This window comes from Pantoea sp. X-Soil-MYKO-1289 (assembly GCF_059730625.1).
The window spans coordinates 56,779-111,544 of sequence record NZ_AP036006.1 but is presented as its reverse complement, the minus strand read 5'-3'; the positions used below and the strand labels follow the sequence as shown (position 1 = coordinate 111,544).

The 54,766-nt window shown below is 59.3% G+C and carries 53 protein-coding genes, 3 pseudogenes and 1 riboswitch (2 of these 57 running past the window's edge); of the genes and pseudogenes, 22 read left to right on the top strand and 34 right to left on the bottom strand.

All coding sequences use genetic code 11. The annotated features are described in order from the left end of the window. Both AC6I7Z_RS22485 and AC6I7Z_RS22480 read right to left on the bottom strand, forming a co-directional pair. Nucleotides 1-172, bottom strand: partial view of an Rpn/YhgA-type helix-turn-helix domain-containing protein gene (locus tag AC6I7Z_RS22485; protein ID WP_497816018.1) — the 5' portion only. 62 nt of this gene lie to the left of the window's left edge; the window shows 172 of its 234 coding nt (coding positions 1-172); its start codon is at nt 170-172; the stop codon falls past the left edge of the window. A gap of 43 nt (nt 173-215) precedes the next feature. Further along, nucleotides 216-449, bottom strand: a pseudogene (locus AC6I7Z_RS22480) (Rpn family recombination-promoting nuclease/putative transposase); the annotation flags it as partial. 208 nt (nt 450-657) lie between these two features. Between AC6I7Z_RS22480 and AC6I7Z_RS22475 the strand changes: the two are divergent. From AC6I7Z_RS22475 to AC6I7Z_RS22460, 4 genes are all read left to right on the top strand, one after another. Beyond that, nucleotides 658-1,221, top strand: a complete 564-nt coding sequence (locus AC6I7Z_RS22475) for a peroxiredoxin (protein ID WP_497816017.1) — start codon at nt 658-660, stop codon at nt 1,219-1,221. Nucleotides 1,222-1,244: 23 nt separating this feature from the next. After that, the gene (locus tag AC6I7Z_RS22470) at nt 1,245-2,483 is read left to right on the top strand and encodes a protein-disulfide reductase DsbD family protein (RefSeq protein WP_497816016.1); all 1,239 of its coding nucleotides are present in this window, start codon (nt 1,245-1,247) and stop codon (nt 2,481-2,483) included. A gap of 61 nt (nt 2,484-2,544) precedes the next feature. Continuing rightward, nucleotides 2,545-3,099, top strand: a complete 555-nt coding sequence (locus tag AC6I7Z_RS22465; RefSeq protein ID WP_497816015.1) for a sigma-70 family RNA polymerase sigma factor — start codon at nt 2,545-2,547, stop codon at nt 3,097-3,099. Next, nucleotides 3,086-3,739: a DUF1109 domain-containing protein gene (locus AC6I7Z_RS22460; RefSeq protein ID WP_497816014.1), complete on the top strand. Its 654-nt coding sequence runs from the start codon at nt 3,086-3,088 to the stop codon at nt 3,737-3,739. The genes AC6I7Z_RS22465 and AC6I7Z_RS22460 overlap by 14 nt, the downstream gene beginning before the upstream one ends. A gap of 270 nt (nt 3,740-4,009) precedes the next feature. On the opposite strand, the pseudogene AC6I7Z_RS22455 reads toward AC6I7Z_RS22460, so the two are convergent. After that, nucleotides 4,010-4,459 (bottom strand): annotated as a pseudogene (locus AC6I7Z_RS22455) (glycosyltransferase); the annotation flags it as partial. An 885-nt stretch (nt 4,460-5,344) separates the two neighbouring features. Here AC6I7Z_RS22455 and AC6I7Z_RS22450 point away from each other — a divergent pair. From AC6I7Z_RS22450 to AC6I7Z_RS22440, 3 genes are all read left to right on the top strand, one after another. Then, nucleotides 5,345-6,565, top strand: a complete 1,221-nt coding sequence (locus tag AC6I7Z_RS22450; protein ID WP_497816013.1) for an MFS transporter — start codon at nt 5,345-5,347, stop codon at nt 6,563-6,565. Beyond that, nucleotides 6,565-6,735, top strand: a complete 171-nt coding sequence (locus tag AC6I7Z_RS22445; RefSeq protein ID WP_497816012.1) for a DUF2256 domain-containing protein — start codon at nt 6,565-6,567, stop codon at nt 6,733-6,735. Before AC6I7Z_RS22450 ends, AC6I7Z_RS22445 begins: the two co-directional genes overlap by 1 nt. Before the next feature lie 162 nt (nt 6,736-6,897). Next, nucleotides 6,898-7,122, top strand: a complete 225-nt coding sequence (locus tag AC6I7Z_RS22440) for a hypothetical protein (protein ID WP_033755612.1) — start codon at nt 6,898-6,900, stop codon at nt 7,120-7,122. A gap of 154 nt (nt 7,123-7,276) precedes the next feature. Here AC6I7Z_RS22440 and AC6I7Z_RS22435 read toward each other — a convergent pair whose 3' ends face one another. From AC6I7Z_RS22435 to AC6I7Z_RS22380, 12 genes and pseudogenes are all read right to left on the bottom strand, one after another. Next, complete coding sequence (locus AC6I7Z_RS22435; protein ID WP_497816086.1) at nt 7,277-8,392, bottom strand: mandelate racemase/muconate lactonizing enzyme family protein; 1,116 nt, start codon at nt 8,390-8,392, stop codon at nt 7,277-7,279. Between the two features lie 36 nt (nt 8,393-8,428). Continuing rightward, the gene (locus tag AC6I7Z_RS22430; RefSeq protein WP_497816011.1) at nt 8,429-9,190 is read right to left on the bottom strand and encodes a GntR family transcriptional regulator; all 762 of its coding nucleotides are present in this window, start codon (nt 9,188-9,190) and stop codon (nt 8,429-8,431) included. 2 nt (nt 9,191-9,192) lie between these two features. Then, a pseudogene (gene allB, locus AC6I7Z_RS22425) lies at nt 9,193-10,582 on the bottom strand (allantoinase AllB). Beyond that, nucleotides 10,579-11,505: an ABC transporter substrate-binding protein gene (locus AC6I7Z_RS22420; protein WP_497816010.1), complete on the bottom strand. Its 927-nt coding sequence runs from the start codon at nt 11,503-11,505 to the stop codon at nt 10,579-10,581. The pseudogene allB and the gene AC6I7Z_RS22420 overlap by 4 nt, the downstream one beginning before the upstream one ends. Beyond that, nucleotides 11,505-12,545, bottom strand: coding sequence for an alpha-hydroxy acid oxidase (locus tag AC6I7Z_RS22415; protein ID WP_497816009.1), 1,041 nt, complete (start codon nt 12,543-12,545; stop codon nt 11,505-11,507). Before AC6I7Z_RS22415 ends, AC6I7Z_RS22420 begins: the two co-directional genes overlap by 1 nt. Beyond that, nucleotides 12,532-14,058, bottom strand: a complete 1,527-nt coding sequence (locus tag AC6I7Z_RS22410) for an amino acid ABC transporter permease/ATP-binding protein (protein WP_497816008.1) — start codon at nt 14,056-14,058, stop codon at nt 12,532-12,534. The genes AC6I7Z_RS22415 and AC6I7Z_RS22410 overlap by 14 nt, the downstream gene beginning before the upstream one ends. Before the next feature lie 76 nt (nt 14,059-14,134). Next, on the bottom strand, nt 14,135-15,031 hold the full coding sequence (locus AC6I7Z_RS22405) for a transporter substrate-binding domain-containing protein (protein ID WP_497816007.1): 897 nt from the start codon (nt 15,029-15,031) through the stop codon (nt 14,135-14,137). Between the two features lie 86 nt (nt 15,032-15,117). Beyond that, on the bottom strand, nt 15,118-16,089 hold the full coding sequence (locus tag AC6I7Z_RS22400) for a D-2-hydroxyacid dehydrogenase (RefSeq protein WP_497816006.1): 972 nt from the start codon (nt 16,087-16,089) through the stop codon (nt 15,118-15,120). Then, nucleotides 16,089-16,481 (bottom strand): RidA family protein, encoded by a 393-nt coding sequence (locus AC6I7Z_RS22395; RefSeq protein ID WP_497816005.1) that lies wholly within the window; start codon nt 16,479-16,481, stop codon nt 16,089-16,091. Before AC6I7Z_RS22395 ends, AC6I7Z_RS22400 begins: the two co-directional genes overlap by 1 nt. Before the next feature lie 648 nt (nt 16,482-17,129). After that, nucleotides 17,130-17,660 (bottom strand): DMT family transporter, encoded by a 531-nt coding sequence (locus AC6I7Z_RS22390; protein ID WP_497816004.1) that lies wholly within the window; start codon nt 17,658-17,660, stop codon nt 17,130-17,132. A gap of 14 nt (nt 17,661-17,674) precedes the next feature. Then, the gene (locus AC6I7Z_RS22385; protein ID WP_497816003.1) at nt 17,675-18,043 is read right to left on the bottom strand and encodes an EamA family transporter; all 369 of its coding nucleotides are present in this window, start codon (nt 18,041-18,043) and stop codon (nt 17,675-17,677) included. 16 nt (nt 18,044-18,059) lie between these two features. After that, complete coding sequence (locus AC6I7Z_RS22380; protein ID WP_497816002.1) at nt 18,060-18,209, bottom strand: SDR family NAD(P)-dependent oxidoreductase; 150 nt, start codon at nt 18,207-18,209, stop codon at nt 18,060-18,062. A gap of 179 nt (nt 18,210-18,388) precedes the next feature. Here AC6I7Z_RS22380 and AC6I7Z_RS22375 point away from each other — a divergent pair, with 179 nt between their 5' ends. Continuing rightward, on the top strand, nt 18,389-19,363 hold the full coding sequence (locus AC6I7Z_RS22375) for a LysR family transcriptional regulator (protein ID WP_497816001.1): 975 nt from the start codon (nt 18,389-18,391) through the stop codon (nt 19,361-19,363). 77 nt (nt 19,364-19,440) lie between these two features. Here the strand turns inward: AC6I7Z_RS22375 and AC6I7Z_RS22370 are convergent, their stop codons facing one another. From AC6I7Z_RS22370 to AC6I7Z_RS22340, 7 genes are all read right to left on the bottom strand, one after another. After that, the gene (locus AC6I7Z_RS22370) at nt 19,441-19,734 is read right to left on the bottom strand and encodes a hypothetical protein (RefSeq protein ID WP_497816000.1); all 294 of its coding nucleotides are present in this window, start codon (nt 19,732-19,734) and stop codon (nt 19,441-19,443) included. A 150-nt stretch (nt 19,735-19,884) separates the two neighbouring features. Beyond that, the gene (locus AC6I7Z_RS22365; RefSeq protein ID WP_497815999.1) at nt 19,885-20,622 is read right to left on the bottom strand and encodes an anti-sigma factor family protein; all 738 of its coding nucleotides are present in this window, start codon (nt 20,620-20,622) and stop codon (nt 19,885-19,887) included. Then, nucleotides 20,619-21,092: an RNA polymerase sigma factor gene (locus AC6I7Z_RS22360; RefSeq protein ID WP_497816085.1), complete on the bottom strand. Its 474-nt coding sequence runs from the start codon at nt 21,090-21,092 to the stop codon at nt 20,619-20,621. The genes AC6I7Z_RS22365 and AC6I7Z_RS22360 overlap by 4 nt, the downstream gene beginning before the upstream one ends. Nucleotides 21,093-21,137: 45 nt before the next feature. Then, on the bottom strand, nt 21,138-21,677 hold the full coding sequence (locus AC6I7Z_RS22355; protein ID WP_497815998.1) for a cytochrome b: 540 nt from the start codon (nt 21,675-21,677) through the stop codon (nt 21,138-21,140). Further along, a complete protein-coding gene (locus AC6I7Z_RS22350) occupies nt 21,674-22,732 on the bottom strand; it encodes a catalase family peroxidase (protein ID WP_497815997.1) in 1,059 nt (352 codons plus the stop codon). The genes AC6I7Z_RS22355 and AC6I7Z_RS22350 overlap by 4 nt, the downstream gene beginning before the upstream one ends. Nucleotides 22,733-22,872: 140 nt before the next feature. Then, nucleotides 22,873-23,889 (bottom strand): substrate-binding domain-containing protein, encoded by a 1,017-nt coding sequence (locus tag AC6I7Z_RS22345; protein WP_497815996.1) that lies wholly within the window; start codon nt 23,887-23,889, stop codon nt 22,873-22,875. Nucleotides 23,890-23,963: 74 nt separating this feature from the next. After that, the gene (locus AC6I7Z_RS22340) at nt 23,964-25,463 is read right to left on the bottom strand and encodes a PTS transporter subunit EIIC (protein WP_497815995.1); all 1,500 of its coding nucleotides are present in this window, start codon (nt 25,461-25,463) and stop codon (nt 23,964-23,966) included. Nucleotides 25,464-25,811: 348 nt separating this feature from the next. Further along, nucleotides 25,812-25,910, top strand: a riboswitch (guanidine-I (ykkC/yxkD leader). A gap of 59 nt (nt 25,911-25,969) precedes the next feature. Here AC6I7Z_RS22340 and AC6I7Z_RS22335 point away from each other — a divergent pair. From AC6I7Z_RS22335 to AC6I7Z_RS22305, 7 genes are all read left to right on the top strand, one after another. After that, nucleotides 25,970-27,028 carry a putative urea ABC transporter substrate-binding protein gene (locus AC6I7Z_RS22335; RefSeq protein WP_497816084.1) on the top strand — a complete coding sequence of 353 codons (1,059 nt, stop codon included), beginning with the start codon at nt 25,970-25,972 and terminating at the stop codon, nt 27,026-27,028. Between the two features lie 21 nt (nt 27,029-27,049). Further along, nucleotides 27,050-27,865: an ABC transporter permease gene (locus AC6I7Z_RS22330; RefSeq protein WP_312058624.1), complete on the top strand. Its 816-nt coding sequence runs from the start codon at nt 27,050-27,052 to the stop codon at nt 27,863-27,865. Then, complete coding sequence (locus tag AC6I7Z_RS22325) at nt 27,862-28,641, top strand: ABC transporter ATP-binding protein (protein ID WP_497815994.1); 780 nt, start codon at nt 27,862-27,864, stop codon at nt 28,639-28,641. The genes AC6I7Z_RS22330 and AC6I7Z_RS22325 overlap by 4 nt, the downstream gene beginning before the upstream one ends. Nucleotides 28,642-28,644: 3 nt before the next feature. Continuing rightward, the gene (locus AC6I7Z_RS22320; RefSeq protein ID WP_497815993.1) at nt 28,645-29,373 is read left to right on the top strand and encodes an urea amidolyase associated protein UAAP1; all 729 of its coding nucleotides are present in this window, start codon (nt 28,645-28,647) and stop codon (nt 29,371-29,373) included. 12 nt (nt 29,374-29,385) lie between these two features. Then, nucleotides 29,386-30,021 (top strand): urea amidolyase associated protein UAAP2, encoded by a 636-nt coding sequence (locus tag AC6I7Z_RS22315; RefSeq protein ID WP_497815992.1) that lies wholly within the window; start codon nt 29,386-29,388, stop codon nt 30,019-30,021. Nucleotides 30,022-30,113: 92 nt separating this feature from the next. Further along, complete coding sequence (gene uca / locus AC6I7Z_RS22310; protein WP_497815991.1) at nt 30,114-33,722, top strand: urea carboxylase; 3,609 nt, start codon at nt 30,114-30,116, stop codon at nt 33,720-33,722. A gap of 287 nt (nt 33,723-34,009) precedes the next feature. Continuing rightward, nucleotides 34,010-34,480 (top strand): hypothetical protein, encoded by a 471-nt coding sequence (locus tag AC6I7Z_RS22305; protein WP_312058422.1) that lies wholly within the window; start codon nt 34,010-34,012, stop codon nt 34,478-34,480. 36 nt (nt 34,481-34,516) lie between these two features. Here AC6I7Z_RS22305 and AC6I7Z_RS22300 read toward each other — a convergent pair whose 3' ends face one another. The 3 genes from AC6I7Z_RS22300 to AC6I7Z_RS22290 form a co-directional block, all read right to left on the bottom strand. Further along, complete coding sequence (locus tag AC6I7Z_RS22300) at nt 34,517-35,014, bottom strand: helix-turn-helix domain-containing protein (protein ID WP_497815990.1); 498 nt, start codon at nt 35,012-35,014, stop codon at nt 34,517-34,519. Between the two features lie 168 nt (nt 35,015-35,182). Continuing rightward, complete coding sequence (locus tag AC6I7Z_RS22295; RefSeq protein ID WP_497815989.1) at nt 35,183-35,404, bottom strand: hypothetical protein; 222 nt, start codon at nt 35,402-35,404, stop codon at nt 35,183-35,185. Nucleotides 35,405-35,444: 40 nt separating this feature from the next. Next, nucleotides 35,445-36,566, bottom strand: coding sequence for a porin (locus AC6I7Z_RS22290; protein ID WP_497815988.1), 1,122 nt, complete (start codon nt 36,564-36,566; stop codon nt 35,445-35,447). A gap of 894 nt (nt 36,567-37,460) precedes the next feature. Here AC6I7Z_RS22290 and AC6I7Z_RS22285 point away from each other — a divergent pair. Continuing rightward, nucleotides 37,461-38,075, top strand: coding sequence for a response regulator transcription factor (locus AC6I7Z_RS22285; RefSeq protein WP_497815987.1), 615 nt, complete (start codon nt 37,461-37,463; stop codon nt 38,073-38,075). Between the two features lie 63 nt (nt 38,076-38,138). Here the strand turns inward: AC6I7Z_RS22285 and AC6I7Z_RS22280 are convergent, their stop codons facing one another. The 5 genes from AC6I7Z_RS22280 to AC6I7Z_RS22260 are packed head-to-tail and all read right to left on the bottom strand — an operon-like array spanning nt 38,139 to nt 45,392. Continuing rightward, on the bottom strand, nt 38,139-43,706 hold the full coding sequence (locus tag AC6I7Z_RS22280) for an ATP-binding sensor histidine kinase (protein ID WP_497815986.1): 5,568 nt from the start codon (nt 43,704-43,706) through the stop codon (nt 38,139-38,141). After that, complete coding sequence (locus AC6I7Z_RS22275) at nt 43,703-44,089, bottom strand: response regulator (RefSeq protein ID WP_497815985.1); 387 nt, start codon at nt 44,087-44,089, stop codon at nt 43,703-43,705. The genes AC6I7Z_RS22280 and AC6I7Z_RS22275 overlap by 4 nt, the downstream gene beginning before the upstream one ends. A 44-nt stretch (nt 44,090-44,133) precedes the next feature. Then, nucleotides 44,134-44,388 (bottom strand): DUF1427 family protein, encoded by a 255-nt coding sequence (locus AC6I7Z_RS22270; RefSeq protein ID WP_497815984.1) that lies wholly within the window; start codon nt 44,386-44,388, stop codon nt 44,134-44,136. A gap of 2 nt (nt 44,389-44,390) precedes the next feature. Then, the gene (locus AC6I7Z_RS22265; protein WP_497815983.1) at nt 44,391-44,642 is read right to left on the bottom strand and encodes a DUF1427 family protein; all 252 of its coding nucleotides are present in this window, start codon (nt 44,640-44,642) and stop codon (nt 44,391-44,393) included. Nucleotides 44,643-44,699: 57 nt separating this feature from the next. Beyond that, nucleotides 44,700-45,392: a hydrolase gene (locus AC6I7Z_RS22260; RefSeq protein WP_497815982.1), complete on the bottom strand. Its 693-nt coding sequence runs from the start codon at nt 45,390-45,392 to the stop codon at nt 44,700-44,702. 320 nt (nt 45,393-45,712) lie between these two features. On the opposite strand from AC6I7Z_RS22260, the gene AC6I7Z_RS22255 reads away from it, so the two are divergent. The 4 genes from AC6I7Z_RS22255 to AC6I7Z_RS22240 are packed head-to-tail and all read left to right on the top strand — an operon-like array spanning nt 45,713 to nt 50,490. Then, nucleotides 45,713-47,590, top strand: coding sequence for an amidohydrolase (locus AC6I7Z_RS22255; RefSeq protein WP_497815981.1), 1,878 nt, complete (start codon nt 45,713-45,715; stop codon nt 47,588-47,590). A gap of 5 nt (nt 47,591-47,595) precedes the next feature. Further along, on the top strand, nt 47,596-48,018 hold the full coding sequence (locus AC6I7Z_RS22250) for a DoxX family protein (protein ID WP_497815980.1): 423 nt from the start codon (nt 47,596-47,598) through the stop codon (nt 48,016-48,018). After that, a complete protein-coding gene (locus AC6I7Z_RS22245) occupies nt 48,005-49,633 on the top strand; it encodes an MFS transporter (protein WP_497815979.1) in 1,629 nt (542 codons plus the stop codon). Before AC6I7Z_RS22250 ends, AC6I7Z_RS22245 begins: the two co-directional genes overlap by 14 nt. Nucleotides 49,634-49,668: 35 nt before the next feature. Further along, a complete protein-coding gene (locus AC6I7Z_RS22240; protein WP_497815978.1) occupies nt 49,669-50,490 on the top strand; it encodes an alpha/beta fold hydrolase in 822 nt (273 codons plus the stop codon). A 207-nt stretch (nt 50,491-50,697) separates the two neighbouring features. Here AC6I7Z_RS22240 and AC6I7Z_RS22235 read toward each other — a convergent pair whose 3' ends face one another. Further along, complete coding sequence (locus tag AC6I7Z_RS22235) at nt 50,698-50,994, bottom strand: hypothetical protein (RefSeq protein WP_497815977.1); 297 nt, start codon at nt 50,992-50,994, stop codon at nt 50,698-50,700. Nucleotides 50,995-51,075: 81 nt separating this feature from the next. Next, entirely contained in the window at nt 51,076-51,570 is a 495-nt protein-coding gene (locus tag AC6I7Z_RS22230) for an Hsp20 family protein (protein ID WP_497815976.1), read from the bottom strand. A 249-nt stretch (nt 51,571-51,819) separates the two neighbouring features. On the opposite strand from AC6I7Z_RS22230, the gene AC6I7Z_RS22225 reads away from it, so the two are divergent. Further along, nucleotides 51,820-52,029, top strand: a complete 210-nt coding sequence (locus AC6I7Z_RS22225) for a DUF1471 domain-containing protein (RefSeq protein WP_497815975.1) — start codon at nt 51,820-51,822, stop codon at nt 52,027-52,029. 57 nt (nt 52,030-52,086) lie between these two features. On the opposite strand, the gene AC6I7Z_RS22220 is transcribed toward AC6I7Z_RS22225, so the two are convergent. Beyond that, the gene (locus AC6I7Z_RS22220; protein ID WP_497815974.1) at nt 52,087-53,529 is read right to left on the bottom strand and encodes an amidase family protein; all 1,443 of its coding nucleotides are present in this window, start codon (nt 53,527-53,529) and stop codon (nt 52,087-52,089) included. Nucleotides 53,530-53,625: 96 nt separating this feature from the next. Then, nucleotides 53,626-54,114: a GNAT family N-acetyltransferase gene (locus tag AC6I7Z_RS22215; protein ID WP_497815973.1), complete on the bottom strand. Its 489-nt coding sequence runs from the start codon at nt 54,112-54,114 to the stop codon at nt 53,626-53,628. A 94-nt stretch (nt 54,115-54,208) separates the two neighbouring features. On the opposite strand from AC6I7Z_RS22215, the gene AC6I7Z_RS22210 reads away from it, so the two are divergent. Beyond that, nucleotides 54,209-54,766: the 5' portion of a LysR family transcriptional regulator gene (locus AC6I7Z_RS22210; RefSeq protein ID WP_497815972.1), read on the top strand. 417 nt of this gene lie beyond the right edge of the window; only the first 558 of its 975 coding nucleotides appear in the window; its start codon is at nt 54,209-54,211; the stop codon falls past the right edge of the window.

Genomic DNA, 54,766 nt, shown 5'->3' with positions numbered 1-54,766 from the left:
CGTCCATACCGTTTTTCAGCAGGTTCCGGGCGATATTGAGGCTGGCTTCGCGCTCGCCAGGCTGGCGGCCCTGGGCCAGGCCTTGTTCCAGCCCTATCTGCTCAAGCTGTTGTGCAAGGGTCATCAGTTCATCCTCATGCTGCGGCACGCGCTGTGCCAGTTCACGGATCATCGCTTTCGCGTCCGGCGTTTCGCCAGCCTGGAGCATTCAGCACGTGCACATAGCCGTCGCCGCGGCTGGTTTTCAGCGAGTAAAGCACGTCGCTGTAATAGGGGCGAAGGTCATCTTCGACGAAACTGCCGGATTCCAGCTTCAGCGTCGAGAGATCGCAAATCGCCAGCAGCGCGGGCGGCAGATGCAGCGCCATAAAGTCGCGCGCCGTTTCGGGGTGCGAGAGAAAGGTTTTAAACACCGCGTCATGCGGGGTCGGCGTACTGTTCTTGTGCATCCTGATGCGCCTCATACCAGCTGAAATCCGTGGCGCGCATAGTATCACAAGGTTCCGGCCCTCATCAGTACGTCACACAGCCAGAACGATCCGCTCATCACCCTGGCGAAAAAATATTTTCCGGCAGCGAAACTTTTCCGCAACAGCGGCCGAACCTCTGATTACATCCCTCAGGCACGTCGCCTGATTGCCCACGGAGAAGAACGAGATGCCAATGAAAAACAACCTGAAAACGCTGGCGGCCGCCACGCTACTCGCCCTGAGCCTGCCTGTCGCCTCGGCGTTCGCCGCGCTGCAGGTCGGCGACAAGGCGCCCGATTTCAAACTCGACGCGGCGCTGGCCGGTAAAGCAACCACCTTCTCTTTGCAGCAGGCGCTGCAGAAAGGGCCGGTGGTACTCTATTTCTTCCCGGCGGCCTTTAGCGCGGGCTGCACGCTGGAAGCGCACGATTTCGCCGAGGCGACCGACGAATTCAGCAAGCAGGGCGCGACGGTCATCGGCGTCACCGCGGGCAATACCGACCAGATTGCGAAATTCTCGCAGCTCGAGTGTCGCGATAAGTTCACCGTTGCGGCCGATCCCGGCGCCAAAGTGGCGGCGGAATACAAAAGCACCATGGAATATAAAGGGAAGACCTTTTCCGATCGCACCTCTTACGTGATCGCGCCAGACGGCAAAATTCTGCTCAGCTACACCGATAAAAATCCGGATGCGCATATCCAGAAGGCGATGGACGCGGTGAAGAAATATCGTCAGGCTAATCCTGCCTGATCCCTGAACCAGGTGAAATGATTATGCTGACAGCTATCGCCGCCGCGTTTCTCGGCGGCCTGATACTCAATCTTATGCCGTGCGTCTTCCCGGTGATTTCGCTGAAGGCGCTGAGTTTGATCCGCCATCACGATAAACCGGCGCACGCCCGCGCCGAAGGGCTGGCGTTTTTGCTGGGCGTGGTGGTCACGATGCTGGCGCTGGTGGCAGTTCTGCTGCTGGCGCGGGCGGGCGGCGCCTCGGTCGGCTGGGGCTTTCAGCTGCAGTCGCCGCTGGTGATCGCGCTGCTGATTCTGGTGATGCTGGCCTCGGCGCTTAACCTTTTCGGCCTGTTTGAAATCGGCCTTTCCCTGCAGCGGGCTGGCGAGGTGGGCGGCGATCGCGGCGGGCTAATGGGTTCGGCGCTCACCGGCGCGCTCGCTATCGTCGTGGCGACCCCGTGCAGCGCGCCCTTTATGGCCAGCGCTGTCGGCTATGCGCTGACGCAACCGCCTGCCGTCAGCCTGGTGATCTTTATCGCGCTGGCGCTCGGATTCGCCGCGCCCTTTACCCTGATCTCCTTCTTCCCGCTGCTGGCCCGGGTGCTGCCGGCGCCCGGCGCCTGGATGATTACGCTGAAACACGGGCTGGCTTTCCCGATGCTCGGCGCCGTTGGCTGGCTGATTTGGGTGCTGGAACGCCAGGCGGGGTCGGCGGCGCTGGCGGCGATCCTCGCCTGCTGCCTGCTGCTCAGTTTTGCCGCCTGGTTATATGGCATGGCGCAAAAACGCCGTATGATGGGACGCCGCCACTGGGCGCTGCATCTGACGACGGCGGTTTTCCTGCTGCTGCTGGTGCCGCCGCTGATCAATCTGAAAAGCGCTGCCGCGCCTGAAGAGAACGCCGAGAGCGCCGTGGCGGCGGCGGCCGTCGCCTGGTCGCCGCAGAATGTCGATGCGATTAAAGGCCAGGGCAAGCCGGTGCTGGTGAACTTTACCGCCTCCTGGTGCATTACCTGCCAGGTCAACGATCGCACCTCTTTATCAACTCAGGCGGTGAAAGCGGCGATGGCGCGCACCGACACCATTTATATGGTCGCGGACTCCACGAAATATAATCCGGACGTCGAGCAGGCGCTCAGCGATTTCGGCCGCGGCGGGCTGCCGCTCTACGTGGTCTATCCGGCAAACGGCGGGAAACCGGTGGTGCTGCCGCAGGTGCTGACGCCGGGCATCGTTATTTCGGCGCTGGAACAGGCCGCTGAACGCGGAAAGAAAACGTGAACGGGTGAATGATTGATTAACCTCTTAGCCGGGCGGATGTTTCAGCCTTTAAGCGCGGGCGATGCCCGCCACTGACGCGCGCGCCCAGCACTGGCCTCTCTTGATGGCCCGCGCGCAGGCTGGCGATAAAGCCGCCTATAACCAGCTTCTGAAAGCGATGGTGCCCGCCATCCGCGCCCTGGTGCGCAAAAAAATCGCCGACGACGCGCTGGTGGAAGATGTGATTCAGGAGACGCTGCTGGCGATACATCGGGTGCGCCACACTTACGATCCGCGCCGTCCCGTGCTGCCCTGGGTCGCGGCCATCGCTTCTGCCAGGGCGATCGACGCCCTGCGTCAGCGCGGCCGCCAGCATGAAGTGCAGGACGATGACGCCCTTCACCGCCAGACGACGGAAGCGAACGAGGCCGATGTGGGCCAGGATGCGTTAAACGACTGTTTAGGCGCGCTGCCGGCGCGCCAGCGGCAGATCGTCGAGTCCGTTCACCTGCGCGAACAGAGCCTGGCCCAGGCGGCAGCTGAGGCCAATCTTTCGCTTGCTGCGGTCAAATCGCTTTTGCACCGCGCAATGCTCAACCTGCGTAAATCTGGAAGTGGCAAGCATGAGAAATCATGACCAACTTATCGAACAGCTCAGCGCGTCAGCGCAGCCGGTCAGACGCGTCTGGCCAACGGCATGGCGCGTGACTGGCTGGATCGCGGCGGCGCTGCCCTGCGGCGCGCTCGGCAGCTGGGCGCTGCACAGCCGCTACACCGACTGGTCGCAGCCCGGCGCGCCGCTGGCGCTAGCGGCCTTGCTGTTATCTTTTATGCTGGGCGTCGGCGCTATCGCCGGGGCCTTTACCCTTAGCCTGGCGGGACGCAAGCCGCTCGCGCTGCGCTACCTGCTTTTGCCGGCGCTGGCCTGGCTGGCGCTCAATCTCGGCAACATGACCGCCGCGCAGGCGCTTGCAGGCGCAGGGCGCTTTGGCGAAGGCATTCACTGCTATCTCTTTATGCTGTGCGCGGGCCTGCCGATGATAGTGATTTCGGTGTTCAGCCTCTGTCGCACCCGCTCGATCTTCCCGACGAAAAGTCTGGCGCTGGCGGGATGCGGCATCGCCTTTATGTCGTCGATGCTGCTGTCGCTCTGTCACGACACGCAGCTGCATATGATCGATTTTCTCATGCATCTGGCAGCGGGCCTGACGCTGGTTGCGCTCACGGTGGCGACGGGACGCCGCTGGGTTCGTCTGGGGGGCGACGCGCGTCTCTGACCCCCGCAGGTCACCGCGCCAGCGCATAAATGGCGTCGAGGCTCTCTTTGAAGCGCGCCGGCTTATGGTGCGTTCGATTCGCTGTACGGCGTTTTGAGAGCGGGAGAGAACAGATGCGCGATCCGCCAGGATCGCCAGCACCTGCGCTTTCAGCTGGGCCACGATCAGACGCCTCAGCGCTAATTTATCTTCGACCGACGCCACGGTAAGTTCAAACATCGCGTTCAGGGGACAGACGATAGTCCAGCCGGCGGCGTCCGGGTTTATTTCAGGCAGCGCGCGCACGTTGGTGGTGATAACGGGACAGCCGCACGCCTGCATTTCCAGAACGGAAAAGCCATAGGTATCTTGCCAGCTAGGCAGCAGCCCGACATGGGCGCGCTTAAATATCGCGATCAGATCGTGATTAGGTCTGGACGTCGCGTGAGTAAAGATATTATATCGCGTCAGCGATTGTTCAATTTCTCTGTAAAAAGATGCGTCATCCTGATATTTGCCGTGGGCGAAGTTAACCCTATTGTTAAGGTCGCCTGTTATATTCACCTCGACGTTCTCAGCATTAATTAACCCTTCTTTTGCCAGTTCGCTGAAAGCGAGCACCACCTCGGCGCCGCCTTTGCGATAAAATTCATTACCGACAAAGGTAAAAATCAGCTTTTTGTCAGGCGTATCGCGCGGCCCGTCATAAAGCACCGGCTGCGGAGGATGCAGTTTGTGCATTTTAGGGATAATAGCCGCCGCCTCATCAGGGAAAGCTTCCAGCAGTTTTAGCTGAATCTGTCTTGCGGCTTCCGACATCGCCACGATCGCCACACACTGCGGCGCGGCGACCAGCTTAAGGGCTTTTTTCAGTTCAGGATTAGCGAGTTTGGGAACGCCAGGCACCGGCAGAACGCGCGGCAGCTCGGTTTCAAAGGTGGCGACCCAGCGCTGTCGGGTCTGGGCGACCTCGTTAAACAGGTGGATAATCTGGGTATCCGCCGGCATAAGGAAACGGAAGGGCCAGAAGATAAATACCTTATTAGTATGCGCCAACTTCTGTCTTATTTTATTGAGGTAGAGCCATATGTTTTTATAACGAAAATCAAGGTAGGTATACTGCTCGTTAACGATAATGTTTCTTTTTTCCGGGTAGCCGCGCCCGCTCACTATTATTTTCATATAAGCTCCTGATAAAAATCCGGAAGCAACAAGTAATACGCTGAAAAAAGCACGCTCAGGTGAAGTGATTATATAATCTCGCCTTGTTTAATTCTGCCAGCAAATGAAGCAATTCGTCATTATAGGAACATTCCTTTTTTGATTTAATTTATTTAATCTTTATTTTTTTCGCCATCGCGTTATCACTATTTATTATCAGCTAAGCCGGTTTCAGCATTTGTCTTTTTTAGTTACATCGGGACGCTATTTATTACTTTTTACTTAACGCAAACTGATTTATTTATTAGTAAATGTTTTTTATACGTCTTCTCCGCTGATGGCAGCGCAGTGCGTTGTTTAGCTGGCCGGTCATTCCTGTTTTTTACGCAACCTCGCTTTCCGTGCCAGGCTTAAACGAAGCGGGGTCTGTCCCCGATGACCTTAAACTTATTAACGAGGATGTGTATGACGCTGCGATCGCTTCAGGCGCTCTGTCTGGTCAATTTTTTTATGGCGGACGTGCGGGACGGATTAGGCCCTTTTTTGGGTATTTTCCTCACCGAACATCACTGGCGAGCGGATGATATCGGCTGGGTGATGTCTGCCGGCGGTCTGGCGGGCCTGTTCGCCACTCTTCCCGCCGGGCTGATAACGGATGCGACGGGCCATAAGCGCCTGCTGCTGATTGTCGGCTCGCTGATCATCACCGTGTCGACGCTGCTGCTCTGGTATTTTCCCGATTCATGGGTCACGCTTTTTTCGCAGATCCTCACCGGCCTTGCGGCGGCGTTTATCGCCCCCGTGCTGACCGGCATCACGCTTGGCCTGACCGGGCCAGACGGATTCAGCCGTCAGATGGGCCGTAACGAAGCCTTTAACCACGGCGGCAACATGACCGCGGCGATTATCGCCGGGATCTCCGTCGCCTGGTGGGGAACAGGCGCCGTCTTCGTTTTGATGACCGCCATGGCGCTCTGCGCGGGGCTTTCAGTGTTAGCTATCCGCCATGAGGATATCGATCATCGCCTGGCGCGCGGATTAAGCGGCGATGACCACCAGCTTGCGGTGCCCAGGCTGTCGGTTATTCTGCGCAACCCCGCCATTATCATCACCGGATTAACGCTGCTGCTGTTCCATCTCAGTAATGCCGCGCTGTTGCCCATGCTGAGCATGCGTGCCGCCGCAGCCCACGACGGGACGATGCCTGCCGGCGTTTATGCGGCCGCCACCGTGGTGATTTCGCAGTGCGTGATGATCCCGGTAGCCCTGTTTGCCGCCAGCCGCGCGCAAAAGTCGGGTTATTCAATACTGATTACGGCGGCGCTGCTGGTGTTGCCGCTGCGCGCCGCGATCGCCTCCGCCTGGCCGGGCGCCCTGGGGATGATCCCGGTTCAGATACTGGATGGTCTGGCGGCCGGGCTGCTGGGCGTGGCGGTGCCGGGCTATATTGTTAACGTGCTGGCGGGAAGCGGACATACCAACGCCGGGCAGGGCACGATTATGCTGATGCAAGGGGCGGGCGCCGCGATGAGCCCGGCGCTGGCGGGCACCATTGCCGCGCACTACTCCTACAGCACGGCATTTGCGGCGCTGGGCGTTATCGCCCTGACGGCGCTGGCGCTCTGGTGGGCAGGCGGCCGGTTTGAGCGAAGAAGCGATAATGCTGTACCTGAGAGAGGCGAATAATGCGCGTTTTTAAGGGAAACAAGCAGTCGCTGCCGGTACGCTATTGTAAAAACTGCAAAAAACCGATGACCTGGCGTAAAAAATGGGAAAAGTGCTGGGATCAGGTGCAGTACTGCTCCGAACGCTGTCGTCGGGAGGCAAAGCGTGGCGCGGACGTTAACCAGGAGTGATGCCGAGACGCGTAATGGTTACTTTTCACGCAAAGGTGCAACGGTTTCTCAACAGAATGACAACGGGAGTCGTATTACCCTCTACGGGCGTAACATTGCGACTATGCTCATCGGGCTGCTTATCGGCAATGTGCTGTTAATTCTTATGAGGATAGCGTTCAAATGCGTAAACTGTCGTGTTTAGTGATCACCCTGGGCCTGCTGATGTCGGTCGCCTCTCAGGCTGAAGCGAAAGGCTGCCTGAAAGGCGCAGCGGTCGGCGGCGCGGCCGGGCATATCAAAGATCATGCCGTCGCCGGCGCGGCGGCGGGCTGCGCCGTAGGCCACCATATGGCCCATAAAAAAGAGAAAAAGGACGCGGAGAAGAATCAACAGCAGGCGCAGTAAGCGGGGTTTCAGGGCCGCGAGCGCGGCCCTGAGTTCGCCTTCATCTTAATCATTCAAAAAACAGGCGATTGCCGGTCAAACGTTCGGGATGAGGCTGGTAGCATCAACGACAACGTCGCCTGTTAAAACCTAAACAAATGCAGCGCCGCCGTTTTTAAGTCTGTACGAGGAACTTCTCGATCACCGCCTCATTGGGTTCGACGCCCAGGCCTGGCTCGCTCGGCAACCATGCGTAACCATCGGTGATGCGTACCGGATTTTTCGCCAGCGAGCGGCTGATTTCACCCGGCTCCACGCAATACTCCATCACCAGCGCATTCTCAATCGCACACAGGAAGTGCAGTGACGCAGCGGTATTAATGTCGGTGGTGAAGTTGTGGTTGCACACTTTGCGCCCACGGCTGTGCGCGTAGCTGGCAATCTCCATCGCCTGGGTAAAGCCGGTGCGCGTCAGATCGATTTGCACGATATCGATGCCGCCCTCATCGATCAGACGCTGGAAGCCCACCACGGAACACTCTTGCTCGCCCGCGGCAATATGCTGCTGGCACGCGGCGGACACCTGGCCGTAACCGGCATAGTTATCGGGGTGCAGCGGCTCTTCGATCCAGAACAGGTTAAGATGTTCATAGCGCTGACCGCGGCGCACGGTGGTTTTAGCATCCCAGACATGGCCGACATCCAGCATCAGATCGATGCTGTCGCCCATTGCGGCGCGCAGCGCCTCGAGATAGCGCAGGTCCAGCGCCTCATCGGTGCCGAACGGCTCCCAGCCAAATTTCACGCCGGTATGGCCGGTGTCGATAGCGTGTTTCGCACGCGCTACCGTCTCGTCCACGCTGTACTGGAACATATTGGAAGAGTAGACGCGCATCTTGTCGCGCATCGCGCCGCCCAGCAGCTCAACAATCGGTTTGCCAAGCGCTTTGCCTTTAATGTCCCACAAGGCAATATCAATCCCGGCCATCGCCTGTAATACCGCGCCGCTGCGGCCGTAATAAATAGTGGCACGGTGCATTTTCTTCCACAGACGACCGGTTTCCAGCGGGTTTTCGCCAATTAACAGCGATTTCAGACCGGTGACCATAGTGTGTGAATAGGGCGCTTCAATAATGGCTTTGGTGACATAGGGGCTGCCATCCACTTCGCCCCAGCCGGTAACGCCCGCGTCAGTGGTGATTTTAATAAGCAGCGCGTCCTGAGAGCTGTCTGTACGCTGCTCAATAACCGGCAGGCGCAGATAAAACGCCTCAACGTTGGTGATTTTCATCATGGTTTTCCTGGTAGAAAGGCAATCAACAAGGCATCAGCCCTCAGCGGAACGCTGCTGCCGGCGCTGGGTAATTAACGTTTCGTAGTCCACATCCAGGGCCTGAATGCGGATATGGTTTTCAATCTCGTCGGTCATCTGCGCAATATCGCCCTCGGCGAACACGTTGATCAGCCGCTGGTGTTCTTCAATGATGTCGCTCATTGATTTACCCAGGGTGGAGAGGCCAAAAATCACCGTGAGCTGGCGGGCAATCGACTCCCACAGGTTGCTGAGCACCGGGTTGTGGGCAAAGCTGCACAGCGTGCGGTGAAAGTCGGTGTCGGCCGAGGCGAAGCCATAGACATCATCGCTTTGCATCATGATTTGCATCTGCGCCACGCCCTGATAGAGCCGCGTAAGCTGCCCGGCGCCATTGCGCCCGGCTTCAATCGCGCGGCGGCAGGCCAGCGTCTCCAGCGGGACGCGCACATCGATAATCTGCTCCAGCCGCTGATGGGAGATCTCCATCAACCGGATGCCTTTGTACGGCTCGCTGGTGACGATGCCCTGACTCTCCAGAATGCGCAGCGCTTCACGGATTGGGACACGGCTCATGCCGAGCCTGTTCACCAGATCCGGCTCGACGATGCGGTCACCCGGCAAGATCAGGCCACGCGACGCGGCGCTGAGGATCGCGTCAACGGCGTGGTCAACTAACGTGCGTGGGCGCGCCGCTTGCCAGCTCTCATCACTGAGGGTGTCTGACGCCAGCGGGGCGCTCGTTTTGCGGCGAAGGGGGGTGGGTTTTCCTGCCATGGCTATTGTCCTGTTGCTGCCTGTCGGGTCACGAACTGTCCGAAGCCAGGTTCAACCTGCATCTGGTCATCCTTGTACACCGTGACGCCACGAATAAGTGTGCGCACCACTTTACCCTGACAGCGCATCCCTTCAAATGCGCTCCACTTGCCCAGCCCCTGAAACTTTGCCCCTTCCACGATCCAGCTCTGCTCTGCGTCATAAAACACCAGGTCGGCGTCAAAGCCAGGGGCAATCGCCCCTTTTTTCCCCCACAGCTGGAAAGCCTTGGCCGGGCCGCTGGCGGTCATGCGGGCAAACTCGGTGAGCGGCAGCCCGCGATCGAGATGCGCCGCGCTGAAGAGCATCGGGCTCAGGGTTTCCACGCCGGTTAACCCCATGCCCGCCTCCCAGATGCTGGTTTCACCCGCCTGTTTTTGCGCAGGCGTATAGGGACAATGGTCAGACGCGATCATGTCGATATCGCCGCGCAGCAGCACCTGCCACAGCGCGTCGACCACCGGACGCGGACGAATCGGCGGGCCGCAGCGCGCGTTCGGGCCAATGCGCACCAGATCTTCCTCGTCCAGCAGCAAATAGTGCGGACAGGTTTCGAAACTGGCGCGCACCCGCGCTTTTGCAGCAACGATGGTTTCAGCGGCGCGGGCGGAGCTAACGTGCACGATGTGGCAGCGGGCGCCGGTCTCTTCCGCCACCGCCAGCACGCGTCCCACCGCTTCAATTTCGGCAATTTCCGGGCCAGCCTGCGCGTGCGCGCGTATGTCTTTACGTCCGGCGCGGCGCAGTTTCGCGACCGGCGCCAGTAAGGATGTCGTGGTTTTCCGCATGAACGCCAATCAGGCCGTCAAAGGTTGCCAGCTCGCGCATTGCGCGCAGCAGACCATCGTCATCCAGCCGCGGCAACCCTTTTTCGTCGGTCGCTTCGCCGCTGGCCGCGCCGCTGCAGAGAAAGGCTTTAAACGCCAGCGCGCCCGCCTGATCCAGCGCGGCCAGCTGCGGCAGGTTTTGGCCATCGAGGCCAGCCCACATGGCGTAATCCACCGAGCAGTTTTCTTCCAGCCAGCGCCGCTTGGCGATAAAGTTTTCCAGCGTGGTGGCGGGCGGCAGCGAGTGCGGCATCTCAACGATGGTGGTGACGCCGTGGGCCGCCGCGCCGCGCGTTCCCTCGCGCAGCTCCTGCTGCGGAAAGTCGTGGGAGCCGGTGAAATGGGTATGCACATCGATAGCGCCAGGCAGAATAATTAAGCCCTGCGCATCCAGGATCTCATCCACGCCGTCACTCAGGGCGCCTGGCGCCAGCACGCCGCTGATTTTGCCGTGTTCAATCAGTAAATCGGCAGCCTCTGCGCGGGTTTCCATCACCACGAGGCCATTAATAATCAAGGTTTTCATCTTTCTGCTCCTGCCTGCGTCACCAGCGCCTCATAGGGCACGGGCTGAGAAGGATCGAGCCAGCCGATATCACGCAGCAGCTGGCTAAAGTGGTTGAACTCGGCCTGCGGGATCTGGCTGTCCGGCGCGAAAACCTGGGATTGCTGATAGGCGGCTAATCCGGCGATGAGCGCATCTGACGGGTAGCCGGGATAGTAGCGCTCGACGTACGTTGCCAGCTCGACGGCCTGATGCGACGCCATCCACGCCAGCGCCTGATTCACGGCGCGCGAGAAGGCGGCAAACGCCTCGCTCTTTGCCACCAGCACGTCAGCACGGGCGATATAGGCGCTCCAGGGAACCTTGCCGCACAGGGTGGCGAGGCTGGCGACGCTGCGTAACGCGCCGGCGGCAATGGCCGGCGCCAGCATATGCATGGCATGCAGCGCATAATCGACGTCGCCAGCGGCAACGGCTGCGAAATCCTGCGCCTGGTCGCCGCTTCCCGCGATCACCTCTACCTGATGCTGCAAACCGTGCTGCGCCAGCAGCCAGCGAAAGGTGAGCGTGGCGGTGCCGACGTTGCCGACATCCAGCACGCGCTTGCCGCGTAAATCATGCAGCGTAAAGTCAGGCTGCGCCTGCGCGGCGGCGAGGAACCAGGGGTTGGCCGCCACCGAAGCGCAAAAGCACTGCAGCTCCGCGCCGTGCTGCTGAAAATGCTTCATCACCACCATGGGCCCGCCCAGCGTCAGGTCGGCATCGCGGCGCAACACGGCCGGCACCTGGCCGCCCTGCACGGTATGACCGCCCGAGGCGCTGGTGGTGAAGGTCACCTGCAGCTGTTCGGCGGCGAAGAAGCCGAGGCTGTCGGCCAGATAGTGGGCGCAGTAATAGATGCGTGATTCGCTGGCATCGCCCTGGTTGAAAATCAGCTTGTACATCAGTTGCCCACCTCGCTGACAAAGCTGCCATTCAGTGCCGCCATCTCGCTGACGCCACACCAGTGGCTGACGGCGGTTATTTCATTGATCCAGCCGGAAAGCAGATCGAACACCGCGCTTTCACCGCCGGCGGACAAGGCGCTGACGACCGGCCGCACGCTGAGTGATAAGGCGGCGCCAAGGCAGCGCGCCACGACCGCATCGCTGCCGCAGCGCACGCCGCCGTCCAGCAGCAGCGGCAGACGCGTCACGGCCTGTAGATCCGCGAGCTGATCCACCGGCGTTGCCCAGCGCGCACTCTGACGCAAGCCAATATTGGAGACGATAAGGCCGCTGACGCCATGCTGCGCCGCTTGCGCCGCGTCGTCATAGTGCAAAATACCTTTCAGCCACAGCGGCAGACGGAGCGCGGCACAGTGTGCGGCCACGTCGTCAATCTGCTGCCAGCGCCACACCGGAAAGGCGGGCAGGGCGGCCACGCCCGGCGCTGACCCGCCGATGGTGCGCCAGCCGCGCTGTTTTAATGCGTCGCCAACCGAGAATCCGCCAGGCTGCAAACCCGCTACGGGATGGACCGGCGCAAGCACGGTCAGTACGATATGCTGCATCCCGGCCTGCGCCGCCTGATCGATTAACGCCTTAATTCGACCCACGTCGCCCGCGGCGCGCAGCTGCAGCCAGCAGCGGTCATAGGCCGCCCCTATCTGTTCCAGCGGCGTCACGGTCTCCTCGGAGATCACCAGCGGCAGCTGCAAACGCCTGCAGGCGCGCGCGATGGGCAACAAGCCCTCTTCATGGAAGAGGCGATCGCCGGCAAACGCGCCGACGCCGAGCGGCGCCGACCAGCATTGAGTGAGCAGAGCGGTCTGGGTGCTAATGGTCGAATTGCCCTGCAAAACGCGCGGCAACAGGCGATAGCGACGCAGCGCCTGCTGATTAGCGTCAGGTTCGCCAGCTAACGCATCGGCCGGCTGGCCCTGCATATAGCGAAACAGGGCATCGCCGAGACGTTCGCGCGCCTGGTTATCATGCATGGACATGCCGGGCCTCCGTGGCGTTTTCATGTTCAAGGAAGGTGGCGAAAGCGGGCGTTTTCGGGTTCTGCAAAATCGCCGGCGGGCCTTCTTCAATCAGGGTGCCGTTCTGCAGAAACACCACGCGGTCCGCCACGCCTGCCGCAAAGGCAATATCATGGGTGCTGATGATCATGGTGATGCCGGTTTGCGCCAGGTTACGCATGGTCTGATTCACTTCGCGCACCAGCTCGGGGTCGAGCGCGGAGGTGGGTTCGTCGAACAGCAGAATTTGTGGCTCCGCCGCCAGCGCACGGGCAATGCCGACGCGCTGTTTTTGCCCGCCCGATAGCTCATGAGGCAGAGAGGCCGCGAAATCCTGCAGTCCCACCATTTTCAGGGCGCGCAGCGCTTTGGCGCGAGCGATCTCCGGCTGAGCGCCCTGTACGCGCAGCAGAATACTCATTACGTTCTCCAGCGCCGTCAGGTGATCGAACAGGGCGAAGTGCTGAAACACGATGCCGATACCGGATTTGGCCCGGTTAGCCGGCAGATGCCGCGCCGCCAGCGCGCGGCCGTTTTCGTCGCTGCCCATAAAGTGGCCTTCGGTCTGGATGGTGCCGCCGCTACGCGGGGTGAGCGCCAGAATCGATTTCAGCAGGGTGCTTTTGCCTGAACCGGAGCGGCCCAGCAGCACCACCACTTCACCGCGACGCACGGTAAGCGACAGAGACTTCAGCACCGCCTTGCCGGCGTAATCGACGCTCAGCTTGTCCACAACCAGCACCGGCGCGGCGGTTTGCGTATCCCAGCGGCGCTTCGGCAGCTGCATCGCCATCACCTCGGCGTCCGACGGCAGCTTTGCCAGACGGGCACGGGCACGGCGCGCCCGCTCATCGAGGTTATAGAATTTCTCCAGCCACCACTGACCGCCAGCCAGCAGCGTAGAGAGGATCAGATAGATGCCGCCGGAGGCCACCAGCACCGGAATAAAGAGGAAGTTTTGCGACACGATCGCCTGGCCGCGCATGGTCAGCTCATTAACGCCCACGACAGAGGCCAGCGAGGTGGATTTCAACAGGCCGACCGTTTCGTTGCCCATCGTCGGCAGAATGGCGCGCAGCGCCTGGGGGATCACCACATGGATCATCTCTCTGGTGCGCGAATAGCCAAATGCCTGCGCCGCCATGCTTTGATCGCGATCGGTGGCCATAATGCCGCCGCGGATGATCTCCGCGCAGAAAGCCGTTTCATTGATCATCAGCGCCAGCAGTGCGCTGGTGAAAGGGCTGAAACGCAGGCCGAACTCGGGCAGGACGTTGTAGAGCAGGATCAGCTGTAGCAGCACAGGCGTGCCGCGCAGCAGGTAAATGTAGATTTTTACCGGCACGCGGATAAACCAGTGCTTCGAGGTACTGGCTAACGCCAGAAAAAAGCCGATCAAAATGCCGCCCGCCAGCGCGCCGACCAGCAGCTGCAGGGCGATGACGGCGCCTTCCCACAGGTAGGGGAAGGTCAGGTACTTAAGAAAATCATCCAAAGCGTTATCTCCCTCAACGTCATCAGCCGGGTTGCGCGCGCTGCGGCAACCCGGTTGATCGGGCTGAGTTTATGCATTAGCCGCGTTCAACCACCGGACGTTCAGCCGCGCTGCCCTGACCCCAGTAATCCAGCAATTTCTTCTGTACGCCGCTCGCCTGAATCACCTTCATGGCATCCAGCACCGCGCTGCGCAGCGTGGCGTTGTCTTTGGCGATCGGGAAGCCGACCATGATGGGCAGGTCGACGGTGAAGCCGCTTTGCAGCGTTTTATCGGCTTTGGCGATGGCGATGGCGGATCCCGCTTCGGTCAGGTAAATGTCCGCACGACCGCTTTTCACTGCCTGGATACTGTTATCCGTGTTCTGTACCATCAGCATGCTGACTTCCGGCTTGCCCGCGGAGGCGCATTTAGCGCTTTGCTCCGGCACCAGCTTGTTGGCTTCATAGGAGCCCGCCGCGGCGGCCACCGTTTTGCCGCACAGGTCGTCTACGCTGCTGATGTTTTTAGGATTGCCTTTTGCCAGGATAGAGCCGTCCTGCACCTGCATAGAGGCCACAAACGCGATCTGTTTCAGACGCTCATCGGTGACATACAGCATTGGGCCGATATCCGCGCGACCGCTGGCAATCGAGGTCAGCAGGACGTTGAACGAACCGGTCTGATAGCTGTGTTTTGCTCCCAGACAGCTGCTGATGCGCTCAAACAGCGAGGGATCCAGACCTTCAATAATGCTCGGGTCTTTCTCTGACGGGGCTTCAAAACCTTTGGTGTAGCCGCCAAGGCCCACCACCAGATCCTTGCCTTTCAGCGAGGGATATTTGGTTTGCAGCGCCTTGCACTGCGCCATCGCCGCAAAGTCGCTGGCTGTAGGCGTAATGGGATCGGTGCTGGCGGCGTGGGCGCTGGAAAGGCCCGCCAGCAGCGTGCCGGTGATGCCAGAGATGAACAGGGCGATGCGGGCAAATTTCATAATAAGGCTCTCCTGGTGCGGGTGAATGTGTAAGCGATGACCTTGTGTTTTATGAACGTCTTACGGTTTTTTTTGCTGCTGTTACGTCAGTACCCTTTTGCGACATCAACCTGGTTGCGCAGCGGCTCGCCACTGCGGTAACGCACCAGATTGTCGATAAACACCTCCAGGCATCCCTCCAGGTAGGCGCTGTGATCGTCGAGGCTGCAGTGCGGCGTCATTACCACGCCGGGCGTGTGCCACAGCGGATCCTCAACGGGCAGCGGCTCCTGCGGATAGACATCCAGCACCGCGCCCGCCAGCTCCCCGGCGCACAGTTTTTCGCGTAGCGCCGTGTAATCAAATACGCCGGCTCGTCCGACAATCACGACGCCCGCTCGGGCCGGTAATAGATCGAGGCGGCGGCGATCGAACAGCATGTCCGTCTGCGGCGTCAGCGGCAGTGTTGATACCAGCATGTCCACCTGCGGCAGCACCTCGTCGATAGCATCCGTGCGGATGCAGCGCGCGACATCGGCCTCACACTGGCCGCTGCGCGTAACGCCGATCACTCGGTAGCCCTGCGCGGTCAGCAGGTTGGCGGCGGCAGCACCAATGCCGCCTACACCGAGCATCAGCACAGTTTTGCCGCGCGCGCAGCCACCGAACGCTGGGCGCCACAGGCGCTGAGCCTGATCCTGTATAAAGCCCGGAATACCAAAGTTGAACATCAGCGCGGCCATCAGGATGAACTCCGCGCCCTTCGCGCCGTGGACGCCGGATGCGTTGGTCAAGGTCACGCCCTGCGGCCAGTACGCCAGCCACTGCTCAACGCCGGCCGACATCACCTGTACCCAGCTGAGACGCGGCGTGCTGAAGGCATCGAGCGCCAGCTTGCGGCCGCTCCACAATAGATCGCAGTGAGCAAGGAAAACCGCAGTTTGTGCTGGATCGCTGTTTTCCGTCAGCGTGAAATGGCTACGCAGTTTTGGCTCTGCGTCCAGACGCTGTTGCAGCTTTTCCCGTGACAGATGCAAAGCACGCGGGGCGCTGGCGTCATTTTCGATATGAATATGCATTAGCGCATCGCCGTGACTTCCATCTCGACCAGCAGGTCGGGATGGTTAAGCTGAATGCCGACCGTAGCGCGCGCCGGGAAGGGAAACTGGAAGAATTCGCCGTAGGCGGCGTTCATCTCGCTGAAGGTGCTGAGATCGGTGAGGTAAATCGTCACGCGCACCACATTATCGAAGCTCATCTGCGCTTCGCTCAGCAGCGCGCCGACGTTCTTTAAAACCTGGCGCGTCTGGCTGGCGATATCGCTGCCGGTAATCTCGCCGCTCCAGGGATCAATCGCCACCTGACCGGAGATAAACAGCATGGGTTCATGCAGCACCGCCGGGGAAAGCGGAGCCGGGCCCATTGGGCGGTCGGCAGCATCTATTCCAGGGTAGGTAATTACGCTTTTCATGGTGAAATCCTGACGGGATAAGTTCACCGCAATTTCGTATACGATCTGACCTGTGTCAACGTGATAAATCTCCAGGACAGGCTGATGTGCGCTTTTTTGGCTGAATGTTGGGTGGCTAATTGAATGTGTATATTATTGATATAAATGAAATAATAATGTTTTTGAATTTCTTGTTTAAAAGCGCAATCCCACCGTATACGATTTTCGTATACCTGACAGTCAGGCTGATTTCCGCGCCAGATTTGTATATGCCGTGCCGGAGTTTGCTCATAACTGAGTTAATCTGAGATCAGTTTCATGAGAGAAGAGGGATGAGTAGCCGGAAAGGGGTTTGAAGGGACGATCGCGCATCTCATTTAACATAAATAGCATTATGCGAATAAATCCTTCATTCAACCTGAGCAATAAAACCAGCCTCGCGCTCCTGCGCAGCGCGACTCTTCGTCGCGCTGAGAAAGCGCCAGCCAGATCTTTGTTTGTTTTTTATTATTCTGGTATTGCTAAAGCATACAACCCTCCGAAATGTTAACTTCCAGAGGGTCAGTGAGTGGCTTTTTTCAGTAGTTTCTAGTAACTGCAAGTGCTACACCTTCTCCTCCACCGATGCACAATGCAGCAATGCCTCTGAATCGATTGATTTTGAAAACACTACGCCAAATACGGCTTTTTTAATAACCCTGATAATTGACCTTGTCCAAGTAGCACACCACAAATGGTGATAACTGAACCAATTATCTGAATGCTACCAGGTACCGTCCCTGAAAACATCTGTACCAGAATGGCAAACAGTGGAACAAAATTGAAGAACACTGATGTTTTGCCAGGCCCCCGAATAGAAACACCAATTACCCAGAATAAATAGGCGAGAACAGAGCCTGCAATTCCCATATACAACTCTGCCAGATGACTCGCTATTGTTGCTTCAGTGAGCGAACTGAAAGGTTGCTCACAGCTAAAGGCTATTGCTGTAAGGAGCAATGCACCGAACAACATTGTCCAGGCAGTAGTTTCCAGTGGAGTCGATTCCGATACCATTGCTCTGGTTCCAACAGTATATACAGACCAGCCGAGACTACCGACAAAGATAATAATATCTCCATAAGAAAAATTTAATGTCCCTCCTGTTAGTATTTCTCCATTTGATATCACCATTGATACCCCAAATAAGCTTACCACCATGCCTAAAACTCTTATTAATTGTGGCTTTTATTGATTATTGCCTCAAGTAAATTGGCTGAAATCGGTGTTGTGGCCATAATCAATACCGCTGTAACTGGACTGGATGTCTGTAAGCCAACAAAAAGCGCGCCGTTAAACCCTGCTACACCAATAGCGCCGAGAAAGATAAATGCCACGATATTCTTTTTTAGGGAATTATATGTCACTAATTTTTTAAAAAACATATAAATGAAAATTGCCATCACCGCTATAAGAAAACGTTCAGCTGATGCTGACCATGGTTGTATAGAAGATATTGCCACTCTGGTAGCCTGAAAATTGGACCCCCAAAAAAAAGTTGCCAGTAATGATAATAATGCCGCAGTTTTCGGAGAGACTTTCATTCTATTTTAATCCTCATTATTCTGATACCATAAAGGAGCATCGAGTCGCATTGAATTTTGAAGCTGAATATGCAACCTTATGACCTTCTTTTAGCAAACTCTTCACAATAGCAGCGCCTATTCCACCACCACCGCCTGTTACCAAAACGTTTCTTTTTAAAGTCATTTATATTATCCACCTTATCATATTAAGAGTAAGTATTTGCCAGTGATTGCAAGCAACAATTAATTGCCTTTTATTCAGGCAATCAAAAAGCATAATATGCCGCAATATTATCTTCGCTACACTTGTCGTTCCAGGCATGTATAATAGATACACACTTGATGGCATGAAAATAGTTAAATATGAAAAGTGAATTTTCATTTGTGAAAAATACAATCTCCAGGAAGCTTATCTGGGATGATATTCATATGTTTCTGGCCGTTGCTCATTCAGGCACTTTAGGAAATGCTGCAAAGGCTCTTGGATTGGGTATAGCGACAGTGGGTCGTAGGGTTGAGCGACTTGAGAAATCACTTGGGCAGCGACTTTTTGTTCACCATCAGTCGGGTTATAAATTAACTGCCGAGGGTAAAGCTCTCTTGCCTCAGGCAGAAATGATTGAAGCATCTGTGGTAAGCCTTTTATCCCGAGCTACCGAACCAAAAGAAATTGCTGGTTCTGTACGCCTTGCAACCACAGATATGCTGGCCAATGAACTTATTTTACCTGCGCTATATCAGTTGCAAGAGAGTCATGCATATCTGAACCTGGAAATAGTTACCGACAGTAAAATCGTTAACATTCATCAAGTTGACGCTGATATTGCATTACGACTGGTGAAACCAGAGCGGGGCAATGTCACCGTCAGAAGGCTAGGGGTGATGGGATTTGGACTTTATGGCAGTAAAGAGTTTATCGATAACAATAAATTCGCTTCACAGGAAGAACTTTATACACAGGGGCGCTTTATCGGCTGGACAAAACAACAATCACATCTGCCAACGGCAAAATGGCTTAAGGAAAAACTAGATGGTAAGCCTCTCATTCTGGAAACATCTTCCCTGGCCTCTCATGTCGCAGCAGTGGATGCCGGTGCGGGCATTGCCTTGCTCCCTCATTTTGTGGCTAATCGCCGTGGCTTAGTTTGTCTTGATATCCCCTCTGATATCGACTATCCGCTATGGCTGGTTACCCACTCTGATTTGTCTCATACCCCCCGTGTGCGGGCCGTTTCTGAGTTTCTTACGAAACTGGTTCATTCGAATACAGACATCCTTGCTTTTCCTGTCACTTATTACGAAGGCTGGTCGCAGACAGGCAATGAACTTGGTACCTAAAATTCAGAGGTGAGTGCTTATATGAAACTGAAGGCTGAGAAATGGCGTACCTGGTACTTGATGCAGCCAGGAATAACTTAATTCACATCATTGATGTTTTCATCAACCCCGTCGATGTCACCGGCACAGGCGATAAAAAGGCCATACATGGCCAAGGAGGCATATTTAACTTCAGCGCTTTTTTTTCTCTGTTTACGGGTGGAGACTGCCGCCGGCACCCGCAGCTCGTCCTTTATGTCGTGAAATTTTTTTAATATTTTATATAAATTTTTAACGAGGCATAACCATATAAACCTCACATTGTTAGTACTTTTAAACTGTACGACATCCAGTATGCGATACTGGTTGGCGAAATTCTCGCGCTCCGCCATAGAGTCAGGGTCTGCCTTTTGATACGAGTTATAGCCTGCTTCTGGAATACCCCCTTTCGCGAAAAAAGCGAATCTCCGCGATTAAGCAACGCGGTAATTGCAACTCTTTATAATAATCAATCTTACCGTCGATGAAACGGATCGCGAACCTTACCCCGTCACCTGCGCCACCGCTTTGCGCATGTCGCCGGTCGCCGCTGCATCAAGCGGCGTGACCAGCGCATAATTGTAATGTTCATCGCTCCAGTACTGCGCCATCACATCCTCCGCTTTCCGCTCGCCGTGCGGCAGCTTAACCGGACTGAGCGGTCGGATATACCAGGCGACGCGGGTGCCGTGCGGATCCTGATAGATCACCAGCGCCGCCGGGCCCTGCGCGGTGGCGATCAGGCGTGCGCCGAGCGGTTTAAAGCCATACTGCTCCAGATTAGGCGGCAGATTGCCGTTAATAAAATAGCGCCCGACCCAGCTCGCCAGCTCGTTTTGCTGGCTGGCGACCACGTCCATCGGCGTCAGCGTCGCATTGCCGAACAGCTTATAGGCCTGCACCGCATCTTCCATCGGCAGATGACCCGCCATCTGCGAATCTTTCAGCTGCCAGCCGGTAAAGCCGCCGACGCTAAGGGATAAAACCAATACGCAGGCAAGCGCCAGTTTTCGCTGCCGCTGCTGCCGCGCGCGGCGGCGAAAAGCGTGCGGCTCCGGGGTTTCCAGCGTCTGCTGTTGCTGGTGCATCGCCTGTCGCAAAAGCTGCATCTCATAGCGTATCTCCGCCACGCGGCCGGCAGCCTGAGGATCCTCCGCCAGATAACGCTCGACGCGCCGCGCGGTGGCGTCGTCGGTTTCGCCATCTATCCAGGCGTGCAGCTCCTCTTCATCGGGTTTCATTTCAGTCTCCTCAGCGGTAACGGCTTAACCTTACCTTCTAATTTATCATGCAGCAGTTTGCGCGCCCGGGAGAGACGCGACATCACCGTTCCCAGCGGGATATCCAGCGTCTCGGCCGCCTCTTTATAGCTCAGCCCCTCCACGCTCACCAGCAGCAGTATGACGCGATAATCGGTCGGCAACGTCGCGAACAGCGCCAGCGTATCGTCTGCAATCGCCATCGACTCGGTCGAGCTACTTAGCGCCTCCTCGCCGGTAAAAAAGGCGAGAAGGGTTCGATAGCGCTTCCGCCGCCGCTCGCCGTCGATAAACTGTCGATAAAGAATGGCGAACAGCCAGGCGCGCAGGCTCTGCTCATCCCGACTCTGCGGCGTTCGCGTCAATGCCTTGATTAAACAGCTTTGCACTAAATCATCAGCGCTATGCGGGTTGCGAGTCAGCCACAGCGCGAAGCGTTGCAGATGCGGCATCACGTCCCGGATCTCTTCATCGGTCAGCTGTGACACAGGCTTTCCTCAGCGTTTGCGGGTTCCCGCCATACTGTTAAACACGCCGTCGCGCAGCACCAGCGCATGCAGCAATGCCGCCGCCAGATGCGCCATAATAGTCAGGAACAGCAACAGCGCGACGATGGAATGCAGCGGACGCAACAGCGCGTACCAGTCGTTATTCACCGGCACGATGGCCGGCAATACCCATCCGCCGCCGAGAGTCACCGGATAGCCCGCCGCCGAAAGCATCGCCCAGCCAATCAGCGGCTGCGCCAGCATCATCGCATACAGCGCCCAGTGCGACAGGTGCGCCAGGGTGCGCTGCCAGGCGGGAATCGAGCCGGGCAGCGGCGGAATGGCGGTATAAAAACGCAGCCACAGCCGAACCACCACCAGCACAAATATCATCAGGCCCAGCGGTTTGTGAATCGCCACCAGCAGGCCGTGCAGCGAGGAGACGGTCGACACCATCGCTACGCCGATAAATAACATAGTCATTATCGCCAGCGCCATTAACCAGTGCACCAGACGCAGCGCGGGATGGAAATAAGCTACCTGTTTCATAATGGGTGACCTGCCTGTTCAGACTGTTCGCGGGTGCGCTGGTTGTAGGATTTGGCATAGGCTGCCGAGCGCGCATTCAGTAAGGGATCGTCGGAGGCGGCGATGCCATCGGGTAAAATCAGCGGATCGTAGTTGATATCGTTGCACGGGCCCTGCTGCTGAGGCAGCGTGCGGGTCACCACCAGCGTCCCGGCATTAATGGTCCGGCGATCGGCGGGCCAGACTTTCGACGCGTCGTTACCTGTATCGCCCGCGCCCGCCAGGGTCACCATCAGATCCCATTTCAGCGGCCCGTTCGCCAGGCGCTGCGCAAGATCCTTTTGCAGGAAATCTTTGTCGGTTTTCTCTTCCGCTGTCTCAGGCTGACGGGGCGTTTGCGCCACCATGCTCCAGCGCACCAGATGCTCAGCGTTGGCTTTGTCGATAAAACGGAACGCATTCAGGCTATTAAAGCTGTCGCTGCTCCAGCTGGATGAGGGCACGTATCCTTTTATCCAGGCGAGAAAAGGTTTGATTTCCGGGTGCTGAAGCACAAAAGCTTTCATTTTGGCCGGATCGGGTTTGCCGGTGGCCGGATCGGGCCGCGAAGCGACCTGCTGATCGTAGAAGCCCTGCACAGTGGCAACCGGGAAGAACGGAATCGCGTTCATGCCGGTACGCCACTGCTGCCCGTCCGCCTGCTGAAACAGCAGCGCCATACTGCGCACCGGAACGGCATAATCGGGCGCATTGGGGTTGCCGCCGGCGATGGCGAAACGCCCCGTTACCGGCGTCGTTGCGCCCTGCGCGAACAGCGGCGCGCGCGAAAAGGCGCTGGCGTTGCCGTTTGCCGTAAACTTGCCGATGACGCACACCCCTTTGGCGTGGTTGCGGCGATATCCCGGATGCTCGCCGCCAGACTGCTGTAGCGTCGTTACCAGCTTATCGGCGGAAAGCCGCTGCGGCGTCAGCCAGCCGCCGGCCCATAAAAACACGATAATCAGCGCCAGCGGAACCGCGCCGACCAGCGCGAGGCGCGCGACTTTCTGGCCGGTGGAAAGTGGAGAGTTCGTCATAGGATAGGATCGCCTGTTTGCAAAGAGCGCATAAGACGAACCAGCAACAGCTTTATTCCCGAGGAGTGAGATTTTTTTTTGCGGCGGCGGGGAAGCCGCTCAGGCTGCCGGTAACAGCGAGAAAAACAAGCGGAGCCCGATCATGCCGACTCCCGCACCACCAGTTCGCCGCTCAGCAAGATACGCTGCCTGGGCAAGTCAGGATCCCTGACGCTGCTGATAATCAGCTCTGCCGCCTGCCGTCCGGTTTCCTCACTCGCGGATGAGACGTAGGTTAAGGAGGGAGAGGTAAGATTGACCTGCAGCATATCTTCAAAGCCCATCAGCGCCACCTGCTGCGTCAGAAACAGATCCTTGCCCAGCGTGCGTCCGACCTGATGGATACCGCTGATGGCGCCAATCAGCGCCGTCGACGAATGACAGAGCAACGCGGTGATGGTGTTGTTTTTTTCCAGCAGCTGGCGCGTCGCCAGGCTCGCCGCAGAGGTATCATCGCTGCAGGCAGGCGCGAACTCGTCCTTGTGCACAATGCCGTTTTGCAGCAGGCTGGCTCGCAACCCCTGTAGCCGCTGTGTCCGCAGCAGCGAATCCGCCTCGCCGCCGATATAACCGATATTACGATGGCCGCGATCCAGCAGATAGCGCGTCGCCAGCGCCGCAGCCTGGCGATTGTCGCGCATCACCAGGTTGCACGTTTCGCTGATCAGCGTCTGCGAGACCACCACAAACGGCAAGGGGCAGCGCTGCAGCCGCTCCGGCACGGTGGGATTCACGGTGTCGGACGTCAGGTAGATAATGCCCGCAACGCCCTGCTGTTTAAACGAAAGCAGGCAGCGTTCCAGGCTCGCCTCGTCATCGTGCGGCTGCCCGAGAAAGAGCATAAAGCCCTTTCTTTCAAGTTCCTTTACCACGCTCGCCATCACCTTAACGGTATAGCTGTCGCTGAAGTCGCAGAGGATCAGCCCGATCAGATTAGAGGTGCTGGCGCGCAGGTTGGCGGCGGCGACGTTATGCACGTAACCCAGCCGCTGGATAGCGGCCTGAACCTTCTCGATAGTCGCATCGGAAATCTTGCCTTTCTGCCGCAAAACCAGCGAAACGGTAGAGACCGATACGCCAGCCTCTCTGGCCACATCGATGATGCTGACTTTTTTCAAACCTGCTCCTGATAACAATCCGATCCATTATTCCAGCGCCCTCTCCCGCCGAAGCCGGAGAGAGCCGCTGCCTGCTATTTAGCCATCATGGTCGACATCGTCTGCGCGATAAACTGCGCGCGGGCGCCGAATATCACCTGAATGCCCGTATCGCCGACAAACACCACCCCGCGCGCGCCGACGCCGTTCAGGCCATCTTTATCGACCAGCTCGCTTTTCACCACCTCAAGCCGCAAACGGGTGATGCAGGATCCGACAGTATTGATATTTTGCGCCCCGCCAAGCAAGCCGATAATTTCGGTGGCAATGTCGTTGTCCGATTTATCGTTGATATTCGCCGTCACAAGGGTGCGGCCTGGCGTTTTGATATCAAAGCGCCGGATAACATAGCGGAAGGTGAAATAATAAATCAGCCCCATTGGCACGCCGATGATCACGGCGTTGAGGAAGTTAGTCTGATAGCCGTTGAACGAGGGCAGAATGCCGAAGGAGAGGTAGTCGATAAAACCGGCGGAAAAGGATTTCGCGATATGCGCATGCATCAGATACATCATCATGTAGGCCAGGCCCGCCATGATGGCGTTAAACACGTAGAGGATCGGCGCGACAAAGATAAAGGTAAACTCAACCGGTTCGGTTATCCCCGTCAGAAAGCAGGTGAGCGCGGCGGAAAAGAGGATGCCGGCGGCGATTTTTTTATTGGCCGTTTGCGCTTCGTGATACATCGCCAGGCAGGCGGCAGGCAGGGCAAAAAGCATCAGCGGAAACTCGCCCTGCATGAACTTGCCGGCGTTCTGATAGGAGTCGCTGCTAAAGGATTTAACCCCCTCTTCCAGCATCTTAAACCAGATCGTCTGATCGCCGTGGATCACCTGGCCGGCGTGCGTAGTGTAGTCACCGAACGAGTACCAGAAAGAGGGATACCAGATATGATGCAGCCCGAGCGGAATTAACGCGCGCTCCACCAACCCGAAAATAAAGGTGGAGGCCGCCTGATTATCGCCGTTCACCACCACCGAAAGCGCATCGATGCCCGACTGGATATGCTGCCAGATATAGGGCAGCAGCAGCCCCATCAGAAAGGAGAGGCAGGCCGTGGCGATGGCGACGAAGCGCTTGCCCGAAAAGAAGCCGAGGAACTCAGGCAGCTGCAGCGTGTGAAAGCGGTTATAGCACCAGGCGGCCAGGATGCCGCAGAGCAGACCGCCAAACACCCCCATCTGCAGCGTGGGAATGCCGACCACCATCGCATATTTCCCTCCCTGCGACGCCATCTCCGGGGTAATGCCCATCACCGTGCCGATAGTGATATTGGTAATAAAAACCGAGACGGCGGCGGAGAGCGCCGCAATGCCTGACTCAGACGCCAGCCCGACGGCGGAGCCGATGGCGAACAGCATCGGCAGGTTATCGAAGATAACGCCGCCGGCGTTCATCATCAACGGCAGATGGAATTTGTCGCCGAACGCCAGCAGCAGGCCAGCGGCTGGCAACAGCGAGATGGGCAGCATCAGCGCGCGGCCAATCATCGATAGTTTGGATAACGACTTTATCAATCCTGAGAACAGACTCATGCTGCTTTCCCCGATTTAAGACCCTGGATGACAGGTTTTAGGTGCTGTTATAAGTGGTAGAACGTTCTACCCATCATTCGAGAAGCCTGTTCAACAGGCAACTGATATTTGCCTTTCAGCCAGAGGATTTACTGATATTTTTGAAGTGGATCGTAAAAGCTCACCCATGAGATCGCTGCGCTTCAGGCGGCGCGCTTTTCTGGTGCATTGCCCTGAAATCACTCCCCGCCATGGCTTTTTGCCTTCGCCGCCATTTTCAAGCTATTGATAGAAATAAATATTTTTTTCTGGCACACAACTTGCTTGACTCTGTCAGTCAGGCAGCGCGACAGACAATCTGAGTTTGCAACAATAGCTGGCTAGGGTTCCGGTTCACCTGAGTGAATGTCTGGTCCGAGAGCTGGCGACCTCTGCGAGGTTACACGGCGGGAAAAAAGCCCGGGAGACAGCAGCACCTTTTGGTGTCGCGCTGCCCCTGCTTTTTTTGTCTCCACCAGAGGTCAATGATGAAAAGATTTCCGTTGCTCCGTTCGCTCGCGCTGTCGCTGGCGCTGCTGACCACCTTCCCCTCTTTCGCCGCGGTAAAAAAAGAGTTCACCGTCTGCTGGACCATCTATGCCGGCTGGATGCCCTGGGGCGCCATCAGTAACGAAAAGATTATCGATAAATGGGCCAGTAAATACGGCATCAAAATCAACATCGTCCAGCTCAACGACTATATCGAATCCATCAATCAGTACACCGCCGGTCAGTTTGACGGCTGCACCATGACCAATATGGATGCGCTGACCATTCCGGCGGCGGGCGGGGTTGACTCCACGGCGCTGATTACCGGCAGCTACTCGGATGGCAATGACGGCATCGTGCTGAAGGGCGCCGGCAAGACGCTGGCCGACCTCAAGGGCATGGATGTCTACCTGCCAGAGCTTTCCGTTTCTCACTACCTGCTGGTTCGCGGGCTGGAAAAAGCGGGCCTGCAGGAGAAGGACGTCCGCGTCGTCAACACCTCGGACGCCGATATTGTCTCCGCCTTCGGCACGGACAGCGTGCGCGCGGCGGTGGCCTGGAACCCGCAGCTCTCCGCGATCAAAAGCACGCCGCAGACCAGCGAAGTCTTTAGCTCCTCTCAGGTGCCGGGCGAACTGATCGACATGATGGTCGTCAATACGCAAACCCTGGCGGACAATCCCGCGCTGGGCAAAGCGCTCACCGGCGCCTGGTTTGAGATGATGGGCAAAATGCAGGCGGGCGATGAGGCCGCGCTGAGCGCTATGGCCTCAGATGCCGGCACCGATCTGGCAGGCTACCGCGCTCAGCTTAAAACCACCCATCTGTTCTGGACGCCGGCCGAGACCCTGCAGTTCGTCGCCTCCGCCGATCTGCCGAAAATAATGCAGCGCGTGGCGCAGTTCTCTTTTGACAAAGGCTTGCTGGGGCAAGGCGCGCAGAGCGCTGACGCCATCGGCATCCGCTTTCCCGGCAACGTTACCCAGGGCGACAGCAGCAACATCAAACTGCGCTTTGACGACCGCTTTTTGCAGATGGCGGCCGCGGGCGAACGCTAACGGCCGGCGAGGGAGAGACGCATGCGACACATTAACCGTCATCCACGCCAGGGCATGCAGATCATGCTGATGCTGCTGCCTTTCGTGTTGATTGCCGCCGCGTGGTTTATGGGTTCCGCCGTCAGGCTGGAAGCCAATCCGCACGACAAACTGTTGCCCGGCCTGGGGCAGATGCTGGATGCCGTCCAGCGGATGGCCTTCACGCCGGATAAACGCAGCGGCGACTACCTGCTGTGGACGGATACGGTCTACAGCCTGATCCGTCTGCTGACAGGACTGGGCATCTCAGCGCTGCTGGGGCTGACCATCGGCGTGATGGCAGGCGTCTTTCCCCTGCTTCGCGCCTCGCTGTCGCCGCTGATGACCGTGATCTCGATGATCCCGCCGCTGGCGATGTTGCCGATGTTGTTTATCGTTTTCGGCCTCGATGAGCTGTCGAAGGTGATGCTGATCGTCATCGGCATCACGCCGATGCTGGCGCGCGACCTTGAGCAGCGCGCGCGGGAGATCCCGGCGGAGCTGTTTATCAAGGCGCAAACGCTCGGGGCCAGCAGCTGGACGCTGGTGCTGCGCGTAGTGCTGCCGCAGCTGTTGTCGCGCCTTCTCACCTCGCTGCGTCTGCTGCTCGGATCGGCGTGGCTGTTTCTTATCTCGGCGGAGGCGATCTCCGCCACCGCCGGGCTGGGCTACCGCATCTTTCTGGTGCGTCGCTATATGGCGATGGATGTCATTCTCCCCTATGTCATCTGGATCACGCTGCTGGCGTGGCTGATGGATCTTGCGCTGCGTCAGCTGCATAAAGCCTGCTTTCCCTGGGCGGAAGGAGGCCGGGCATGAGCTTTATCAACATCAAAAATATCTGGCAGGAGTATGGCGACCATACCGTGCTGGAGCGCATCAATCTGCAGGTCAACGCCGGTGAGTTCTGTTCCATGGTCGGCGCGTCCGGCTGCGGCAAGTCGACTTTCCTGCGCCTGCTGTTGGGTCAGGAGCGCCCGACGCGCGGCGAAATTACGCTGGACGGCGCGCCGCTCACTGCCGAACCGGATCGCCATCGCGGCGTGGTCTTTCAGCGCTACTCGGTTTTTCCGCACCTGAAGGTGCTGGATAACGTGGCCATCGGCCTCGAACTGCCCGCCTCGCCGGTGTTTGGCCGGCTCTTTGGTGGCAGAAAGCGAGCGGCGCGCGAACAGGCCGCGCAGATGCTCGAGCGCGTCGGTTTGAGCCAGGCGCTGGATAAGTATCCGGCCCAGCTCTCCGGCGGCATGCAGCAGCGCCTGGCGCTGGCGCAGGCCTTTATGATGCAGCCGCGCGTTCTGCTGCTGGATGAACCTTTCGGCGCCCTCGATCCCGGCATTCGTAAGGAGATGCACGCCCTGCTGCTGCAGCTGTGGCACGAAACCCGGATGACGGTGTTTATGGTGACGCACGATCTGGCGGAGGGCTTCAACCTCGGCACCCGGCTGCTGGTGTTCGATAAGGTGCGCCACGATCCCCAGGCGCCCAATGCGTACGGCGCGCGTATTACCTATGACATTCCCCTCAATGAAACGCGGCTGTCGCAGATGCGCGCCGCCAGCCGCGACAGCAACGTTTACGCACTAAGGAGTTAGACCATGACGCAACTTTTTCATACCGCCTCTTCTCTGCGCGAAGATCGCGTGCCGGGCGGCGGACAGCGATCCTTTATTTTACGCCGCGGGCAAATCTTGCGGATGACCGATATCGAGGGCGGCGGCAACGTCAGCGTGATGATGCTCAACCCCCATGAAAAAAGCGAAAGGCTCAATCTGCCCGACACCCTGAAGGGACAGCACACCGCGCGCCTGACGGCCGGCCACTGCTTCTACTCCGATATGGGACGCGTGCTGGCCGGCATTGTGGCCGACAGCTGCGGCTGGCACGACCCGTTCGGCGGCGTGCTGAATGCCCAGGAGACGCGGGAGAAATATGGCGTCGGCCGCTATCAGGAGCGGCGCAACGAAATGTACCGCAACGGCACCGACAATCTGCTGGTTGAGATGGGCAAATGGGACCTGCGCCAGGAAGACCTGCTGATGGTGGTTAACTTTTTCAGCAAGGTCACGGTGGACGCGGACGGCCGCTTCTCTTTCTGCCCCGCGCATGCCGCGCCGGGCAGCTTCGTCGAGCTGTACGCGCCGATGGACGTGCTGATCGTGTTAACCGCGCTGCCGCATCCGCTCGATTCCAGCCCGGTTTATGCGCCGCGCCCGGTGCAGCTGAGCTGGTATCAGGCAGAGAGCGAGCAGGCGGCGCTTCAGGCCCTGCATACCCGCCCGGAAAATCAGCGGGCGCTGACCTATACCGCGCTGTTCGCACACTAAAAGGAGCCAGCCATGAATCTCGTTACCAGCAGCCTGAAACCGGCGGACGCCGTGTTTCGCCACGTCATTCCGGCCGGCGAACCCTTCCTGTTTGAGATCAACGCGGGACAAACGCTGCGCCTGCTCGATCTGGAAGGCAACCAGGCGATCGACACCCTGTTCTACCACGCCAGGGAGCCGCGCGAGCGTTACGATCCGCAGCGCACCCTGCGTCGTCAGGGCAACGCCTACCTCACCACCGGCAGCGTGCTCTACTCCAGCTTCGGCAATCCCCTGCTCACCATCGTGGCGGACACCTGCGGTCGTCACGATACGCTGGGCGGCGCCTGCGCGCAGGAGAGCAATATGGTGCGCTACGACGCGGAGAAGCGCGATATGCACAGCTGCCGCGATAACTTCCTGTGCGCCTGCCTGCACGACGGCCGCCTGCAGAAGCGCGATATCGGCGCCAACGTTAACTTCTTTATGAACGTGCCGGTCACGCCGGAAGGCGGACTGACGTTTGCAGACGGCATTTCGGCGGCGGGCAAGTATGTCGAGCTGCGCGCGCACTGCGACCTGATCGTGTTGATTTCCAACTGTCCGCAGCTGAATAACCCCTGCAACGGCTGGAACCCGACGCCGGCAGAAGTGCTGGTGTGGAATTAAGCCGCCCCGCTTGCGCGGCAGATCGGCCCTGAGGACGACCTCAGGCGCAACGAATTTTTGCGGGACGACCCGCCAAAATGCGAGTGCATTTCATGTTCACCAAACTGCTTATTGCCAATCGCGGCGCCATCGCCTGTCGTATTCTGCGCACCCTGCGCGCGATGCAGGTTCAGAGCGTCGCCGTCTATTCAGAAGCCGATCTCAGCAGCCTGCATATCCGCGAGGCGGATGAGGCGCTTAGCCTCGGCGAAGGCCCGGCGGCGCAAACCTACCTGGTAACAGAGAAGATTATCGCCGCAGCGCAGCGCAGCGGCGCCACGGCCATTCATCCCGGCTACGGCTTTTTATCGGAAAACGCGGCGTTCGCGGAGGCCTGCGAGGCGGCAGGCATCGCCTTTGTCGGGCCGACCCCGGAGCAGCTGCGCACCTTCGGCCTGAAGCACACCGCCCGCGCGCTGGCGAAAGCGCACGGCGTGCCGATGCTGGAAGGCACCGGGCTCTTGGCCGACAGCCAGGAAGCGTGCCTGGCGGCCGAAACCATCGGCTATCCGGTGATGCTGAAAAGCACCGCCGGCGGCGGCGGGATCGGCATGCGCGTCTGCGAGAACGCGCAGGCGCTGGCGGAAGCCTTCGACGCCGTGCAGCGGCTGGGGCAAAACAACTTCAGCGACGCGGGCGTTTTCCTTGAGAAATTTATCGCCCGCGCCCGCCACCTCGAAGTGCAGATCTTTGGCGACGGCCGCGGCGAGGTTATCTCGCTGGGGGTGCGCGACTGCTCGATACAGCGCCGCAATCAGAAGGTGATCGAAGAGACGCCTGCGCCAGGGCTGCCCGACGGCATGGCCGAAGCGCTGTGCGCGGCAGCCGTGGCGTTGGGCCAGGCGGTCAGCTACCGCAGCGCCGGAACGGTCGAGTTTGTCTATGACAGCGCGGCCGAGCGCTTCTACTTTCTGGAAGTGAATACCCGCTTACAGGTTGAGCATGGGGTGACGGAGCAGGTCTGGGGCGTCGACCTGGTGCGCTGGATGGTAGCGCTCGCGGCCGGCGAGCTGCCGCCGCTGCGCAGCTTGATCGCCGGGCTGGAACCGCGCGGACACGCCATTCAGGCGCGTATCTATGCGGAAGATCCAGGCCGTCAGTTTCAGCCGTCGCCGGGCCTGCTGACGGAAGCGGTCTTCCCCGCCGCCGACGGCGAAGCGCTGCGCATCGACCGCTGGGTCGAAGCGGGCTGCGAAGTCCCGCCCTTTTTCGATCCGATGCTGGCGAAGATCATCGCCTGGCGCCCGGACCGCGAAGCCGCCATCGCCGCGCTGTCGGCGGCGCTGGCGTCGACCCGCCTGTACGGCGTTGAAACCAACCGCCACTACCTGCAGCAGATCCTGGCGTTCGCCCCTTTCAGCGAGGCCAGGCCCTGGACGCGCTGTCTGGAGCAGCTGCATTATCGCGCCGCCACCGTTGAGGTGCTGGCGGCCGGCACCCAGACCAGCGTGCAGGATTATCCGGGGCGGCTCGGCTACTGGGCGGTGGGCGTCCCGCCTTCCGGGCCGATGGACGATCGGGCGCTGCGGCTCGGCAACCGGCTGCTGGGCAATGCAGAGAGCGACGCGGCACTGGAGATCACGCTGAGCGGCCCGGTGCTGAAGTTTAATACCGCCGCGCTGGCGGCGCTCAGCGGCGCGCCCCTGAGCGCGACGCTGGATGGCGAAGCCGTGCCGATGAACACCGTTTTCGCCATTCCCGGCGGCTCCACGCTTAAAACAGGCGATATCTGCGGCGCGGGCGTCAGAAGCTACCTGTGCCTGCGCGGCGGCATCCAGGTGCCCGACTATCTCGGCAGTAAAAGCACCTTTACCCTGGGCCAGTTCGGCGGTCACGCCGGGCGCGCGCTGCGCAGCGGCGATGTGCTCCATCTTGCGGAACAGGAAAGCCTTGAGCGCGCCGGCGCCGCCCTGCCTGCGGCGCTGCACACCGATCTGAGCGCGCGGCGCACGCTGCGCGTCATCTATGGCCCGCACGGCGCGCCGGAGTTTTTCACCGACGCGTACATCGAGACCTTTTTTGCCACCGACTGGGAAGTTCACTTCAACTCCAGCCGTACCGGGATCCGTCTGATCGGCCCGAAGCCGGTCTGGGCGCGGGAGAGCGGCGGCGAAGCGGGCCTGCATCCCTCAAATATTCACGACAACCCCTACGCCGTCGGCGCCGTCGATTTTACCGGCGATATGCCGGTGATCCTGGGGCCAGACGGCCCCAGCCTGGGCGGCTTTGTCTGTCCGGTCACGGTGATTGAGGCGGATCTCTGGCATCTCGGCCAGTTAAAAGCCGGGGATAAAGTCCGCTTCGTCGCGGTCGACCTGGCGACGGCACGTCAGCTGGCGCAGGCGCGGCGTGAGGCGTGCGCGACGCTGACGGCGGCGGAAATCGCCTGGCAGCCGGCCCCGCTGATCTCCCCCATCGTGATGAGCTGCGGCGAGCAGGATAAGCGCCTGATCGCGCGTCTCTCCGGCGATACCCATCTGCTGCTGGAAGCAGGCGACGCCGAGCTGGATTTAGTGCTCCGCTTTCGCATTCACGCCCTGATGCAGGCGCTTGAGCGTGCCGCCCTTGACGGCATTATCGATCTGACGCCCGGCATTCGCTCTTTACAGCTGCACTTCCAGCCTGAACGCCTGCCGCTGACGACGCTGCTTGAGCAGGTGCGAACCCGCTGGCTGGCCGTCTGCGACAGCGACGATCTGCAGGTGCCGACGCGCACCGTGCATCTGCCGATTTCGTGGGACGATCCCGCCTGCCGCAAGGCGATTGATAAATATATGACCACGGTGCGGCGAGATGCGCCCTGGTGTCCCAGCAACCTGGAGTTTATCCGGCGCATCAACGACCTGCCCGATGAACAGGCGGTGTGGAACACGGTCTTCGAGGCCAGCTATCTGGTGATGGGGCTGGGCGATGTCTATCTGGGCGCGCCGGTAGCGACGCCGCTCGATCCGCGCCATCGTCTGGTGACCACCAAATACAACCCGGCGCGCACCTGGACCGCGGAAAACTCAGTGGGCATTGGCGGCGCCTATCTTTGCGTGTACGGCATGGAGGGCCCTGGCGGCTATCAGTTCGTGGGCCGCACCCTGCAGATGTGGAACCGCTATCGCGAGGTCGCCGACTTCGACGGCAACCCCTGGCTGCTGCGCTTTTTCGACCAGCTGCGTTTTTACCCGGTCTCCGCGGAGGAGCTGCTGCACATCCGCCGCGATTTCCCGCTGGGCCGCTATCCGCTGCGCATTGAGCACGGGACGCTGCGCCTGGCCGACTATCAACAGTTCCTGGAGCGCGAAGCGGAGAGCATCGCCGCGTTTCGCGACCATCAGCAGCGCGCCTTTAACGCAGAGCGCGAGCGCTGGATCGCCAGCGGCCAGGCGCATTTTGACAGTCAGGAGAGCCAGCCGGAGGAGACGGACGAACGGCCGCTGAAGGCCGGAGAACAGGGCGTGGACAGCACGATAGCCGGCAACCTCTGGCAAATTGAGACGCAAGCGGGTAGCAGAATCCGCGCGGGCGAGGTGATAATGATCCTGGAGTCGATGAAGATGGAAATCCCGCTCACCGCGCCCTGCGACGGCGTTATCCAGCAAATCAGCGTGCAGCCCGGATCGGCGGTGCGTGCCGGCCAGCGCGTCGCGGTGATCCTTGAGGATAAACCGTAAAGCGCGCGCCGCGCTGATTTCGAGCGGCTGGCGCGCCACGCGCCTGCTTTAGCGACAACCTGTTTGCCAGGGTTTTTATGCGCTGGCTGACAGGTTTTTTTTACGGCTGATCGTGCGGCAAGCCGCCCGTTAAGCGGAGGTTTAAGCCTGCGGGCGTAAAACGTAGCCGGCCTGACGGGCAGTAGAGCGGCGGGTCGCATCCGTCTATACTTTTACAAACTATTTTTAGCGAGGTGGCAACCGTGTCTGCCCGATTGTTATGTCTGTTATGGCTGCTGGCCGCAGCCATGCCCGCGGCGGTAAGCGCCAGCGAAATCAACCTCTACTCCATTAATACCGGCTCTTTCGTCTACCATATTATCGGCAACCATGGCCTCTATACCGAAAAGTTCAACAACCAGTTTTTTTCCGCTGAAAGGCGCTTCTCTGAAGACTCCCCCTACAGCCTGCTGGCCGGCACGCTGAAAAACAGCTACGGGCATCGCTGCATCGCGCTGGGGGTGCGCAGAGACTGGGTCGCAGAACAGGGATGGGCGTTTAAAGGCGTTTATGGCTATACCGGCGAGTTTTTCGCGGACGCCTTTAGCCACTGCGGGGACGAAGGCGTTTACCACTCCTTTAAGAACGCTACCGGCGTCGGCTTTGCGCCCTATATCTACCATGCGGTTCAGTACAACTTCACGGATTACTTCGGCGTTGAAAGCGGCATTATCTTTCCCTCGGTGTTCGTTATCAGCGTGCAGTGGAGCTTCAGGTAAGCGAAAACCCGCCCCCACTCATCGCCAGGAGGCTAATCAGGCACATGCCGCTAAAGGCGTAATTAACGTTTTCATCACCCGCAGCCACTGCTCTTCATCCTGAACACACTCCCGCCGTATTCTCCCCGGCGTATAGCCGGTGAGATTCCTGACGGTGCGGGTAAATGAGGCCTGACAGTTGAAGCCATTTTCAACGGCGATATCCAGAATCGGCCGGCTGCTATGCATCAGCGCCCAGCTGGCGTTGACGACGCGGCGCACGCGGACGTAGGTATAGATATTCAGGCCGGTGAGCTGGGCAAATTTTCGTTGAAAATGCCAGATCGAATAGCCGCTCTTGCTGCATATGCGTTTTACCGAGAGCGCCTCTTCCAGATGGCTTTCAATCCACGCAATCATCTCCTGAATGACGGCAAACACCGCGCGGTCGCGCGATCTTAATGGCGCGCCTGCCCCGCCGGCGATCCAGCGCTCTTTTCTCTCCGGACGCGTGGCGGGAATATGCAGGTTCAGCACCACCCGGTTTTGACTCACCGTAAGCTCAAATCGAGGCAGAACGCCGCTAAGGCTCTGACGATAAACCCGAGGTTTCACTGAAGAATGAAGCGCTGCCGTTTGTAACATAGTCAGACCTTATGCAGAGAGTGAACGCCCGGAGCCGCTGGCTGTTACCCGCGAGCAACAGCTGAAGCCGGCTGTTTTTTATTGCTGCGCGTACGCCGTAAAAGCCGCGAGCTGACGCGAAAGAAAACGGCGGGTGGCTTCATCGGTCAGCTTCCCGTCGGTGACTTTTTCACTGACGTCGCCAACGATCGCTTCTGGTTTATTCAGGATTCTGGCGTCGAAATAGCCCAGGATCTGGCACAGATGCATATGCGCGCGCAGGCTGCAGGTCAGGGTGACGAATGTCAGAGAGGGTGTCATAAAGCTCCTTACAGGTTCTGAGAAACAGCGGGTCGCGTCGTCAGAACTGATACACAAGGCCCATAGCGAGAATGTCGTCGGTCGACACGCCCGCCGATGATGCGAAATCGCTGCTATCGATCAGGTTAAGTTTGTAATCGACGTAGGCCAGCATGTTCCGGTTGAACAGGTAAGAGCCGCCGAAGTCGATAAACTTCACCAGATCCTGGCTGCCGTAGCTTCTGCCGTTGCCCGCAACCCCCAGATCTTTCGCCCGCGCCTGGTTATAGGCGACGAAAGGCACCCAGCCGGCGTCAAAGGTGTACTGAGCGAACATCTCGAAAATGTCTGACTGGTTGGCGTAGCCGTAAATGCGGGTTCCCGTACGGCGGCCGAAACGAGAGGCGTTATAGGCCTGGGTATACATCGCGGCCAGGTAAAGATTGTGCGCATCATATTTAAGCGACGCGGAGTAAGCCTCGGCCCGATCGCCGCGTCCCATGATGCCGCTGCTGCGGTTTTGCGCGTCGGTGCGATCGGAGCCGGTAAAGGCGCCCACCGCGTTAAAGCCGTCGCCGAAGGCGTATGACACGGACATGCCGTAGCCTTCGCCGTTCTGCCGTAAAACGTCGCGGGCGCCGGGCTCGCCGCCGCCGCTGTTTTTCCCCTGATACTGCAGCGCGAAATCGAGATCCTTGACCAGACCGAAGAAATCGCTGTTGCGGTAAGTCGCCAGGCTGTTGCCGCGACGAAACATAAACTGGTCGCTGTTATAGGTTTGCGCGTCGAATTCCGGCTCCATATCGGTCTGGCTCAGCGCGTCATAGAGCACGCCGGTGCTGCGGCCATAGTCGAAGGAGCCGTAGCGGCCTGCCTTGATCCCGGCGAAGCCAAGGCGGGTAAACATACTGTCGCTCTCGCTTTCCGCCTGGTTGGTATTGAACTGGCTTTGCCACTGCCCGTAGCCCGTGAGCAGTGCGGAAATTTGCGTCTCTCCCTTAAAGCCGACGCGCATATAAGACCGATCGCCATCCTGACTTTTATCATCGCTAAAATAGCGCAGGCCAGAGACCAGCCCATAGAGGTCGAGCTTATTTCCCGCTTTATTATAAATTTCCGCCGCAAACAGGGGCGTGGTCAATAAGACGCCGGGTATCGCCAGCGCCAGATATTTTACTTTCATTTATTCCTCTAACGGGCTGCGGCTATTTTCTGCACCTGTTCCTGAGCAGCGCTGGAGAAATAACCCTGTCAACCGGTGGCCTACAGTGAGCAGCCAGATGAAGCCCTTCTCAGCCTGAATATCGCGGCTGCGTTTATTGATAAAAGGCTTTCGCCTGGTTTTAACACCCGCGTTTCTCACCTCGGGCAGGCGTCTGACCTGAGCAATATATGGCGATAAGTATCCGGGGTCGCGCCAGAGAGAGAAAGTTATACAAAGGGATAGTTATACCAACAGATAGTTATACCAAAGGATCATTGCGAGCGCGATCCGCAACAGAAACAAATCCACTTTATCACCAAAACAAGACAAAACACTAAAAATTAGGCAAATAGCGGCATTAAAGCCGGACTGACAGGCTTAGCCCTTATTCAACTTTTTTGATTTAACTGAACAGGATCTGATGATGTTCACTCATAGAAAGGTGGCGTAATATCGGTTGCAACGCATCTTACAGCGAGACTGAATATTATTTAAATATAAACAGCGCGCATCCACGCGCCGTAATGGAGGAAGAGCCTGTGAATTATCTTAAAAACGTTCTGGTACTGGCGCTGGTCGCGCTGTTTCTGATTGCCATGAGGCGCCGCGCCAGACCGGCAGAATAAATGCGCTAAATGCAGAGAGAGGGTCTGCAACAGGAAAAGTCTGTAAATGCGCCGCAATAGCCATGCTGCAAGCTGGATTAATCAGGCTGATATATAGACAACTATGCTAACCATACCAAATGAAAATAAAGCGCGGCGATAAATAAACGGCTTTAACCATAAGAATTGATGATTTCAATAGCCTTTATTTCAGGCTATATTAAATCGCCTGCAAAATCAGAACTCGTAAGAGTCAGAATGAGTATTTATGGATAAAACAATTTATATCGTCGATGACGAAGAATCGGTCATTGGCGCGCTGCAGAATCTGCTCGGCTCCGAAGGGTACCGGGTTTCCACTTTTCTTTCTCCGTCTGAGTTTCTCAGCCAGACCGATTACCTTACGCCGAGTTGCCTGATCGTCGACCTGAATATGCCCGGATTCGACGGCTTCGACGTTTCGCTGCACCTGACGGAGCGCGGCTTTTCCATCCCCACCATCTTTCTCACCGGTTATGGCACCATCCCGATTACCGTCAGGGCGATGAAGGCGGGCGCCTTTGAATTTCTCACCAAGCCCGTGATGCCCGATGAATTGCTGAGGGTGGTGGCGGAAGCGCTGGCGCTGTCGGAGAAAAGCGCGGCGGCGTCGCAGGAAAAACGCGCCGTTACCGCGCGCTATGCGTCGCTGACGCCGCGCGAAAAAGAGTTAATGCAGTACGTGGTTCGCGGCCTGCTCAATAAGCAGGTCGCCGCGGAGATGGGCATCAGCGAAATTACAGCAAAGGTGCACAAGCGCAGGGTAATGGAGAAAATGGAAGTCCGAACCCTGTCGGACCTGATCAGGGCAGCGGAAAAGCTGGCGATCCTGAACGAAAGCTAGCCGCGCCCTGCTCTGCTGAGCGGTGCGCGGCACGAGGCTTCCGCCAGGCCGGCGGAAGCGTTTTCATCGCCCAGCGGCACGTTCCACGGGCAGCGTAAACCAGAACAGGCATCCGCCTTCCGGACGATTCTCCGCCTGCAGCTCGCCGCCGTGACGCCGGATGATCTCGTTGCTGATGGTCAGCCCCATGCCCATCCCTTCCGCCTTGGTGGTATAGAACGAATCGAACACTTTGCCGATCACCTCCTCGGCCAGGCCCGAGCCGTTGTCGGCCACCGCGATACGGATAAGATCCTCCTGCGGATGAGAAGAAGAGATGCGCAGGGTACGCATGCCGGGGTTATCCGTCATCGCTTCGATGGCATTGATCACCAGATTGAGCAGCACCTGCTGAATCTGCACGCTCTCACAAAACACCACGTCATTCTTAGCGGCAAGATCCAGCTCAAGCGAGACAAACTGTCGCTCCAGCTCGAGGCGCGACAAATTCAAGATATCCCGCGCGATACGATGCAGCTTTGCCGAGGCGAACGCCGCCACCTGATTGCGGGTCAGCGCCTGAAGCCCGCGAATAATATCGCCCGCGCGGCGGCCTTCGCGGATAATCTCCTCGATACTCTGGCTGGCGTTGTCGAGCTGCGCCGGTTCACGCTTCAGCCATCTTAGCCCGGCGCCGGCGTTGGCCACGATCGACATCAGCGGCTGGTTAATCTCATGGGCGATGGACGAGGTCAGCTGGCCGACGGTGGTGGCGCGCGCGACGCGGGCAAGTTCCGCCTGGGCGATCCGCACCGCATCTTCGGACTGACGCTGGGTGGTGATATCGGTCAGGGTGCCGAAATATTCCGCCACTTCAGGCCAGTTATCGTTCGGCTCGCCAATGCCCTTAATGTAGCGGCATTCGCCGTCGTCGCGAATGATGCGGAACTCCGCCTGCATCACCACGCCCTTCTCGACGCTGGTTTCAATCAGCTCGCGCAGCGACACGATATCGTCCGGGTGCACGCGGCTCTGGAACTCCGCCATCGAGGTGGTGGCCTGAGTCTCCGGCAGCCCCATGATGCGCTTATATTCGTCGGAGATGTACTGAATGTCCGGCTCAAGATGCCAGTGCCAGGTGCCGGTATGGCTGATTTTTTCGCCCAGCATCAGCGAGGTCTGACTGGCGCGCAGCTGCTTTTCAATTTTGCGGCGCTGATTGTTCTCGTCGACCAGCTCGGCATAGAGGCGCGCGGTTTCGAGCGAAACGGCGGCCTGCGCCCCGAGCATCGAGACGATCCGCGAATGATCGGCGGTAAAGACGTCGGGCATCAGCCGGTTTTCCAGATAGAGCACGCCGACCATTTGCGCCTGCCTGAACATCGGCACGCACATCACCGCCGCGCCCGACGCCACCAGATAGTTATCCTGGCTGAAGGGGCTGAACACCTCCGGCTTGCCGGTGCGGATCTCCTGTCCGGTGCGGATCACCGCTGATAAGACCGACAGCGGCAGATCGGTTGCGGTCGGCAGCTCGCGCACAATGCGTACCTTAACCCCTTCGACGGTGGTGGAGGCGCGTGCCTGAATCTCCGGGATATTGCCGTCGGTCAGCCGGATCAGCATGCAGTGCTGCGCGCCCGCCCGCTCCACCAGCATCATCATCAGAATATGAATCAGGCGATCCAGATTAATCTCTTCGGTGAGGGCGCGCATCACGGTCACCATGCTTTGCAGATCGCTGGTCAGCGCGCTCTGCTCGAAAGAGACGGTGCTCAGGGCCGTTTGCGTATGATGCCCGGCGAGAGAGGGATAGCGCATTTCCAGCTGGCGCACCTTTGCGCCCGCCCCCCAGCGATCCCAGGCGGAGATCGCGCCTTTAATATAGGCGTCGCCCGCGAACGCCATGTTGCGCGCATAGGCCATACGCGCCGCCAGTTCGCACGCCAGCCCGTTGATATGATGAAACTGCCCTTCGCGCGACAGGGTGATGGCGCGCTCAAACTGTTCGGCGGCCTGCCCGGCTTCGCCGTCAAGGCGCAGCAGCTCGGCGCGCAGCAGCGCCTCTTTATCGGCGAAGGTTTTGGCGTTTTCGTTCGCCCAGGTCACGAGCCTGTCGAGATGATGCTGCAGCTGCTGGCGCTGCTGACCGCTGAGAGAGCCAGGCGTGAGGGGAACGGTCAGCGCCAGCGCGCTGTAGAGATGAAAATCCAGCATATGCACATGGCCGGGAACATGGTCGGTAAAGGGCGCCGCGTCGGCAAAGTAGCGCGCCGCGCAGGCATATTCCGCCGCGAAAAAGTGCGCCATGCCCTTATAGAGTCGCGACCAGAACTGGATCAGATACATCGGCTCCACGGCCTGTTCCGGCCTGACCGCATCCAGCATCGGCGGCAGAAAATCCTGGCCTGAGAACTCGCTTCCGCGCGGCTTGCGCAGGAAGAGCACATAGTCAAGCTGCATGCTGAGGATCATCTCTACGTCGCGGTACTGCGCCTTGCGGACAAACAGCATGCCGCGCGTAATCGAAGTATGTACCGCTTCCAGATGATCGCCGCGGGCGAGATAGTTCATGACGATATGACGCAGCGCCAGGCAGGCCGAGGTGCGGTCGCCGGTTTCGACCCCCACGTCGAAGGTGGCCTTCGCGCGCTCAATAGCGTAGGAGAGCGGCATCGTCCAGATGCTGACCTGGTCGAGCGGCAGCAGCGTGCGCGCTTTAAAGCTGACGAAGTCGTGCTTATACACCAGCTCGCGCGCCAGCAGCGTGCTGGCGAAGCCGCGGCTGTACTCATCATACTGATCGCCGCACACCACGCCATACCAGGAGAGCGCCAGAGTCGATGCGCCGCTCAGCCCGCGATCCATCGACAGATGCAGCAGCTTGCAGAGGATCATAAAGTGCAGCCGCGGGTTGCTGAACGCGGCAAAGGTGCTGGCGCTGGCCATCAGATTCATGATCGCTTCGGTTTTTTTGCAGCTGAGCAGCGGCAGCGCGCGAAAGCGCGCGTAGGGATTTTTGCCGACCGTCTCTTTTAGCAGAATACGCGCCGCATCGCACTCCAGGCGGTCCGGGTAGCGATTTAGCTGAATGCCGAACACCGCCAGCCAGGCGAGCGCGGTCTCCAGCGCCAGTTTGCTGTCCGACTGGCGCATATGAATTTCAGCGATCAAACAGGCCGCTTCGGCTTTCTCGGTGATCTCGCCGGGCGAGGCCGCGATTTCCGAGCATAACGCCAGCGCCACCGAGAGGTTGCCGTTCAGGAATTCACATTCGGCCTCCTCCAGCAGAAACTCGCACGGGTCGTCGCTGCCTGGGCTGCTGTTAAGCAGGCGCGCGGTCTGCAGGTAACGCAGCGCCGAAACATAATCGCCGGTATCTTTCGCCCGGCGGCTCGCCTTCAGCATCAGCTGACAGAAGGTTTGCGCGTCATGCGCCAGCAGCCCGCCATTTCTGATCGACAGCAGATGATGAGCGGCTCTGAACAGCACGGCATTGGTCACCTCAAGATCCGACAGGTGCATATAGTGCAGCGCGGCCAGATAGTGGAAGGCGTCTTTGTCGGTCGGCTCCAGCAGATCGAGCGCCGCTTCATGCATGCTGTCATGCATAAACGCGTACTCTCTGCCGCTCAGCGCGATCAGCTTCGCCGTCGCCGCCGGCAGCAGCGTCTGTTCGATCTCCGCCACGGCAATACCGAGGATGCGGCTCATGGTATCCAGCTCCCCTGCGCTGCCGAGCGAGGCGAACTGGCCCAGCAGATGGCGGGTCGGCAGCGGCAGCGTGGCGAGATGCTGCAGAACGCTGGCGGCGACATTGGCCGCATAGTGACAGTTTTTCAGCGCCTGCGCGTCATAGGCCCAGCGGAAGGGCGCATGGTGCGTGATCAGGCCGTCGCGCAGCGCCTGGCGGAAAAAGGCGTGGGTGGCGAGCGGATTGCCGGCGGTCTTTTCGTGAATAACCTGCGCCAGCTCCGCCGTTTCGCCGCTGCGGGTATGGAACAGCCCCGCCAGCCAGCTCGCAATATGCTTTTCGCTGAACGGTTCCGGCGTGATATCGGTAATGCGGGCCGCGCAGGCGCGAATGCGCTTCAGGTTGTCGTCGATCGTCGGACAGGGCAGCGAAACGCTGTCGCGATAGGTGATCACCAGCAGCAGCGGGATATCTTCGCTCAGCGCCAGCAGGTTTTGCAGCAGCTGCAGCGTGGCGCGATCGGCCCAGTGCACATCGTCGATCAGAATAACCAGCGGACGACCGGGCGCGGTGAAGGCTTTCACCAGGTTGCAGGCCGCCAGGTTAAAGCGGTTTCTGGCGTCCTGCGAGTGCGTATGGGCATGCACGGCCGCTTTCTGATTGAGTAAAATGCCCAGTTCCGGCACCAGATTGATCGCCAGACCGGCATATTCGCCCAGCAGGCAGGCGATATGCCCCTTCCAGCGCGCCATCTCTTCGCCAGGCAGGCCGAGCACGTGCAGCGTCAGCGTCCTGAAGGCGGCGGTAAACACCGCGTAGGGCAGCACGGGAGAGTGGCGATCCGCCTTCACCACCGTCATCAGCGCTTTTTTGTTGCGCAGCAGCTTAATCGACGAGGCGATCAGCGAGGATTTGCCGGCGCCCGGCGCGCCGCCGATCGCCACCAGACTGTGCTTGCCGCTTTTGCTGACCTCGTCGAACGCCGCCAGAATATCGGTCGCCTGGGGATGATCGGCGCAGAGCGCGTCGGGCGATAAATTCGCGGCCTGAGAGTCCTGCATGCCGAGAGCAAAGGATTCGATCATGCCGTCCGGCATCAGGGTCGACGCGCAGCGCCGCAGATCGGCCAGCACCCCTTCCGCCGTCTGATAACGGTATTCCGGCGATTTCGCCAGCAGCCGCAGGATAACGGAGGAGAGGATCATCGGGATCTCCTGACGTATCAGATGCGGCGGCAGCGCTTCCGACGCAATATGGTGGTGCACCCATTCGGCGTGGCCGCCTTCGGCGCTGCCGTAGGGCAGCCTGCCGGTGAGCAGCTCATACAGCACAATGCCCAGGCTGTACAAATCGCTAACGCGACTGACGGGATGCGCCGAGCGGGAGGTGTGCTCGGGCGACATATAGGCGAGCGTGCCGCCCGCGACCGGCAGGCGAGTCTGCTGCAGCAGATCGCTGTCGACCGACGACAGGCCGAAGCCGCCCAGCAGAATTCGTCCATCTTCAGCATAGAAAAAATTCGCCGGTTTGATATCGCCGTGCACCAGGCCCTGCTGATGCATCAGGCTCAGGGCGCTGCAGAGCATCGCGGCGCTGGCGAGAAATTCAGGCACGCTGCCCGGAGGCCTGCATAAAACATCCGCCAGCGTACGGTAATTGAACAGCCGGTAAATCAGGGCGTATCGTCCCTGATAAAGGGTGTGGCCCAGGGGCGTCAACGCCCAGTGTTCGGAGAGGCGCGCGCGCAGCGCGTACTCATTTTTCAGCAGCTGCGTCACCTGAAAAATCGACTCTTCCGTGCCTGCGGTCGCCAGCACGAAGGTTTCGCCGGTGACCCCATGCCGGCAGAGCAGCCAGTCGACATTGCCCTCCTGCGCCAGGGGAGTAAAAGAGATGTCGTCTGATAGCGCGACGCCATCGGTTTCTGCGGTCTCTAACGCCTGCGGATGTATGCTCATTGGCGGGCAGCCCTTGAGGAGAACACCTGACGGATATGTTCAAACAACGTATCAATTTCGATAGGCTTTGGCAAAAAGGCGACCGCGCCAAGGTTAATGGCATACCGCAGCATGCTGTCATCGCCGTTGCCGGAAATGATGATGCCCGGCGGATTCATCAGCCGCCGGGTCAGATTGACGTAAAGCTCGAAACCATTCATGCCTTTCAGTTGCACATCAATGATAAAAAGCGCGGCACTCGCCATCGCTGCTTCATCACAGAGAAGAGATTCTGCCGACTCGAAAGCCTGGGTGAGATAACCTTCAGACTGGAGCAGGTTGGTAAGACCACTGCGGACAGAACGTTCATCATCGACGACGACAATGCGCTGCGACAGCTGCATGCTGTTTTCCTTACATGAAACTCAGGCCTGCGAGAGGCGCTTCCTTAGGAGGCTTTGTCACCTGAGGGCGGGGGCGTGTCGCCGATTTTATGGTGATACTCGTGGCGAAACCAGCGCAGCTTCACCGGCTCGCGCTTAATCACGCTTTTCGCCAGCGGAATAAGATGTTCGCCCACCTGCATGCCGAACAGGCCCAGCAGCGCGATAATCGGCGGCGCGGGCGAGTTCACGCCGAGCGCGGCATAAATCAGGCCGGCCAGCATGCCGACCGCCAGCGAGACAGAATAGGTTTTCAGCATGGTCAGCCTGCGTGGTTGGCAATGGATGAACAGGCGGCCGGGCGCGCGTCGGCGGCGACCTGCGGCTGCGCCGTTGACGGCGCCTGCGCGGTGGCGTCGTGGTGAAACAGCTGCCCGCCGAGGGAGCTGCCGACGATCATGCCGAGCAGTCCCACCAGCGCGACGGCCGGCGGCGCCGGAGACTGGACTTTAAGCAGCGCGTAAACCAGGCCGATCAATACGCCCGCGCCCAGAGAGATCAATAAAGGACTCACAGGTCCTCCTTGTTGGCATGGCGGGCCGGCCCGGCGAAGGGCGGCCCGCTGGACAGATTAACGAACGTTCGCAGGCACCGGGGCCAGCGTACGGTGTTCGCTCTTCTGGCGAGAAGGCGCTTTGTGCACCATGGTGTAGGCGTAATCAACGCCGATGCCGTAGGCGCCTGAATGCTCTTTGGCGATATCCATCACGGCGTTATAGGTCTCTTTGTGCGCCCAGTCGCGCTGCCACTCCAGCATCACCTGCTGCCAGGTGACCGGGATCACGCCAGCCTGAATCATGCGCTGCATCGCGTAGTCGTGCGCTTCTTTCGTGGTGCCGCCTGACGCGTCGGCCACCATATAAATCTCATAATCGCCTTCCAGCATGGCGCACAGCGCGAAGGTGTTGTTGCACACTTCGGTCCACAGACCTGACACGACAACTTTTTTCTTGCCGTTTGCCGCCAGCGCTTCGCGCACTTTCTGATCGTCCCAGGAGTTCATCGAGGTACGCTCAAGAATGTCCTGACCAGGGAAGACGTCCAGCAGCTCCGGGAAGGTGTTGCCGGAGAAGCTTTCCGTCTCAACGGTCGTCAGTACGGTCGGAATGTTGAAGACTTTCGCCGCTTTCGCCAGCGCCACAACGTTGTTTTTCAGCACCTGACGATCGATTGACTGAACGCCAAACGCCATCTGCGGCTGCTGGTCGATAAAGATGATCTGGCAGTTCTGCGGCGTCAGTACTTCAAGTTTGCGATTGGTCATGTCTTTGCCCATTGAGGTTATATTGCTAAGTACCGTGGAAAGAGTAACGGCGTAAATGGACAGTCTCCCTGCTACCCCGATGGCGTTACGTCGCTGAACCGGTGGGTCACTGTCTGAGCGCAGTGTAGGAAGCATTCTTTTTTCAAACTATTATCTTTAGGTATAACTATACGAACGTATACCTATCCTTTTGTATAACTAGACGCTTTCCAGACCTCCCGATCATAATCCCGCCATTCCAGTAGCCTGCGCTTGCGGCAGGACAATGCTCTGTCTGCGGCCGTCCGTGTCGCGTCGGACAACTCAATTCAGGAGATTCTATGGTTACCCTTGGTAAAGCAGACGTCATTCTCACCAATGGCCGGTTTCATACCGTCGATCGCGGCAACCCGATCGCCGATGCCGTCGCCATTCGCGACGGCAAGTTTCTGGAAGTGGGCAGCCTGGCTGAGGTGATGCAGCACCACTGCGAAGGCACCAAAGTCATCGACCTGAAGGGCCATACCGCGATCCCCGGCCTCAACGATTCGCACCTGCACCTGATCCGCGGCGGCCTGAACTACAACCTGGAGCTGCGCTGGGAAGGCGTGCCGTCGGTTGCCGACGCGCTGCGCATGCTGAAAGAGCAGGCGCTGCGCACGCCGACGCCGCAGTGGGTGCGCGTGGTGGGCGGCTGGACCGAGTTTCAGTTCGCCGAACGCCGCATGCCGACGCTGGACGAAATCAACGAAGCCGCGCCGGATACCCCGGTGTTCGTGCTGCACCTCTACGACCGCGCCCTGCTCAACCGCGCCGCGCTCAACGTGGTGGGCTACACCAAAGATACGCCGAACCCGCCGGGCGGCGAGATCCAGCGCGACAGCAACGGCAACCCGACCGGCATGCTGATTGCCCGTCCTAACGCCATGATCCTCTACGCCACGCTGGCGAAAGGGCCGAAGCTGCCGCTGGAGCAGCAGGTCAACTCTACCCGCCAGTTTATGCGCGAGCTGAACCGTCTCGGCCTCACCAGCGCCATCGACGCCGGCGGCGGCTTCCAGAACTACCCGGAAGATTATGAAGTGATCGCCGAGCTGCATGAGAAGAAGCAGATGACGATCCGCATCGCCTATAACCTCTTTACCCAGCGTCCTGGGCACGAGCTGGAAGATTTTGAGAAGTGGACCGATATGCTGACGCCGGGCCAGGGCAGCGACTACTTCCGCCACAACGGCGCAGGCGAGATGCTGGTCTTCTCCGCCGCCGACTTCGAAGACTTCCTTGAGCCGCGCCCCGATCTGGCGCCGGGCATGGAAGATGAGCTGGAGCGCGTGGTGCGTCATCTGGTTGAGCACCGCTGGCCATTCCGCCTGCACGCCACCTACGACGAATCGATCAGCCGCATGCTCGACGTGTTTGAAAAGGTGAACCGCGACATTCCCTTTAACGGTCTGCACTGGTTCTTCGACCACGCCGAAACCGTTACCCAGCGCAATATTGACCGCATTAAAGAGCTGGGCGGCGGCATCGCGGTGCAGCACCGCATGGCGTTCCAGGGCGAATACTTCGCCGAGCGCTACGGCATCGAAGCGACCCGCCACACGCCGCCGGTCGCGCGCATGCTGGAGACCGGCGTGCCGGTGGGTCTCGGCACCGACGCCACGCGCGTCGCCAGCTATAACCCCTGGACAGCGCTCTACTGGCTGGTGTCCGGCCGCACCGTCGGCGGCATGCAGATGTATGACGTCAACGCGCGCCTCGATCGCGACACCGCGCTGATGCTCTGGACCCAGGGCAGCGCCTGGTTCTCCAGCGAGCAGGGCAAAAAGGGCCAGATCAAAGCGGGCCAGCTGGCGGATATGGTGGTGCTGAGCAAAGACTACTTCAGCGTGCCGGAAGAGGAGATCAAAGGCATCGAATCGGTGCTGACGCTGGTGGACGGCAACATCGTTTATGCCGCCGGATCCTTCAGCAGCGAGGCGCCGCCGTCGATTCCGGTTCTGCCTGAGTGGTCGCCGGTGGTCAGGGTGCCGGGTCACTACCGCAGCGCGCCGCCGACCGCCGCCACCCGCGTGGGCATGCAGCAGATGCCGCACCAGTGCAGCGGCCCGTGCGGCGTGCACAGCCACGCCCATGACGTCGCGCGCGGCGCTAATCTGCCGGTCTCCGAGGAGAACGCCTTCTGGGGCGCGCTCGGCTGCAGCTGCTTCGCGTTCTGATCATCATGACGACCTCCTTTTCTCAGCCGCCCCGCATTAACGCGGGGCTGTTCTTCCTGCGCCTCACCGGCTGCCTGCTGCTGCTCTACGTGCACGGATTGCCGAAGGTGTTTTACTTCAGCGAAGAACTGACGCGTATCGAGGATCCTTTCGGCCTCGGTCCCTGGATGAGCCTGCTGCCGGCGATTTTCGCCGAAGTCATCTGCCCGTTATTTATTCTGGTCGGCGTGTTCGCCCGCCTCGCCTGCCTGCCGATTATCGGTGTGCTGCTGGTGGCGATGCTGTTTGTCCATCCCGGCTGGAGCATCGCCGAAGGACAGTTCGGCTGGCTGCTGCTGATTATCTTCACTACCCTGGCGATTACCGGCCCGGGCCAGTGGCGCCTCGGCGCCGGCACGCGCAGAGAGGTTCGCTATGGCGCAGGTTAACGATATCCATGACGTCGCCCAGGGTGACGCGGCGGCGCCCGCCGTGGCTGCCGCATCGCCCTGGCAGCCGCTGCGTCAGCCGCTGTTCCGCATGCTGTGGATCGCGACGGTGGTCTCCAACATCGGCTCCTGGATGAACGACGTCGGCGTTAACTGGACCATGCTGACGCTGAGCGCCGATCCGCTGAGCGTGGCGCTGGTGCAGGCGGCGAGCAGCCTGCCGATGTTCCTGTTCGCGCTGCCCTCCGGCGTGCTGGCCGATATTATCGATCGGCGTAAATACCTGCTGTTCTCGCAGCTGTGGGTCTTTATCGCCGCCGCCGGTCTGACGCTGCTCTCTTTCACCGGGCACGTCACGCCGCTGGCGCTGCTGATTGCCGCCTTCCTGATGAGCACCGGCGCGGCGATGAGCTCGCCGCCGTTCCAGGCGATCGTGCCGGATCTGGTCAGCAAGAGTGAGCTGGGCCCGGCCATCGCGCTGAACTCGCTTGGTATCAACATCAGCCGCGCCATCGGTCCGGCGCTTGGCGGCCTGATCCTGTCGTTCGCGGGGCCGTGGGTGGTCTTTATGCTCAACGCCCTCTCGGTGCTCGGCGTGGCGTGGGTGCTCTATCGCTGGAAAGAGGCGCCGAGCGTCCAGCGGCTGCCGCCGGAGCACTTCTTTTCAGCGGTGCGCGCCGGTCTGCGCTACGTGCACGCCGCGCCGGTGCTGCGCAACGTGCTGGTGCGCACCGTCGCCTTCTTCGTGTTCGGCAGCGCCGGCTGGGCGCTGCTGCCGCTGGTCGCGCGCCGCGAGCTGGGGCTGGGTCCAGGCGGCTACGGCATTATGCTCGCCTTTATCGGCGTGGGCGCCATCAGCGGCGCGGTGCTGCTGCCCCGGCTGCGTAAGCGCTTCAACCCCGATCGGCTGATGGTGCTGGCGAGCCTGATGTTCGCCGCCACCATGCTGGCGCTCGCCTTTATCCGGCACTTCTGGCTGCTGAACGCCTTTGAGTTCTTCACCGGCTTCGCCTGGATTGCCGTGCTGTCGACGCTTAACCTGGGCGCGCAGCGCAGCGCGGCACGCTGGGTGAAAGCGCGCGCGCTGGCGGTCTATCTCACCGTGTTCTTCGGCTCGATGACGGTGGGCAGCGCTATCTGGGGACAGCTGGCGTCGCGTTACGGCATCCCGGCCTCGCTCTGCGTCGCCACCCTGGGCATGGCGCTGGCCTGCCTGACGGTACTGCGCTGGCGGCTTGATCAGGATCCTGACCTCAATCTCGACGTCAGCGAGATCGCCGAGCCGGTGCCAACGCTGGCGATCCATCACGACCGCGGTCCGGTGCGCGTGAGCTACGAGTACCAGATCCGCCAGGCGGACGCTCACGCCTTTACGGTCTGTATGCAGGACATGAGACGCGTGCGCCGTCGCGGCGGCGCCATCAACTGGGCGGTCTACGAAGATATTCTTCAGCCGGGCATCTTCGTCGAGACCTTTGTGGTGGGATCCTGGATGGAGCATCTGCGTCAGCTTGAGCGCTACACCATGAACGACAAGAAAATCGAGAACCGCGTTTATGCATTCCATCAGGGCGAACAGATGCCGGTCGCACGCTATCTGGTTGCGCCTGAATAACGGCTTTTTTCATTCACCATCGCAAGGAACAGACCATGAGCACAATTAACACCGCCGACGGCACGCAGATCTATTTTAAAGACTGGGGCAACGGCAAACCCGTTCTCTTCAGCCACGGCTGGCCGCTGGACGCGGATATGTGGGATAACCAGCTGAACTTCCTGGCGGAGAACGGCTATCGCGTTATCGCGTTCGATCGCCGCGGCTTTGGCCGCTCCGATCAGCCGTGGACCGGCTACGACTACAATACCTTCGCATCGGATATCAACGACCTGATCACCTGCCTCGACCTGCAGGACGTTACGCTGGTGGGCTTCTCGATGGGCGGCGGCGACGTAACGCGCTACATCAACAACTACGGCTCCGCGCGCGTGGCTGGCCTGGTGTTGCTGGGCGCGGTGACGCCGGCCTTCGGACAGCTGGAAGGCTTCCCGCAGGGCGTCGAGCCGTCGGTGTTTGAGGGCATTCTGGCCGGCTTACGCAAGGATCGCGCGCAGTTTATCAGCGACTTTGCCGTGCCTTTCTACGGCACCAACGCCGGACAGACCGTCTCTGAAGGCGTGCTGACGCAGACCCTGAACGTGGCGCTGCTGGCGTCGCTCAAAGGCACGCTGGAGTGCGTGAAGGCGTTTTCCACCACCGATTTCCGTCCAGACATGGCGAAAATCGACGTGCCTGCGCTGGTGATCCACGGCAGCAACGACCAGGTGGTGCCGTTCGAAACCACCGGCAAGCTGGCGGCGTCGATGATCGAAGGCGCGCAGCTGAAGGTGTACGACAATGCGCCGCACGGCTTTGCGGTGACCCACTCCGATCGGCTGAATGCGGATCTGCTGGCGTTCCTGAACGCTCTCTGAATGCGTTTTTCGCGCTGACAAAAGCCGCCCTGCATTAACGCCGGGCGGCTTTAAACCGGCGAATGTAACGCTGTCACTTATCAATATCTTTCAGCGCAAACGCCGTCATGACCAGAAGCGTCGACGTAAAGGACGCATTTACCAGTAAGGCGGTCAGCATCTTCTCCCCCCTGTTTCGCTGTCAGGTAACACCGCGCAGAGCCTGTCTCAGTAAGCGGCCGCCGCCGACGTCTGACTCGCCTCTTTTTCAATCAGCCGCATCAGCAGCGAAATGCGGCGATCGGTTCGCTCCGGCGTATCGGGCGGCAGATGGTAGTGCAGGGTATAGAGTTTCCCTTTCTCATTGAAAAAATCCGCGGCGACCACCGGCATAATGCCGCCCGGCACGCGCTGGTAGTTGACCTGCAGCCGCGAATTGCCCAGTTTCATCCTGACCGCCATGACGCTCTCATCCGCTACTGACGGATAAAGCTGCCTGTCTGCCGGCACGATAATGCGCTTCATGACACACCTCCTGCTGTCCAGATAGATGCATAGCGGGAGGGAGCCGGAACCGGCGCCCTCCCCGGTACGATCGGGCTGCGCTTACGCCTGATGTTCAATCACGTCTGCCGTATGGTGCGCAATAGGTATGCGGCGCGGTTTTTCGCTTTCCGGTATCTCCAGATGCAGGCCGACGCTGAGCAGCCCGTCCTGCAGTCTCGCCTCGGTCACTTTCATCTGTTCCGGCACGCTGTAGCTCAGGCGGAAATCGGTGCGGCTGATGCCGCGGTGCAGCCAGCCGCCGTCGCTGCGCTCGCCGTCCGCGTTCGCCTCGTTTTCCGTGCGCTCCTCTTTCCGGCCGGTCACCGTCAGACGGCCGCCCGCCACCTCGATTTCCAGCTCGCTCTCTTTCCAGCCGGGCACGCTCAGGGTCAGCGCATAGCGCTCATCGTCGAGCTGCCTGAGGTTGTAAGGGGGCGTGACGGCGACAGGCGTATCGCCGGTCAGCTGGCTAAAGAGGCGGTCAATGCGGCTGAAGCGATCGGAAAACAGCGCGTCGCTGAGTAAGGGAAATACGGGGAAAGTACGTGAAGCCATAGTGATAACCTCCTGAATTAATCGTTCATTCAAAAGCTCATCGGGGGAACAGGCGTCTCGCCTGTCCAGTGACAGTTATAGAGTTTTCCAGAGAATTTTCAAGGGCGTCCGGCACGATTTTTTTATCATCAAATATTTTGACTTTATTCAGCAAGAAACAGGGATTTTCACGCCCTGGCCGAATCTCTATTATTGATTCCATCGAGGCAGAACGCCTCACAGCTTAAAAATATCTCTGAGGAATCGACCATGAAAAGCATCAAAACTTTCGTTGCTGTTGCCCTGTTCGCCCTGCTATCTTCCGCCAGCTTTGCCCAGACGGTTACCGCTACCGCCTCTACTCTGGACGGCGCCGAAGCGCAGATCGCCGCACAAGCCAAACTGGCGGGCACCGGTTACAGCATCACGGAGGCCTACGCAGGCAACCAGGTGCATATGACCGCTCGCCTGACCAAATAACCGCGCTGAAAACAGAGAAAAGGGGTCGCCTGCGGGCGGCCCCTTTTCTTTTGCGCTTTAGCCGCGTCGGCTGTCGCCGAGGGACGGCACGATACGTTTGCCGATGACGCGCTCCACCGCCGCGGCGGCCTGCAGCACCAGAAGATCATGCCCGGGCGCGGCATAGAGGGTAACGCCGAAGGGTAAGCCTTCCGCATCCTGCCCGGCCGGGATCGCGGCGACGGGCGCGCCCGCTTTGCCGGTGCATTTCGCCGCCGCCGCCATCGGCGAGAGCAGCAGATCAGCGCGACCGGCCCGGAGCGCCGCCAGAATGCCGGCATCCAGGCTCAGCGCGATATCGGCACGACGATCGCGGCGGTACTGCTCAGAGCGGATATCCGGCGCGGCCTCAGCCGCCTCGAGCAGCGCCTGTCCGTAGGGGATCGCATCCGGATGCGCGCGATTCCACTGGATAAGATCGTTCAGAGAGGTGATGCCGCAGGGCGCAAGCGTGCCGAGCAGCCCGTTAAGGCTTGCGCCGAATTCGCTGCGAAACACGCAGGATCGCACCGCATTCAGCTGCTCCGCCGCGGGCAGATCGCAGGGATCGACGATGACGGCGCCCGCCTGCGCCAGCGCCTCCAGCAGCCGTTCAAACAGCGCCTGTCGACGCTCTGTCAGTACGCTGTCGGCGATAAAGCGCCGCGGCACGCCGATGCGCAGCCCCTGCAGCGATGCGCCGCCGGATGCCTGCGCAAAATCGGCCAGCGTTGCCGTATCCTGCATATCCGCGCCCGCTATCGCCTGATACACCAATAGCGCATCCTCAATGGTGCGCGTCAGCGGCCCCGGCGAATCCTGACTGGGCACCAGTGGGATCACACCGTAGCGGCTGACGCGGCCCACCGAGGGCTTAAAGCTGGCGATCGAGCTGTGCACGGCTGGCGCCTGCAGAGAGTTTTGCGTTTCCGAGCCGATGGCGAAGGCGCAAAAGCCGGCGGCCACCGCCGCTGCCGAACCGACGCTCGACCCCTGGCCCCGGCCATATTGCAGGCCGAGCGGATTACGCACCACGCCACCCGCGCCGCTGAATTCTGCAGGCATGATCTCTGAGACGAAGTCGGCGAACTCCGTCAGGTTGGTTTTGCCCAGCAGCACGGCACCGGCGTCGCGCAGACGGGTAATCAGGCTGGCCTCAAAGGGCGGGCGAAAGGTCGCCAGCGCGCGGGCGCCGGCAGAGGCAGAGCAGCCGTCCAGCGTAAAAATATTGTCTTTAACCAGAAAGGGCACGCCGTGCAGCGGCCCTCTGGAGCGGCCGGCCGCGCGCTCGGCATCTGCGCGCCTCGCCTCTTCACGGGCAGCGGGAGAGAGACTTCTGACGCAGTTAATGTCGCTGTCAAACTGTTCGATGCGGTTCAGGTACCATTCGGTCGCTTCGAGAGAGGTCATTTCGCCCGCCGCGATGGCCGCGCCGATAGCGCGTGCCGAGCCGGTGGCAAGAAGAGAAAAGAGATCGGTCATGTTTTACAGTCCGGGATGTCGACGCAGGAAGGCTAAAAATAGCGCAACCGCGCTGGCGGACTTAGACATTAAGGTGCGCTGTGCGCGAGAAAAGCGTCAGAGCGTATCGCGCGCGGCGAACTTCTCCAGCGCAGGGCCGTCAAGCCGATAGCGCACCCATTCACTCAGAGGAAGCGCATCGATACTGTGGTAAAACTCTTTGGCAGACTTATCCCACTCCAGCACGTTCCACTCAATCCGGCTGCACTGCCGCCTGACCGCCAGCTGAGCGATATACTGCAGCATCGACTTGCCCGCGCCGCGTCCCCGATAGTCAGGGGTAAAGTATAAATCCTCCATATTGAGGCTGCTGCGTCCCAGCCAGGCGGAATAGCTCATGGAAATTACTGAATAACCTGCAATTATGCCATCAATTTCGCAGATATAGGCTTCCGCGGTGGTTTCCGGTGAAAACAGCGACTTTCTGACCTCTTCAATATCGGGAACAGACGCCTGCGGCGCCTCGCGGTAAACGGATAAGCCGTTGATCATATTATAAATGGCGTCAGTATCGTCGAGGCTGGCCTGCCGGATCGTAACACGCATAAATTTTCCCTTAACCAAAGAGTTTGATGGCGATAAGGATAATCGGTATCGTTCAATGAATTAAGTGCAATAAAATCAATTAAAGGTGAATTCCATGCATCATGTGCTGCGGCGGCTCGATCTTAACCTGTTGCCCATCTTCGATGCGGTTTTCCGGCATCGATCCGTCAGGCTGGCGGCGGCGGAACTCTCTATGAGCACCTCGGCGCTCAGCCATGCCCTGACCCGGCTGCGCGATTTCCTTCAGGATCCGCTTTTTTATCGCGAGGGGCATAAGATGTGTCCCAGCGTTTATGCTTGTCAGCTGGCGCCCTGCATCGCCGACGCGCTGTGCGCCCTTAATCAACACCTCAGCCCGGTGCAGCCTTTCGATCCGCTCAGCAGTCAGGAGGCGTTTCGCATCGCGGTGACTGATTACACGGCCTTCAGCGTTTTTCCCGGGCTGATGAACAGCATTCAGGAAACGGCGCCGGGCATCAATTTCGAACTCTGCTACCTGCCCCATAATCCGGCGCTGAATGAGCTGCTGGCGGGCGAAGTGGATCTGGCGCTGAGCTTCAGCGAACCCGATGAGGTCAGGCATCCCGATCTGGAGGAGATCGACCTTTTCAGCGACGAATTTGTGGTGCTCAGCCATGTGGCGCGCGCGACT

What these genes read in the sequence shown, in the direction of transcription:
- AC6I7Z_RS22475 (WP_497816017.1), top strand. Translation starts at nt 658, where the DNA reads ATGCCAATGAAAAACAACCTGAAAACGCTGGCGGCCGCCACGCTACTC.
- AC6I7Z_RS22470 (WP_497816016.1), top strand. Translation starts at nt 1,245, where the DNA reads ATGCTGACAGCTATCGCCGCCGCGTTTCTCGGCGGCCTGATACTCAAT.
- AC6I7Z_RS22465 (WP_497816015.1), top strand. Translation starts at nt 2,545, where the DNA reads ATGCCCGCCACTGACGCGCGCGCCCAGCACTGGCCTCTCTTGATGGCC.
- AC6I7Z_RS22460 (WP_497816014.1), top strand. Translation starts at nt 3,086, where the DNA reads ATGAGAAATCATGACCAACTTATCGAACAGCTCAGCGCGTCAGCGCAG.
- AC6I7Z_RS22450 (WP_497816013.1), top strand. Translation starts at nt 5,345, where the DNA reads ATGACGCTGCGATCGCTTCAGGCGCTCTGTCTGGTCAATTTTTTTATG.
- AC6I7Z_RS22445 (WP_497816012.1), top strand. Translation starts at nt 6,565, where the DNA reads ATGCGCGTTTTTAAGGGAAACAAGCAGTCGCTGCCGGTACGCTATTGT.
- AC6I7Z_RS22440 (WP_033755612.1), top strand. Translation starts at nt 6,898, where the DNA reads ATGCGTAAACTGTCGTGTTTAGTGATCACCCTGGGCCTGCTGATGTCG.
- AC6I7Z_RS22435 (WP_497816086.1), bottom strand. Translation starts at nt 8,392, where the DNA reads ATGAAAATCACCAACGTTGAGGCGTTTTATCTGCGCCTGCCGGTTATT.
- AC6I7Z_RS22430 (WP_497816011.1), bottom strand. Translation starts at nt 9,190, where the DNA reads ATGGCAGGAAAACCCACCCCCCTTCGCCGCAAAACGAGCGCCCCGCTG.
- AC6I7Z_RS22420 (WP_497816010.1), bottom strand. Translation starts at nt 11,505, where the DNA reads ATGTACAAGCTGATTTTCAACCAGGGCGATGCCAGCGAATCACGCATC.
- AC6I7Z_RS22415 (WP_497816009.1), bottom strand. Translation starts at nt 12,545, where the DNA reads ATGTCCATGCATGATAACCAGGCGCGCGAACGTCTCGGCGATGCCCTG.
- AC6I7Z_RS22405 (WP_497816007.1), bottom strand. Translation starts at nt 15,031, where the DNA reads ATGAAATTTGCCCGCATCGCCCTGTTCATCTCTGGCATCACCGGCACG.
- AC6I7Z_RS22400 (WP_497816006.1), bottom strand. Translation starts at nt 16,089, where the DNA reads ATGCATATTCATATCGAAAATGACGCCAGCGCCCCGCGTGCTTTGCAT.
- AC6I7Z_RS22395 (WP_497816005.1), bottom strand. Translation starts at nt 16,481, where the DNA reads ATGAAAAGCGTAATTACCTACCCTGGAATAGATGCTGCCGACCGCCCA.
- AC6I7Z_RS22390 (WP_497816004.1), bottom strand. Translation starts at nt 17,660, where the DNA reads ATGGTGGTAAGCTTATTTGGGGTATCAATGGTGATATCAAATGGAGAA.
- AC6I7Z_RS22385 (WP_497816003.1), bottom strand. Translation starts at nt 18,043, where the DNA reads ATGAAAGTCTCTCCGAAAACTGCGGCATTATTATCATTACTGGCAACT.
- AC6I7Z_RS22380 (WP_497816002.1), bottom strand. Translation starts at nt 18,209, where the DNA reads ATGACTTTAAAAAGAAACGTTTTGGTAACAGGCGGTGGTGGTGGAATA.
- AC6I7Z_RS22375 (WP_497816001.1), top strand. Translation starts at nt 18,389, where the DNA reads ATGAAAAGTGAATTTTCATTTGTGAAAAATACAATCTCCAGGAAGCTT.
- AC6I7Z_RS22370 (WP_497816000.1), bottom strand. Translation starts at nt 19,734, where the DNA reads ATGGCGGAGCGCGAGAATTTCGCCAACCAGTATCGCATACTGGATGTC.
- AC6I7Z_RS22365 (WP_497815999.1), bottom strand. Translation starts at nt 20,622, where the DNA reads ATGAAACCCGATGAAGAGGAGCTGCACGCCTGGATAGATGGCGAAACC.
- AC6I7Z_RS22360 (WP_497816085.1), bottom strand. Translation starts at nt 21,092, where the DNA reads ATGCCGCATCTGCAACGCTTCGCGCTGTGGCTGACTCGCAACCCGCAT.
- AC6I7Z_RS22355 (WP_497815998.1), bottom strand. Translation starts at nt 21,677, where the DNA reads ATGAAACAGGTAGCTTATTTCCATCCCGCGCTGCGTCTGGTGCACTGG.
- AC6I7Z_RS22350 (WP_497815997.1), bottom strand. Translation starts at nt 22,732, where the DNA reads ATGACGAACTCTCCACTTTCCACCGGCCAGAAAGTCGCGCGCCTCGCG.
- AC6I7Z_RS22340 (WP_497815995.1), bottom strand. Translation starts at nt 25,463, where the DNA reads ATGAGTCTGTTCTCAGGATTGATAAAGTCGTTATCCAAACTATCGATG.
- AC6I7Z_RS22335 (WP_497816084.1), top strand. Translation starts at nt 25,970, where the DNA reads ATGAAAAGATTTCCGTTGCTCCGTTCGCTCGCGCTGTCGCTGGCGCTG.
- AC6I7Z_RS22330 (WP_312058624.1), top strand. Translation starts at nt 27,050, where the DNA reads ATGCGACACATTAACCGTCATCCACGCCAGGGCATGCAGATCATGCTG.
- AC6I7Z_RS22325 (WP_497815994.1), top strand. Translation starts at nt 27,862, where the DNA reads ATGAGCTTTATCAACATCAAAAATATCTGGCAGGAGTATGGCGACCAT.
- AC6I7Z_RS22320 (WP_497815993.1), top strand. Translation starts at nt 28,645, where the DNA reads ATGACGCAACTTTTTCATACCGCCTCTTCTCTGCGCGAAGATCGCGTG.
- AC6I7Z_RS22315 (WP_497815992.1), top strand. Translation starts at nt 29,386, where the DNA reads ATGAATCTCGTTACCAGCAGCCTGAAACCGGCGGACGCCGTGTTTCGC.
- uca (WP_497815991.1), top strand. Translation starts at nt 30,114, where the DNA reads ATGTTCACCAAACTGCTTATTGCCAATCGCGGCGCCATCGCCTGTCGT.
- AC6I7Z_RS22305 (WP_312058422.1), top strand. Translation starts at nt 34,010, where the DNA reads ATGCCCGCGGCGGTAAGCGCCAGCGAAATCAACCTCTACTCCATTAAT.
- AC6I7Z_RS22295 (WP_497815989.1), bottom strand. Translation starts at nt 35,404, where the DNA reads ATGACACCCTCTCTGACATTCGTCACCCTGACCTGCAGCCTGCGCGCG.
- AC6I7Z_RS22290 (WP_497815988.1), bottom strand. Translation starts at nt 36,566, where the DNA reads ATGAAAGTAAAATATCTGGCGCTGGCGATACCCGGCGTCTTATTGACC.
- AC6I7Z_RS22285 (WP_497815987.1), top strand. Translation starts at nt 37,461, where the DNA reads ATGGATAAAACAATTTATATCGTCGATGACGAAGAATCGGTCATTGGC.
- AC6I7Z_RS22280 (WP_497815986.1), bottom strand. Translation starts at nt 43,706, where the DNA reads ATGAGCATACATCCGCAGGCGTTAGAGACCGCAGAAACCGATGGCGTC.
- AC6I7Z_RS22275 (WP_497815985.1), bottom strand. Translation starts at nt 44,089, where the DNA reads ATGCAGCTGTCGCAGCGCATTGTCGTCGTCGATGATGAACGTTCTGTC.
- AC6I7Z_RS22270 (WP_497815984.1), bottom strand. Translation starts at nt 44,388, where the DNA reads ATGCTGAAAACCTATTCTGTCTCGCTGGCGGTCGGCATGCTGGCCGGC.
- AC6I7Z_RS22260 (WP_497815982.1), bottom strand. Translation starts at nt 45,392, where the DNA reads ATGACCAATCGCAAACTTGAAGTACTGACGCCGCAGAACTGCCAGATC.
- AC6I7Z_RS22255 (WP_497815981.1), top strand. Translation starts at nt 45,713, where the DNA reads ATGGTTACCCTTGGTAAAGCAGACGTCATTCTCACCAATGGCCGGTTT.
- AC6I7Z_RS22250 (WP_497815980.1), top strand. Translation starts at nt 47,596, where the DNA reads ATGACGACCTCCTTTTCTCAGCCGCCCCGCATTAACGCGGGGCTGTTC.
- AC6I7Z_RS22245 (WP_497815979.1), top strand. Translation starts at nt 48,005, where the DNA reads ATGGCGCAGGTTAACGATATCCATGACGTCGCCCAGGGTGACGCGGCG.
- AC6I7Z_RS22240 (WP_497815978.1), top strand. Translation starts at nt 49,669, where the DNA reads ATGAGCACAATTAACACCGCCGACGGCACGCAGATCTATTTTAAAGAC.
- AC6I7Z_RS22235 (WP_497815977.1), bottom strand. Translation starts at nt 50,994, where the DNA reads ATGAAGCGCATTATCGTGCCGGCAGACAGGCAGCTTTATCCGTCAGTA.
- AC6I7Z_RS22230 (WP_497815976.1), bottom strand. Translation starts at nt 51,570, where the DNA reads ATGGCTTCACGTACTTTCCCCGTATTTCCCTTACTCAGCGACGCGCTG.
- AC6I7Z_RS22225 (WP_497815975.1), top strand. Translation starts at nt 51,820, where the DNA reads ATGAAAAGCATCAAAACTTTCGTTGCTGTTGCCCTGTTCGCCCTGCTA.
- AC6I7Z_RS22220 (WP_497815974.1), bottom strand. Translation starts at nt 53,529, where the DNA reads ATGACCGATCTCTTTTCTCTTCTTGCCACCGGCTCGGCACGCGCTATC.
- AC6I7Z_RS22215 (WP_497815973.1), bottom strand. Translation starts at nt 54,114, where the DNA reads ATGCGTGTTACGATCCGGCAGGCCAGCCTCGACGATACTGACGCCATT.